Annotated in this window: 51 protein-coding genes and 3 pseudogenes (2 of these 54 only partly in view); 31 read left to right on the top strand and 23 right to left on the bottom strand. The window is 61.4% G+C overall.

Annotated features, from left to right (window positions below; translation table 11 throughout):
• Positions 1-1,296 carry the 3' portion of a hypothetical protein gene (locus GGD65_RS07965; RefSeq protein ID WP_183234839.1) on the top strand. Its footprint begins 33 nt before the window's first position, so only the last 1,296 of its 1,329 coding nucleotides appear in the window; the start codon falls outside the window, past its left edge; it ends in the stop codon at positions 1,294-1,296.
• Here the strand turns inward: GGD65_RS07965 and GGD65_RS41090 are convergent.
• On the bottom strand, positions 1,244-1,636 hold the full coding sequence (locus GGD65_RS41090) for a zincin-like metallopeptidase domain-containing protein (RefSeq protein ID WP_183234838.1): 393 nt from the start codon (positions 1,634-1,636) through the stop codon (positions 1,244-1,246). The genes GGD65_RS07965 and GGD65_RS41090 overlap by 53 nt on opposite strands.
• On the opposite strand from GGD65_RS41090, the gene GGD65_RS07955 reads away from it, so the two are divergent.
• Positions 1,635-2,657, top strand: coding sequence for a hypothetical protein (locus tag GGD65_RS07955; protein ID WP_183234837.1), 1,023 nt, complete (start codon positions 1,635-1,637; stop codon positions 2,655-2,657). The two genes, GGD65_RS41090 and GGD65_RS07955, sit on opposite strands and share 2 nt — an antisense overlap.
• Positions 2,658-2,741: 84 nt before the next feature.
• Positions 2,742-6,557 (top strand): hypothetical protein, encoded by a 3,816-nt coding sequence (locus GGD65_RS07950; RefSeq protein ID WP_183234836.1) that lies wholly within the window; start codon positions 2,742-2,744, stop codon positions 6,555-6,557.
• Positions 6,558-6,581: 24 nt separating this feature from the next.
• Here the strand turns inward: GGD65_RS07950 and GGD65_RS07945 are convergent, their stop codons facing one another.
• From GGD65_RS07945 to GGD65_RS07890, 12 genes are all read right to left on the bottom strand, one after another.
• Positions 6,582-7,241, bottom strand: coding sequence for a DUF2971 domain-containing protein (locus tag GGD65_RS07945; RefSeq protein ID WP_183234835.1), 660 nt, complete (start codon positions 7,239-7,241; stop codon positions 6,582-6,584).
• Positions 7,242-7,309: 68 nt separating this feature from the next.
• Complete coding sequence (locus GGD65_RS07940) at positions 7,310-8,017, bottom strand: hypothetical protein (protein WP_183234834.1); 708 nt, start codon at positions 8,015-8,017, stop codon at positions 7,310-7,312.
• Positions 8,018-8,071: 54 nt separating this feature from the next.
• Positions 8,072-8,656: a hypothetical protein gene (locus tag GGD65_RS07935; protein ID WP_183234833.1), complete on the bottom strand. Its 585-nt coding sequence runs from the start codon at positions 8,654-8,656 to the stop codon at positions 8,072-8,074.
• Between the two features lie 162 nt (positions 8,657-8,818).
• A complete protein-coding gene (locus GGD65_RS07930) occupies positions 8,819-9,355 on the bottom strand; it encodes an AAA family ATPase (protein WP_183234832.1) in 537 nt (178 codons plus the stop codon).
• Positions 9,352-9,855, bottom strand: coding sequence for an ASCH domain-containing protein (locus tag GGD65_RS07925; RefSeq protein ID WP_183234831.1), 504 nt, complete (start codon positions 9,853-9,855; stop codon positions 9,352-9,354). The genes GGD65_RS07930 and GGD65_RS07925 overlap by 4 nt, the downstream gene beginning before the upstream one ends.
• Before the next feature lie 1,272 nt (positions 9,856-11,127).
• Entirely contained in the window at positions 11,128-12,159 is a 1,032-nt protein-coding gene (locus GGD65_RS07920; RefSeq protein WP_183234830.1) for a radical SAM protein, read from the bottom strand.
• On the bottom strand, positions 12,156-12,764 hold the full coding sequence (locus GGD65_RS07915) for a DUF4186 family protein (protein ID WP_183234829.1): 609 nt from the start codon (positions 12,762-12,764) through the stop codon (positions 12,156-12,158). Before GGD65_RS07915 ends, GGD65_RS07920 begins: the two co-directional genes overlap by 4 nt.
• An 8-nt stretch (positions 12,765-12,772) precedes the next feature.
• A complete protein-coding gene (locus GGD65_RS07910; protein ID WP_246783211.1) occupies positions 12,773-14,221 on the bottom strand; it encodes an XRE family transcriptional regulator in 1,449 nt (482 codons plus the stop codon).
• On the bottom strand, positions 14,218-14,655 hold the full coding sequence (locus GGD65_RS07905; protein ID WP_183234828.1) for a DUF6932 family protein: 438 nt from the start codon (positions 14,653-14,655) through the stop codon (positions 14,218-14,220). The genes GGD65_RS07910 and GGD65_RS07905 overlap by 4 nt, the downstream gene beginning before the upstream one ends.
• A 308-nt stretch (positions 14,656-14,963) precedes the next feature.
• On the bottom strand, positions 14,964-15,224 hold the full coding sequence (locus tag GGD65_RS07900; RefSeq protein ID WP_183234827.1) for a hypothetical protein: 261 nt from the start codon (positions 15,222-15,224) through the stop codon (positions 14,964-14,966).
• A 124-nt stretch (positions 15,225-15,348) separates the two neighbouring features.
• Positions 15,349-16,077 carry an SOS response-associated peptidase gene (locus tag GGD65_RS07895; protein ID WP_183234826.1) on the bottom strand — a complete coding sequence of 243 codons (729 nt, stop codon included), beginning with the start codon at positions 16,075-16,077 and terminating at the stop codon, positions 15,349-15,351.
• A gap of 2 nt (positions 16,078-16,079) precedes the next feature.
• Positions 16,080-16,529 carry a hypothetical protein gene (locus GGD65_RS07890; RefSeq protein ID WP_183234825.1) on the bottom strand — a complete coding sequence of 150 codons (450 nt, stop codon included), beginning with the start codon at positions 16,527-16,529 and terminating at the stop codon, positions 16,080-16,082.
• Between the two features lie 543 nt (positions 16,530-17,072).
• Here GGD65_RS07890 and GGD65_RS07885 point away from each other — a divergent pair.
• A complete protein-coding gene (locus GGD65_RS07885; protein WP_183234824.1) occupies positions 17,073-17,996 on the top strand; it encodes a Ku protein in 924 nt (307 codons plus the stop codon).
• A 163-nt stretch (positions 17,997-18,159) separates the two neighbouring features.
• A complete protein-coding gene (locus GGD65_RS07880; RefSeq protein ID WP_183234823.1) occupies positions 18,160-18,984 on the top strand; it encodes a ribonuclease HII in 825 nt (274 codons plus the stop codon).
• 28 nt (positions 18,985-19,012) lie between these two features.
• Here the strand turns inward: GGD65_RS07880 and ligD (GGD65_RS07875) are convergent, their stop codons facing one another.
• Positions 19,013-19,960 (bottom strand): non-homologous end-joining DNA ligase, encoded by a 948-nt coding sequence (gene ligD, locus GGD65_RS07875; RefSeq protein ID WP_183234822.1) that lies wholly within the window; start codon positions 19,958-19,960, stop codon positions 19,013-19,015.
• Positions 19,961-20,219: 259 nt separating this feature from the next.
• Between ligD (GGD65_RS07875) and GGD65_RS07870 the strand changes: the two genes are divergently transcribed.
• The gene (locus GGD65_RS07870) at positions 20,220-20,420 is read left to right on the top strand and encodes a hypothetical protein (RefSeq protein WP_183234821.1); all 201 of its coding nucleotides are present in this window, start codon (positions 20,220-20,222) and stop codon (positions 20,418-20,420) included.
• Positions 20,421-20,435: 15 nt separating this feature from the next.
• Complete coding sequence (locus GGD65_RS07865) at positions 20,436-20,858, top strand: hypothetical protein (protein ID WP_007594570.1); 423 nt, start codon at positions 20,436-20,438, stop codon at positions 20,856-20,858.
• Between the two features lie 179 nt (positions 20,859-21,037).
• Here GGD65_RS07865 and GGD65_RS07860 read toward each other — a convergent pair whose 3' ends face one another.
• Entirely contained in the window at positions 21,038-21,601 is a 564-nt protein-coding gene (locus GGD65_RS07860) for an MOSC domain-containing protein (RefSeq protein ID WP_183234820.1), read from the bottom strand.
• Complete coding sequence (locus GGD65_RS07855) at positions 21,601-23,280, bottom strand: DNA polymerase/3'-5' exonuclease PolX (RefSeq protein ID WP_183234819.1); 1,680 nt, start codon at positions 23,278-23,280, stop codon at positions 21,601-21,603. Before GGD65_RS07855 ends, GGD65_RS07860 begins: the two co-directional genes overlap by 1 nt.
• 527 nt (positions 23,281-23,807) lie before the next feature.
• Here GGD65_RS07855 and ligD (GGD65_RS07850) point away from each other — a divergent pair.
• Positions 23,808-24,698 carry a non-homologous end-joining DNA ligase gene (ligD, locus tag GGD65_RS07850; RefSeq protein WP_210316857.1) on the top strand — a complete coding sequence of 297 codons (891 nt, stop codon included), beginning with the start codon at positions 23,808-23,810 and terminating at the stop codon, positions 24,696-24,698.
• Between the two features lie 34 nt (positions 24,699-24,732).
• The gene (locus GGD65_RS07845; RefSeq protein ID WP_183234818.1) at positions 24,733-25,038 is read left to right on the top strand and encodes a hypothetical protein; all 306 of its coding nucleotides are present in this window, start codon (positions 24,733-24,735) and stop codon (positions 25,036-25,038) included.
• Positions 25,039-25,398: 360 nt separating this feature from the next.
• On the opposite strand, the gene GGD65_RS07840 is transcribed toward GGD65_RS07845, so the two are convergent.
• Positions 25,399-25,773, bottom strand: a complete 375-nt coding sequence (locus GGD65_RS07840) for a hypothetical protein (protein WP_210317847.1) — start codon at positions 25,771-25,773, stop codon at positions 25,399-25,401.
• Between the two features lie 369 nt (positions 25,774-26,142).
• Here GGD65_RS07840 and GGD65_RS40115 point away from each other — a divergent pair.
• Positions 26,143-26,250 (top strand): annotated as a pseudogene (locus GGD65_RS40115) (AraC family transcriptional regulator); the annotation flags it as partial.
• A 125-nt stretch (positions 26,251-26,375) separates the two neighbouring features.
• Here the strand turns inward: GGD65_RS40115 and ribB are convergent.
• Both ribB and GGD65_RS07830 read right to left on the bottom strand, forming a co-directional pair.
• Positions 26,376-27,452 (bottom strand): 3,4-dihydroxy-2-butanone-4-phosphate synthase, encoded by a 1,077-nt coding sequence (gene ribB / locus GGD65_RS07835; protein WP_183234986.1) that lies wholly within the window; start codon positions 27,450-27,452, stop codon positions 26,376-26,378.
• 142 nt (positions 27,453-27,594) lie between these two features.
• On the bottom strand, positions 27,595-28,152 hold the full coding sequence (locus GGD65_RS07830; RefSeq protein ID WP_246783209.1) for an Lrp/AsnC family transcriptional regulator: 558 nt from the start codon (positions 28,150-28,152) through the stop codon (positions 27,595-27,597).
• A gap of 677 nt (positions 28,153-28,829) precedes the next feature.
• Here GGD65_RS07830 and GGD65_RS07825 point away from each other — a divergent pair.
• Together GGD65_RS07825 and GGD65_RS07820 are read left to right on the top strand one after the other, a co-directional pair.
• Positions 28,830-29,183, top strand: coding sequence for a VOC family protein (locus GGD65_RS07825; RefSeq protein ID WP_018316669.1), 354 nt, complete (start codon positions 28,830-28,832; stop codon positions 29,181-29,183).
• 27 nt (positions 29,184-29,210) lie between these two features.
• Positions 29,211-29,798: a flavin reductase family protein gene (locus GGD65_RS07820; protein WP_245283148.1), complete on the top strand. Its 588-nt coding sequence runs from the start codon at positions 29,211-29,213 to the stop codon at positions 29,796-29,798.
• Between the two features lie 24 nt (positions 29,799-29,822).
• Here the strand turns inward: GGD65_RS07820 and GGD65_RS40110 are convergent, their stop codons facing one another.
• Positions 29,823-30,032 carry a hypothetical protein gene (locus tag GGD65_RS40110; RefSeq protein ID WP_246783236.1) on the bottom strand — a complete coding sequence of 70 codons (210 nt, stop codon included), beginning with the start codon at positions 30,030-30,032 and terminating at the stop codon, positions 29,823-29,825.
• On the opposite strand from GGD65_RS40110, the gene GGD65_RS07815 reads away from it, so the two are divergent.
• The 10 genes from GGD65_RS07815 to GGD65_RS07770 all read left to right on the top strand — a co-directional run bounded on the left by GGD65_RS07815 (position 29,949) and on the right by GGD65_RS07770 (position 40,162).
• The gene (locus GGD65_RS07815; RefSeq protein WP_312017693.1) at positions 29,949-30,782 is read left to right on the top strand and encodes a branched-chain amino acid ABC transporter permease; all 834 of its coding nucleotides are present in this window, start codon (positions 29,949-29,951) and stop codon (positions 30,780-30,782) included. The genes GGD65_RS40110 and GGD65_RS07815 overlap by 84 nt on opposite strands.
• Positions 30,783-30,852: 70 nt before the next feature.
• Entirely contained in the window at positions 30,853-31,797 is a 945-nt protein-coding gene (locus GGD65_RS07810; RefSeq protein WP_061881449.1) for a branched-chain amino acid ABC transporter permease, read from the top strand.
• On the top strand, positions 31,794-32,519 hold the full coding sequence (locus GGD65_RS07805) for an ABC transporter ATP-binding protein (RefSeq protein WP_028140599.1): 726 nt from the start codon (positions 31,794-31,796) through the stop codon (positions 32,517-32,519). Before GGD65_RS07810 ends, GGD65_RS07805 begins: the two co-directional genes overlap by 4 nt.
• Entirely contained in the window at positions 32,512-33,231 is a 720-nt protein-coding gene (locus GGD65_RS07800) for an ABC transporter ATP-binding protein (protein ID WP_183234815.1), read from the top strand. Before GGD65_RS07805 ends, GGD65_RS07800 begins: the two co-directional genes overlap by 8 nt.
• A gap of 105 nt (positions 33,232-33,336) precedes the next feature.
• The gene (locus tag GGD65_RS07795) at positions 33,337-34,101 is read left to right on the top strand and encodes an enoyl-CoA hydratase/isomerase family protein (RefSeq protein WP_092215471.1); all 765 of its coding nucleotides are present in this window, start codon (positions 33,337-33,339) and stop codon (positions 34,099-34,101) included.
• Positions 34,102-34,105: 4 nt separating this feature from the next.
• Positions 34,106-34,897 (top strand): creatininase family protein, encoded by a 792-nt coding sequence (locus GGD65_RS07790; protein ID WP_183234814.1) that lies wholly within the window; start codon positions 34,106-34,108, stop codon positions 34,895-34,897.
• Between the two features lie 167 nt (positions 34,898-35,064).
• Positions 35,065-36,198, top strand: coding sequence for an LLM class flavin-dependent oxidoreductase (locus tag GGD65_RS07785; RefSeq protein ID WP_007594451.1), 1,134 nt, complete (start codon positions 35,065-35,067; stop codon positions 36,196-36,198).
• 16 nt (positions 36,199-36,214) lie between these two features.
• A complete protein-coding gene (locus tag GGD65_RS07780) occupies positions 36,215-36,994 on the top strand; it encodes an enoyl-CoA hydratase/isomerase family protein (RefSeq protein WP_007594449.1) in 780 nt (259 codons plus the stop codon).
• A gap of 1 nt (position 36,995) precedes the next feature.
• Positions 36,996-38,861: a long-chain fatty acid--CoA ligase gene (locus GGD65_RS07775; protein ID WP_183234813.1), complete on the top strand. Its 1,866-nt coding sequence runs from the start codon at positions 36,996-36,998 to the stop codon at positions 38,859-38,861.
• Positions 38,862-38,938: 77 nt separating this feature from the next.
• A complete protein-coding gene (locus tag GGD65_RS07770) occupies positions 38,939-40,162 on the top strand; it encodes an ABC transporter substrate-binding protein (protein ID WP_183234812.1) in 1,224 nt (407 codons plus the stop codon).
• Between the two features lie 72 nt (positions 40,163-40,234).
• Here the strand turns inward: GGD65_RS07770 and GGD65_RS07765 are convergent, their stop codons facing one another.
• Positions 40,235-41,095, bottom strand: coding sequence for a helix-turn-helix domain-containing protein (locus tag GGD65_RS07765; RefSeq protein WP_018316658.1), 861 nt, complete (start codon positions 41,093-41,095; stop codon positions 40,235-40,237).
• Between the two features lie 370 nt (positions 41,096-41,465).
• Between GGD65_RS07765 and mdeB the strand changes: the two genes are divergently transcribed.
• The 6 genes from mdeB (at position 41,466) to scpA (ending at position 52,939) form a co-directional block, all read left to right on the top strand.
• Positions 41,466-44,144 (top strand): alpha-ketoglutarate dehydrogenase, encoded by a 2,679-nt coding sequence (mdeB, locus tag GGD65_RS07760; protein ID WP_183234811.1) that lies wholly within the window; start codon positions 41,466-41,468, stop codon positions 44,142-44,144.
• A gap of 17 nt (positions 44,145-44,161) precedes the next feature.
• Positions 44,162-45,442 carry a 2-oxo acid dehydrogenase subunit E2 gene (locus GGD65_RS07755; RefSeq protein WP_183234810.1) on the top strand — a complete coding sequence of 427 codons (1,281 nt, stop codon included), beginning with the start codon at positions 44,162-44,164 and terminating at the stop codon, positions 45,440-45,442.
• Between the two features lie 8 nt (positions 45,443-45,450).
• Positions 45,451-47,166 (top strand): dihydrolipoyl dehydrogenase, encoded by a 1,716-nt coding sequence (gene lpdA / locus GGD65_RS07750; protein ID WP_183234809.1) that lies wholly within the window; start codon positions 45,451-45,453, stop codon positions 47,164-47,166.
• A 17-nt stretch (positions 47,167-47,183) separates the two neighbouring features.
• Positions 47,184-48,713 (top strand): acyl-CoA carboxylase subunit beta, encoded by a 1,530-nt coding sequence (locus GGD65_RS07745; RefSeq protein ID WP_183234808.1) that lies wholly within the window; start codon positions 47,184-47,186, stop codon positions 48,711-48,713.
• 8 nt (positions 48,714-48,721) lie between these two features.
• Positions 48,722-50,737, top strand: a complete 2,016-nt coding sequence (locus GGD65_RS07740) for an acetyl/propionyl/methylcrotonyl-CoA carboxylase subunit alpha (RefSeq protein ID WP_183234807.1) — start codon at positions 48,722-48,724, stop codon at positions 50,735-50,737.
• Positions 50,738-50,800: 63 nt separating this feature from the next.
• Positions 50,801-52,939, top strand: a complete 2,139-nt coding sequence (gene scpA / locus GGD65_RS07735; protein WP_183234806.1) for a methylmalonyl-CoA mutase — start codon at positions 50,801-50,803, stop codon at positions 52,937-52,939.
• A gap of 39 nt (positions 52,940-52,978) precedes the next feature.
• Here the strand turns inward: scpA and GGD65_RS07730 are convergent.
• Positions 52,979-53,397 (bottom strand): annotated as a pseudogene (locus GGD65_RS07730) (sigma factor); the annotation flags it as partial.
• A 317-nt stretch (positions 53,398-53,714) separates the two neighbouring features.
• Between GGD65_RS07730 and GGD65_RS40105 the strand changes: the two are divergent.
• Positions 53,715-53,879, top strand: a pseudogene (locus GGD65_RS40105) (MFS transporter); the annotation flags it as partial.
• Here GGD65_RS40105 and GGD65_RS40100 read toward each other — a convergent pair.
• Entirely contained in the window at positions 53,843-55,012 is a 1,170-nt protein-coding gene (locus GGD65_RS40100; RefSeq protein ID WP_246783207.1) for a site-specific integrase, read from the bottom strand. The pseudogene GGD65_RS40105 and the gene GGD65_RS40100 overlap by 37 nt on opposite strands.
• A gap of 541 nt (positions 55,013-55,553) precedes the next feature.
• On the opposite strand from GGD65_RS40100, the gene GGD65_RS07720 reads away from it, so the two are divergent.
• Together GGD65_RS07720 and GGD65_RS07715 are read left to right on the top strand one after the other, a co-directional pair.
• Positions 55,554-56,375, top strand: coding sequence for a helix-turn-helix domain-containing protein (locus GGD65_RS07720; protein ID WP_183234805.1), 822 nt, complete (start codon positions 55,554-55,556; stop codon positions 56,373-56,375).
• 40 nt (positions 56,376-56,415) lie between these two features.
• Positions 56,416-56,969 carry the 5' portion of a helix-turn-helix domain-containing protein gene (locus GGD65_RS07715; RefSeq protein WP_183234804.1) on the top strand. Its footprint extends 271 nt past the window's final position, so the window shows 554 of its 825 coding nt (coding positions 1-554); it begins with the start codon at positions 56,416-56,418; its stop codon lies off the right edge, out of view.

Genomic DNA, 56,969 nt, shown 5'->3' with positions numbered 1-56,969 from the left:
AGCCTCACGTCAAACCTCAATAAGGCTTTCGCCAACTACCACGTCCAGCAGATCAAGGCTCAGCGTGCGCGCTTCTTGAGCTGGATTGAGCTCGATGTAATGGATGGGATCGAGGCGCTCGTTTCGATCGATGGCAATTCGCCCGCAGTCCCGGCGTACAAGCGGATGATGGAGCTATTCCAGGATGCAGGGCTTGGCGACTCGTCAGCCCTCCAGGCCGAGTTGCAGCAGCGCTATAAGGAGGCCGAAGCGATTGCCTTTCCGGCGAGCATCGCCTTCACTGCTCATGCACAGGCGCTATCATCCTGGACGAGGAATTTTAGCTTGGTGCAGATCGACCCCATGCGCTTGCGTGCGCTGGATATTGCCGCCCATCGTGACCTCACGTTCAAATCCTATGTGAGCAAGATCTGCGACCGGATCGGTGATGCGGTGAACGCGCCTAACACCCGCGCTTATGCGCAGGTGTTCGAACTCTACAGCGAAGCGCTGGTGTTCGAATTTCTCCGTTCGAAAGTCAAAACCGCGCGGATCGACGAGATCAAAGGTGTGCAGACGCCGGATTTCCACTGCGAGCTGGAAAGTGGAAAGCAGTTCTTTGTGGAGGTGAAGTCGCTGGATGTCGTCGATGGCGACCTGCGGCAGGATGCCATGTCGGTCGATGCGATCGATCAGGCGGTGGACCTTCACGAGCAGCTTGCCTCGGGGAAATCGATTGCGACGAGCGAGGGCGAAATCGCTCCCTACAAGAAGGCTGGGGAGACGTCGACTTACGATCCGCGTTCCCTGATCCGCGTCATCGACATCTTGCGTGAGAAGATGGTCAAGGCCTTTAAATCCGGTGGCCAATTCGCAAAGGGGCCGACCTTCGGTCTTGCGGTGGTGGATCGGCTGGGGCTCGTCGCCGGCAGGCAAGACCTTGTGCCCTACTACGCCGATGAGGATATGCCCGGAGCCTGCGGCAGCGGGGTTTTGTGGCATGCAGCGTACGGAAGGCCGGGAACGCCGATCTTTCGCCGGCCCGACTTTGAGGGCGCTCCGAATCTCGAGGGACATCTCGCTACGCACGGTGCGCTCGTCGATGTCGGACGCCCTTTCGCCGGTGTTGGGCTGATTGTGCTAGAGAGGAAGGAGGGTGATCATGCCTGGGGGCTTCAGCATAAACATGCCCCGCAGGGAGACTGGCAGACAGATGATACAACCGAAGCGCTCGCAGCGATTTGCGAAGGCTTCAACGATGAGGTCAATGCCTTGATCGGCTGGAACATGCCGGAGGTCTCCGATAGAGCGAGCTAAGGAGCCCGCTGTAACCAAGGAGATAATCCGCCGCCCGCTGGGCATGCGCCGCTGCCGTAAAGATCGCACGATTATCGCGCTTCAGAGCGGCCAGCCAATGATCGATATAGGAATCATGGTCGGACCGCAGCTCCGGCGTCAGCGCAGGCCCGACGCAGAGGATGCCGCGCCAAGCCGGCCACCAGCTCCTCCACGTGAACCCAAGCTTCAGGTTAGCTTCTGGGGCCTTAGGATCAGTGCCGAGGGGAGTGTTGCTGTTCTTCCGGCGTTGTTGATCTACTTTGCGGTGCTGGTGACTTACCGCTTCTAGGCATCCGACAAGAAACAGGTAATGGCGCATGAGTGATCGTGATTCTCTGAATTGGCTCGCTGAAGGCGAGAAGTACGCGTTGCTTGGCTTGAGCCTCAAAAGCGACGAGGCGGGATTTATGGATGAGGCGATTTCACCGGAATTGACGGTGCTGACGCGCGCGGCCTTTAAGATGCCCGCTCACTGGCGCGAGTGGCTGGGATCGATCCGGGCGGAGGAAGTTGAGGACTGCGACCTTTTCATCCTGAGCAAGCTCCGTTCGCAGCAACCGGGCGTGCTTGATGGCGAAGATCAGATCCTTCAGCAGCGGCTCTGGCAATTCTATCGCGGGCTTCTGCTGTGCAGTCCTTTCGCGACAGCGGACAAGCCTGTGATTATCACCGGCTCCCGCCAAGAGAGCGAGATCGGTGTTAGGCAAACGCAGGACCTAGAAGCGTCAGTGCCGAATGATTTCCGGCCCTATCCGGAGGTATCGCAGGCCGAGCTGCGGTCGGCTGCCGGTCTTGCCGCGCAATTGGCCAAGCTCAACGCGATGGCCAAGGGTGACAGTCACTGGCGGCTGTTTCGGGTTCTGTACCTCTATGTTCAGACCCGCACGGAGCGCGATTTGTTGGATCGTCTTCACCAATATGCGCGTTGCATCGATGGGCTGGTTCTCTCACGCCCGGGCCAGGGCAGAGCCGATTTCAAGAGCCGATCCGAACTCTTCATCGGGCCCGGTCACGACGACATGATGGGCGAAATCTATAACGACCGCAGCACCGTCGAACATTTGCATGAGGACCGGCTCCTTGAACCTTTCGACCGCGAGAAACGGCTCGGAGTTGTCAAGAAGGAAGCGGTGATCGAGTATGTGGCGCGGGAGGCGCTTGGACGGATTGTCGCTGATGATCGCCTTTGGCCGCATTTTGCCAACCGGGCGGGCATCGAGAAATTCTGGGCGCTGCCATCCGAGCAGCAGCGCCGGATTTGGGGGGCGCCTGTCGACCCGCTTGCGGCGCTGGCCGAGTTCGATCCCAAATACATCCATGACGGCCACCTCGGTAAATAGCCCCTTGCAAAGCGTTGTGGAGACCTCTCCTTGACATTCCGCATGCTATTTGACGCCCGGTGGTGCTTTTCTTAACGTCAACCCATGTTTGAAATCACACGCGACGATATCGCGGCCCTGAATGACGAGGATTTGCGGACCCTGATCGGCCTTCTTTGCGAGGCCGTGCTGCGGCGTGCAAACCTGCCTCTGTCCGGCGTGACCTATGGGGGTGACCAGAACGCGAAGGATGGCGGGCTCGATGTGCGTGTATCTCTTGCGGCCGGGACGGTGATCGAGGGCTTTATCCCATGTGCGGCGACCGGATTTCAGGTGAAGAAGCCGGATATGCCGCCCGCGGAAATCCCGAAGGAGATGAAGCCAAAGGGCGTCGTGAGGCCAGTGATCGAAGAGCTGGCGGCGGCCTCCGGTGCCTACATCATCGTCAGCTCGACCGGATCGACTGCGGATTCGGCTCTGACCAAACGGCGCGCGGCCATGGCGGAAGCCGTGAGCGGCGTGGCCAATGCAGGTAATCTCCATCTCGATTTCTATGACCGAAGCCGCATCGCTACCTGGGTCCGCGAACACGCGGGGATCATCTTGTGGGTCCGCTCCCGGATCGGAAAATCCGTTCCGGGATGGCAGGCTTTTGGCTCCTGGTCACATGTGCCCGCCGGCGCGGACAAGACTTATCTTCTGGACGAGGCGGCCCGCATCAAGACGGGGCGCAAGGATGATGGCGAAGGCCTGTCGGCGGTCGAGGGGATCGATCGCATCCGGGAGAAGCTTCGCAAACCTGGCCAAGTTGTGCGGCTGGTGGGCCTCTCGGGCGTCGGCAAGACCCGCCTCGTCGAAGCGCTATTCGATCCTGCGATCGGGGCCAACGCGCTCGATCCCTCGCTCGCCGTTTACGCCGATGCGGCGGATGAGCTTGATCCGCCGCCAAAGGGAATGGCATCCGATCTTGTTGCAAGCGAGACGCGCGCGATCCTCGTCATCGACAACTGCCCACCGGAGACACACAAGCAAGTGGCTCAGATCGCGCAAGCATCGGGCGCCGCCATCAGTGTAATTTCCATCGAGTACGATATCCAGGACGAGGCGCCGGAAGGCACGGATGTCTTTTCGCTGGAAACGTCTTCGCTCCTGCTGATCGAGAAGTTGGTTAGGGCGCGATTTTCTGAGGTCTCGCAGGTCGATGCGCGGACGATTGCCGAGTTCTCAGGCGGCAACGCGCGGATCGCGCTTGCGCTAGCTGGCACCGTCAAGAAGAGCGAGACGGTCGCCAATCTCTCCCATACCGAATTGTTCACGCGCCTCTTCCAGCAGCGCCAGGGGCAAGATGCCGGCCTGCTGCAAATCGCCGAAGCTTGTTCCCTGGTCTATTCCTTCCAAGGGGAGGCGTTGACGGGGGAGAATGCCGAGTTGCCGGTGCTTGGCGGGTTGATCGGAAGATCGGCGCAGGAAGTGTACACGGCGGCGGCCGAGTTAAAGCGGCGCGATCTTTTGCAGCAACGCCGCGAATGGCGCGCAGTTCTTCCCCACGCCATTGCCAACCGCCTGGCCGCACGGGCGCTGCAAAACATCCCCTATGCCGTGATCGAAACCACCGTCGTGAACGGGCCATCATCGCGGCTACTGAGTTCGTTCTCTCGCCGCCTTGGCTACCTTGCCGGTAGCAAGGAAGCGCAAGCGATCGTCGGGGAGTGGCTGGCGCCCGGGGGGATGCTCTCCGATGTGTTGCCACTCAATGAGACCGGGCAAGCGATATTTGAGAATGTTGCGCCCGTCCTGCCCGAGGCGACACTTTCTGCGCTTGAGAAAGTTTTCGCACGCGCAGGTGAGGACACGCTGCTGCGGGGAGGGCGTTTCATCCGGCTCATACGATCGCTGGCTTACGATGCGAACCTATTCGAGCGCGCTATCAAGCTGCTGCGCAAGTTTGGCGAGGTGCGGCAGGCCAGACGTATCGATGGGGAGGCGCAAAGGGCGTTCGCTTCCCTCTTCTACATCGTGTTCTCGGGGACCCGCGCTCCTCTGGCTATGCGGCTGAATGTGCTGGATGGGTTCCTCACGTCCGACGATGCCCTCGATCAGCATCTTGGGCTTCAGGCGTTAGAAGCGATGCTGGAAACGGACAATTTCAGGCCGTTTTCGGGCTTCGAGTTCGGTACCCGTTCGCGCGACTACGGCTATCACCCCAAGAACGGCCGGGAAGTTGGCGATTGGTTTGAAGAGGTCCTGAAGATCACCGAGCGGTTTGCGCTCGGCAATCTGCCGGTGAGCGAGCGCGTGCGCCGGGTGTTCGCCCGGCAATTTCGTGGCTTGTGGCGGGATGGTGGGCGGCTGGACGTGCTGGAGCGGCTTGCGCAGGCACTCGCCGCTGGCGGCTTCTGGCGGGATAGCTGGATCGCCGTACGTCAGGCGCGGCAATATGATGGCGAGCGGTTAGAGCCGGAATCATTGCGACGGCTTGAGGCGCTGGAAGAGTTCCTGCGCCCTAAGGATTTGGTCAACCGCGTGCGCGGGATCGTTTTAAGAACGGGCGACGGGCGTAGCCTTGACTACACCGATACGGGCTCCGGAGATACCGAGGGGCTTGAGGAGGATGCTTCGAAGGCCCTGGCCCGGGCTCAAGCATCCGTCGAGAATCTCGGCCGGGATCTTGTTGTCGATGCCGGCGCATTTGCGACCCTATTGCCTGAGCTGATTGGGGGTGGAGGAAGGCTAGGCGAATTCGGACGCGGGCTAGCGCTGGGAGCGGAAGATGCGCGGGCCACATGGCAAGCCCTCGTTGCTCAGGTGAGGTCCACCGACCGCCCGAATATCCATGTGCTGCACGGTTTTCTCAGAGGCCTGCGCGAACGGGACGCGGACTTGGTTGAAGCGTTGCTTGACGGGGCGCTGGAAGGCGAAGTGCTTGCCGAATGGTTGCCGGAGCTTCAGGCGAGTTTTCCGATCAACGAAGCCGGTGTTGCGCGCCTGCGGAAAGCGCTTGATCTTGGCCGTGCACCGATCGATCGCTTTGGTAGTCTGTCCGGTGGCGACGTTTGCGCCCTTATTCCAGGGCCGGAGTTCCGCGACTTAATCTCCGCGATTCGTGTGAAGCCCGGGGGTAGCCGCGTCGCGCTCGATATTCTTTACATGCGCCTACATTCGAACACCCACGCGGGCAAGCCGCTCTTACCGGAGATGGCCGAGGCGGGGCGCACCTTGCTCGCGCAACATATATTCGTGCCCCGATCGCACCAGGCAGAGAACGACGATCACCGGCTCGGAGACATTGCGCGAAGATGTCTGGTCGGAATGGAGGGGGCTCCTGTTGCGCAGAAGATTTGGCGCGATCTGAAGGCAGCCCTTCACGCCTCCGAACTCTATTCGTGGGAGCATGATGAACTTGTGCAGGCTCTTTTCGTGGTTCAGCCGGATGCCATGCTCGATGTGTTGGTGGAGGGCGGCGATGACGATCGAAAGGCGAGCATCGAGATCATTGATGAGATTACGCAGCAGCGGCAGAATCCGATCAATTCCGTCGCGGACGATACGCTGCTGGCGTGGTGCGAGGTCGATCCCGTTGCCCGCTATCCGTTCGCCGCTGCGATAGCTCCTTTATTCGAGAGCGGTGCCGACAAGACCCCCAAGGAGTGGCGGCCGCTGGTCAAGGCGCTGTTGGAGAAAGCACCGGAACCGGTCTCGGTCTTTCGTGGGATTGCGCATCATCTCTGGCCGATGAGTATCGAGGGTTCCATTGCGTCGGCGTTCGAGGCGCGGCTTCATCTGTTGGATAAGTTAGAAATCGGTTCCGATTCTGCGCTGTTGGCGGTTTTCCGCGAGACGCGGGACGCGCTGGCCGAAGATGTTGAGAAATGGCGCCGCTCCGAATTGAGGGAAGGCCGTGGGAGTGGACGTTTTGAATGATGGCTTCTGCAAGAGACCGATGTATCACTCCGTGAATTTCAATGACGTCAATTCGGCATGCTCAATGGTGCCGGTCGAGCGTGCGTAATAAGCCTGATAAAACCTAAAGTCCTTTCGACCCTCCTTGCGACACTTCTCCTCGATAATCTTGCAGATTTCGAGCTTTTCCTTCATCGGAGTTTTCATCCCGAAGATTATCGCTTCGAGGTCGTCGAACCGATAGGCCAGCTTGCGTGCCGGCACTTCACGAAAGTCCCAATGCTGGTTATCGATGACGAGCCGGTACTCCTCCTCGTATTGCCAATCCTTCAGTTTGCGTATGATCGCGTGATAGAAGGAATCCCAATAGCGCGCGAGCCATTCCTCGTCCGCACGGAAGATATCGTCCCCGCAGGGACTTCGATTTCCCGCAGCGTCGGAGTACCAATGCCGCCTTAGGACGGGAATGGGAAAGCGGCCGAGCGAGCGGAAGAAATCGACGGGAAGATGCTGGCTTTCGTAGGTGATCTCCCGAAGCTCCAGCGGCCGGAAATCATACAAGATGCCTTCAGCATTGATGGCGTAAGGCTGCCGCAGGGGCAGAACGGGCTTGCCACCAAACTCTGAGACGCGAAACTTCAAACAGACGGCGGTGTGATGGATGGCATAGTTGCCCCAAACGGACGAGTTACGGCAATCGCGCATGAAGCAGGCTGTGTACCATTCCGGATAGATGAGTGTTTCAGCCCGCTGCGCGAATTCATCGGGGAAGGTCAGAAAGACAAAGTTTCGATTGGATTGCTCAAAGTCGATGGTCCTGTTGTAGTAGTGGATGAAGTCAGTTGGGAGACCAGATTCCGGCGTGCGATGTAGAACGCATCGATTTGATGCTCCGTAACTGGGTGCTGCTTCTCCACTTCCTGGAACTTGACGATGGATTGCGTCGTGAGGGAGATCGCTTGCCTGAACTTCGTGACAAGAGCAGCGGAGTCCGGGATCTCGGGCTGAAGGCCCTTGCGGCTATAGGATTCCCGTATCAGATGAAGAGCGAGCATGTGAACGCTGCGAAGATGAGCTGTAAGCTCGTCGCGGCGAACCGGATGGACGCGTGCGGCAAGCGCATCGATGAAGGCTGCAACGCAAGGCTCCGCGAAAAACGCTCCAACGACTTCCTCTTCCAACGCCTTATGCGGCACGCCGTCGTTGATGTTCCCGTGATTAAAGATGGGAATATGCTCCCACCCAAGCGGTTGCTGTTCGCTGCAGAGCAAGAGCTGACCGAAAGCGTTGTCGAGGCAAAGGATATAATGCCGAAAAAAGCTCCTCCAGACGATCGCATCGCCTTTCCAGAAGATGTCCCGAAACCCTTCCATCGGGTCGTTGAGCTGTTCTGGCTTCGCAAAGTAGATTTCCTGATTCTGGAGTTCTCCCTTTTCGAGCAGCCAATACAACGGTCGAAAACGATACAAATGTTCGATCATAAATCGCGTCTCTGCGTCGAGTGAGCGAGCTCGATACCCATTGGTTAGGTTGGCCTACTTCTTCTCGATGAGGCTGATCGTGTAATTGGTCTGCTCAATGGTGTCGAACAAGCTCAATCCTGACTTCTCCAGCAGGAGTTTGAAGACGTCGTCCATGTCCTTGTAGGCGTCCATAATTGTCTGGTGGGTCAGGGCTTTCTGCCAGTTTGCTTTGAGGTTGTTGATGATGTCCTCCTGGTCGGGCGTAGCGCTCACGACCTTATTGTAGCAAATCTCTGCCGGCTTTCCGTGGGCGAGGGTGTCCCGCAGGTTCTTCATTGCTCGGAAAGAGCTTAGCGGCCGTGTCTCCCAGATAATCGGTAGCTTGAACGCGGTAAAGACCGTAGCAACCTTGCTCTCAATCGGCTCGCGCTCGACAAACCCCTTCACGCACTTCATGCCGAAGAAGTTGATGTGCGCTTCGTTTGTGAAGGCGATCGATACGGCGCAAGCAAGGTAGTCAAAGGCGATACCCTCTCGCTGACCGTCCTCGATTTTCTTTTCGATCTGCCGTTTGAACCAGTAAGCCGAATTGGCAAGGTGATTGTGAAGATAGACATCGGCCTTGCCGTCAACTTTCTTCTCGAGCGTCTTGTCCATCTTCTTGCCTCCCATTGCGCCGCCAAGCCGCTTAACCTCTTCGGCGCAGAGCATAGTCCGCGTACAAAACGGCGGTCGCCGGCTTGCGCATGTGCGTCGTCTCGTTCACGCAGCCCCAGTCTGGGATACCGAGTTCGGGCGACAATGACGTATCACAAAGCACTACTGCCAGCCGCGGACCAAGTCGAGGCAGTCAGCCACAACCCGATCGAATGGTTGGTTAGCGTCGATCACGGCGTCAGCACGTTGCGGCAGCGCATCCTGCAACTCGGTTTCGACATGATGAGTGGACGCGCGTACAAAGTCTTGGGCATCATCCCTGGATTGAACTCGGACATTGCGTGTGGTCTCGGAAGCGACGAGATACAACAGGCGCACGTCGGATGGGTTGCCCACCGCTGCGAGTCTCTCAAATATCGCGACATGCCGGATGCCATCGATCACAAAGTCTTCGCCGGCCTGAAAGCCGCCGGCCGCAAGCACGTCGCGGCAGAATGCCGCTGAATCGTCCTCGACCCGCTTTTGACCAAGATCTTGCAGTGCTTTGCGGTCGTTTGGATCGCCACCAAGTCGAGCAATCTCGCTTCGCAGGTAATCGCCAAACCCCGTTCTTCTACAGCCCAGCGCTGCGGCAACTGCCTTACTGACAGAGGACTTGCCGCTGCCGATTTGGCCTGAGAAACAGAGCAATAAACTCATGCGAAATTAAAGGTCATCTGACGGGATCGCAGGGACACCCAGCCTCGCCGGTCACGCTTATCACAGTTTACCGGCGCGATTGAAGTGGGTGCTTCGAGTTCAATCAAGGTTGCATAAAGAGCATCGGCACGAGAAGTCCAAAATTCATCGTCAGCCCGGATGCCGGCGCCAAAGCGATTTCGGATATGGTCGAGCGGCTCGTGGCCGAGGTCATAGGACCAGATACGACGCGCGAGCGCGAGGCCGCAAATCGGCCCGGCCACCTCCTTAAGGAGAATAATGTCGCCATCGTAGATCTCGCCGTAAGGCGCGCACCGATTGCGACTGAAACGGGACTCGATTGTCTTCTCGCCGGATAGGACCAGGGAAAGGAACGGCTCGGCAAAGATTGCTAGGTGGATGCCGACGCGGCTCGTCGGCCGGGCTGCGTCTGAGAGATAGGTCAGCCAGAAATGGTGGCCGTCGACCTGCTCCAGTAGTTCGTTGAGCTCCACCTCCAAGCCACACTCCGTTCCGCCGCAACTGTCGGCACTTTGCCCTCTTCTTGTGCCTCGATCGCTGCGAGGGCCCGCAGCTCGGCAGCGACTCGCTCTAGCGTCTCACGCTCGCGAATAGTGCTCCAGAGACGAGGTTGAACACCAGATCCTATCGTTTCGCCAGCGCACGATATTGCCGCCTCAAGCACAAGCTGTGGATTGCCTGTGTGAAAGATGCGATTCCCGGAAGTCCAGACGTTGGCCAGTCGACGGCGTGGATCGCGGCGGCTTACGGTTGGTAAGATATCGCCGTCAACCAGTGCTGTCAGACTTGCCTCGTCAGAGATCGCCTCGTGAGCTCTCCTTATGAATAGTCGTATGCGGCCGATGCCAACTTCGTTCCATTCGCGGCGCCGAACCGAGGACGCTGGCGGCGGCCTTGTCGGTGCGCACGTCTTTCTAAACACGACTAGGTCGCCGCGGCGCCACTGCGGCGGCGGGTAGATGCCGGCGGCAGCCAGGGCGTTACGCTCGAAGAAAGGCGTTTCATAGCCGATAGCCAGAGGCGAATGGTCTATCACAGCGAGTCCAAGCCGTCGGGCGAACCTTATGATGATATGCCTATCGGCCTCTGCACTCGGCCGCGCACGGTTGGGTGCCAGGCTGATCAGCACGACGCCTCCGGGGCGGCACGCGTGCGCAGCGGCCGAGAGCATGGGACGCACGAAATCAAAATACCAGGGTGGATCGAGAAGGACCGCGTCGGCGCTCTCGCGGGGTAGACCGCCGCTGCAGAACGCTATGGAAAGCGGAGATCCAGTAGCGCGATTGAGTGCGAGGACACGATCAGTGATGTCGTTGCTCTCGGCGAGGAAGGCTAGGCGCCGGCCGATAGGCAAGGTCAACGCCTCGACGGCAAGGCCCGGCGTTCCGAACAGGAGCAGGTCGCCTTCAACCGGCGTCAAGTCGGCCGCGCGATTGAGCAGCGAACGTGCAGCGTCAGGTGTGAACCGCCATTCGTAGTCCCATGGGTGCGGAAGCGGTAACAGGGATCGCCCCTCGGCCACCGCTGTAGCGGTGACGGCCGCTTCTCGGCGGATTGAGGCCGCAACGGCAGGATCAATTGCTTTGTCGCCTACCAGCCGATCGACCGACGCCAAGGCCTCGGTCGGGTAAACACCGGGTAGCCCCCGCAGGAGCGCCGCAAAGCAATCGCGCCATCCGTGATCGCCGCCTTGGTAACGTTATCGACCCGTGCTGCGAATTCGGCCTGCGACAAGGAGCAGTGCGAAGTGATCATGCCGGCCTCCTAAGAAGTGGCACGTCACAGATCGGCAACGCACGCAGGTCTGGAGGAAAGCGGCGCTCAAGCTCGCTGATCCAGGCCGCTATAGCTTCCTCCTGGACGACGAGGCTTCTCTCACAAGCATCGTCACGGGCGAGACGCTGTTCAACCGGTGTGAACACCTGGATCCGCAAGGGAACTACGCGGAGCGGATAGTTTGGATCAACTGCCTGCAACCGGTCGATCAAGTCCGCCACGCCGCGAGCGACGCCATCATCGTGTGGAGACGTCAACGTCACATATCCGTAGACGTCTAGCCCCAGCTCCAGCACCCGCTGAAGCACCTTGAATTGGCGGTCGTAATCCTGAGGCGCGGCGCGGGTGTTGAAAGCGAACGAGCGGCCGTCGAAGCCTTTGATGCAGCAAACGCGACCATAGTTGCGGTAGCGACGCAGAAGCGCGAGGTCGTCAGGCAGCAGAGCGTCGAAGAGATAGGTGGTGCTGAGGTTGTCGTCCGTCCAGAGATAGGTCGTTTCGGCGAGGCCCGCGTCGGTCAGCGCTCGCATCATCCAAGGCGTCCATTCGGGCACCAGGTCCGGCGATCCTCCCGAGAGGTCGATGATCCGAGGGCCGTCCGGGATTTGACGATATAGGTCGACCAATTCCGCTGCCGTGAACCACGCTGAGCGCCTGGGATCGGCTTTGAGTAACTCCTCCGGAACGAAACAGTACCAACAGCGCCATGCACAGGCAGCGTTCTGAAACACCAGCGCGGTCATCATGTCCGGAACCGGCGCAATGCCTAGCGCGCGGCAGGCTGGCGCAAGCGGTAGCGGATTTGTTGGCCAGCCCTTGGCCGTCGCCAATCGGAAATGGCGAACCCGGCCGTATCCGTTGCAATTGGCCGGAAGTGTGAGGTCGGCCTCCTGGCCTGAGCCGGCCAGGCGAGAGATCAAGACGCGGCCGCCTTCGACGTCGATCGCCCGTCCGCGGAGTCGCGCGGCGAATCGATTGGTATCGATGGGCTTGGCCGCGCTTGTCACGGATGTGGTCCCTCCGGTTCGGGCGGCAAGCCACGGGGGCGGGGCGGCACCTTCATCGGCTCGTCCGCTAGATCGGGCAGCTTCTCATCGAGGAAGAGGTCAACAAGGCTGGTGCAATAATCGAATTCCTCGGCCGTCAGAGGGCGGCCTTTCGGGATGTTATGCCAATACTGAAGGCATGTCCGGCAGCATGTCGCAGTCGCGTGCTGCGCGTAATAGATCGCATTGCCTTCGAGGGGGGTCTGGCGACCGTCGCGAGGCGGCTCGGCGACCGCCAGATATTTTCCAAGGCGGTCGCGGGCGGCGCCCTTCAGCGCGATGCGTCCCTTTCGTTGGGCGTGGCGCATTGCTTGTTCGTCAACGGGACGGTGGAAAAAGTGATGACGTATCAGCTCATGCTGAAGTGCTTCAAAGGTGTGCGCGGCATCGCCCTTGTTACGGCGGTGCAGACGCTTCCAGTCGACCAGATCTGCCCCGCACGATCGACATTTGCCGCGCTGATCAGGCGTCATCTTCTTCAGCTGCTTGAAGCAGTGCAGGTCGTTATCGCAATCGGTCGACGTGCACTTGATGTCGAGCGGCGCGGGTTTCTGAAATTCAGGCATGGAAGACCTCAATGCAGCGCCCGATCGAGCAGCTGTCGATCGAGCTCGTTGTCGATGTCATAGGGGAAGCGCTCGACGAAGACGTCGCGCGCAATCGTCCAGGGATCGCTGTTATCCACCTGCAAGTTGGCCGCCGTGCCCCACCAGTTTACGCCCTGCCAGGAGAGACGGAAGGCGAGGTAGTTGGCCAACGCACCAACGCTCACCCGATTCTTCGCCGCAATCGTTGGGACGACGCTCTTCAATCGCTCCACCGAATTACGCGCAGCTTGGACACATGCCTGCGCCAAGGTCTCGGCCTTGCCGTCAAGTACAACTTCGCCGGCGAATTGGCTGGCGGCGATCTCCTCGTTCGAGTTGCGCCGTTCGGCGGAAGTCTCGTCCGCCTCGATCACCTCTAGTGTGTCGGCTTCCGGGCGCTGGCCGGCATGAAAGAGCTCGTGCAGCAGATCGAATAGCCATCGCGTTTCGTGCTTAGACGTTTGTTTCAGTACAACCGCGTTGCGGCCGCCATAGCGCCAGCAGGCGCCATGAAAAGTACCGCGATCGCGAAGCGGTAGAACAACGACACCAAGATCCCAAGCGGTATGAAGCGCGCTTTTAAGATCGACGGTCTTGTAGGTCTCCTGAATGCGCCGATGCATGACCGCCGGATCAGTTGGGATTTCGGCCTTGGGGAGTGATCGCGCCCCCTTCAGCGCGACGACGACGAGATAGTTCGCGTAAGCAGCATAAAGGCTGGTTGTTGCCTGCGCGCGATTTGCGGGCATCTTGAACCGTGCTTCGGCCGCAGCGAAGCGCGGCGCGACCAGCGCCTGCGGACCGAAAACATTATCGCGAGTCCAGCCGAAAACGCGCTCCAGGACCGTGCCTGCTCTAGCGGTCAAGGTATAGTCGTCGTCCTCGCTAGCAACCTCGCCGCTGGCACGCGCCGCGTCGACCGACGGCAACAGCCGCGTCAACAGAAACTCGCGATCAAGTCCGACCTGACGCAACTTGCTGATGAGCCCGCCGAAGCTGTTGGGAGCTACAGGCAGGAGAATGTCGTTCGTAATGCGCACACCCAGCGCATTGGCGATCTCCCGCAGGCGCTGATAGCTGGCAGATGCGTAGCGCTCGGCCTCGTAACGCTGGATTTGCTGTTCCTTGAGCCCAAGCCGGTCGGCGAGACCCTTCTGGCTGAGTCCGCTCGCGATTCGTGCCCGGATAAGACCGTCGGCAAGTTCGTCGAACGAGTTGATCGAGATTACCGACAGGTCGGCGGACTTCAGGCGATCATATTCGGCAAGCTCAGCCTGCAGGTCAGCGAGCTGGCTCTCCATAGCCTCGCGTTCGGCCTGAAGCAGGCGCGGATGCACGTCCGCTCGCAACGGGCCTTTGGTCATCTCGCTGATGGCCTTGCGAAAACGGTCGGCCTCGCTCCGTGTGATTTTGTACTGCCGTTCGTTGGTGATCATGGCAGGCTCCCAAGGTCGATGTTGACGACGCCTTTGGGCACGCCGTTACGGTCCTTCATGAAGAAGTCGCGGTAGAGCACGCCGGGGGCGGCGAGGGACGATGCCGGAAAGAGCTCGCCTAGATATTTGGATTTCATGGCTGCTCGACCATTTGTGAAATCGAGCAGCACGGGGTCCAGACGATAGGGATCGACTCCTCGTATATCCCAGGCTCCGTCATAGTCCTCCGGCAAGTCCTTCTGTGAAATGAAGCTTCCGTCGAGCAGGACCGACCGACAGCCTGCCCCCGCGAGATTTTGCAACGCCGCCAGCAGGCCTCCGACGAGGCGGGTGCGGTGGCCATTGCAGCCGAAACGCGGCGCAACCTCGCTCCAAGGTGCGTCGTGCACCCCAGGGGGAAGGTAGCCGGTCGATGAGTCGGCATCGGGAAGCATGACCCAACGATATCGTTGGGTTGAATGTTCGTCAAGTGTTCTAGTTCTGGCATCCTTGCCGTGACGCATTAGCAGAACGAAGAGGTCGGGAAGTCGCGCAGTCGAGGCCAGACAAGCCGGAGGGGGCTATTCCAAAGCGCCAACTCTTCAAAGACACTCTTGCGCTTGAAATGTACCTTTTGCTTTCAAGTGCCGCACTAAGTCATTGATATTACAGCAAACGCGACCGCCCTCCGAGCGCACCATAACTCTCAAGTCGCGTGACGATGAGTTTCACCGGAGAGCTCGCCGCAATGGTGATGCCGTTCTCAGGGCCGGCACTCCGGACAAGTGTCGCCGATCGATTCCAGCACTTCCCGAATCTCGGCCTCGGCTTGACCAGCAGACAGTCCGGCCGGCGGATTTTGTCTCGCGATTTCCAGCGCTCTGTCGCGGGCGTGAGGATCGGCACGATCTTTCATCCAACCATGCTCCTCGCATTCACGGACGGCACCTGCGTCTTGCAGTACGGCGATCGCCCAACCACGCAAGGTTCGGATTCCCGGCCGTCTTTCTCTCGTCTTCAGCATGAAGATCGCTCCTGCCGGGACGAATCCTCTCGCCCGTTGCTCGTTCCGCGCGGTTAGCACGGGGCAGGGATTCCATTTTGCGGAGTCTGAGCTTGTCCACGTGTTCCGCAGGCCTGTGCAGAACCTATGCTGTGGTCGCTGGATCTTCCTTCTCGCCAGTGGCGACGATCTTTAGCATGCCATCGGGAAGAGCCCGTTGCAGCGCTTTGGCCTCATCCCAGGGCGCCCGCAGCCAGGTGTCGTATTCTTCGGCGGTCCTCAGAATCACCGGCATTGCCTTTAGGTGGACGCGTTTCACCTCCGCGTTAGGCTCGCAGGTCAGGAAACCGAATACATCGGCGGTCACTGGGCCTTCCTTAACCGTCCGCACGGATGTCCAATTTGTCCAGATGCCCGCGAAAGCGGAGAGGGGCCGAGACTCGTCAAGCGCGAACCACACCGGCACCTTCTTCCCGTCCAGGGTGTCGTACTCGGAAAACGAAGTCAGCGGAACCAGGCAGCGATTGTCCGGCCCGAGCCATCGCTTCCAATGTTTGCTGCTGGTATTGCGGATGTTGGTCGTGCCGCCGTCCGGCTCCATCCGCAGCAATTCCTTGAAGTCGACCGTCTTGCCCTTAGCCTGGAGCTTCTCGGCTCGCTTTTTCGCTGCTTTCATTAGCGCTTCCGAGGAAGACGGCATACCCCAGCGCGCCATTGCGACTTCACGCCCGCCGCGCACGTTGCGGACGATCGGGGCCGGGTAGTCCGGGAAAATGCCTGGCATGCTTGGCAAGTTGCCGACGCTGCTGTTGAGCGCGTCAAACAAGCGGCGGATCGCGTCCACGTTCTTCGTCATCGAGTAGAGGTTGCACACGTTCAGGTCCCCGGAGGCGCCTGGCGAGGACGGGCTGTCAGTTGCAGGAGGGTGGCAGCGGGCCGTCGGCCGGCCTTAGCACACTTGCTGCAACGAAGCCGGCTCGCGAGGTCCTGGACCAACGTTGTTGGGGGATGACTCAGCGCAGCCAAGTCGACGTCCCGCTTCGTCTTGCAGCGCGAGCACTCAATCTCGAGCCAGTAGTATCCGCCGTTCACGGCTTGGTCGATCGTGGGGGACGGATCGATCGGTCCTCCATCGGCCCACATCTTTTCGTTCCACGACTCGCAAAGCAGCTTGTCCGCCTGACGGATGAGTGCCTCGCCTTTGGCGCGGGTTTCAGCCGACTGCGACGCGAGGATCGCGGTCATCGCGCGGGCCTTGCTGAGTTCCTTTCCGAGTGCCTTTCGGTAGCTCCCGGATAGGGGCGTTGGATGGTGCTTCGGGGCCATTCGCCGTGCCTAGTCGAACGTTGGCCAACAACCATCCTCTTCGTATCGCCCCGTACGATGTGTACAGGTATTGTCCAACAATCGCTTACCGACCTCCTTCCAGACCGCGTCTGCGCCGTACAGCCGGGTGGCGTCTACCTTCTGGATCTCGACCAGCCTGCTGCATCGGCGGCATCCCACCCGCAACACATGGTGAGGAATTTGGTTTAGCCGCAGCGCTCCGGCGGAGGGAGCCGGCCCCGTTTCGGCGCGAGCGTCCTCCAGAACAGCCCGCCAGTATTCCGGCGGCAAATCGGCGTCAGGAGCTAATCCTGAGGTCCGCACCTGATGCGGGCGAGCCGTAGCGGCCATCTTTTCGATCTGTTTCGGGTTAGGCATGCGCCAGCTCGCGGGTCGGTCGGACATACCCTGATTAGAACATAACAGGAACGAAAGAGTCGATACCCCCTCCCGTAGAAATCATACGGTGGGCTTCCTGGGTGTCGGAACCCGGTGCCCCCATTCGTCTTGAGTCAAGTACCCAAAGACCGGAGTTCAGCGTACATGGCACCGCGCGCCAATTGGAAAGGCTTTCTGCGATTTTCTCTGGTGACCTGCCCGGTCGCTCTCTATCCCGCCACCTCGGAGAGCGAGAAGATTTCCTTCAATCAGCTCAACCGGCAGACCGGCCATCGCATCAAGTACCTGAAGGTCGATGCGGACACCGGCGACGAGGTGCCGAACGAGGACATCGTCAAGGGCTACCAGCTCGAGAAAGATCAGTTCATCGAGGTCACGAAAGAGGAGCTGGAGGAGATCGCGCTGGAATCCACACGCACCATTGAGATCGACGAGTTCGTCGACAGGTCCGATATCGACCCGCGTTACCTGATCCGCCCCTACTACATTCGGCCTGACGGCAAGGTCGGGCATGACGCCTTCGCGGTCATCCGTGAGACCATTCGCGAGATGAACAAGGTGGCCATCGGCCGGGTGGTGCTGACCAACCGCGAGCACATCGTCGCGCTCGAGCCTATGGACAAAGGTCTGGTCGGCACGCTGCTGCGCTATCCGTACGAGGTCCGTAGCGAGGCCGAGTATTTCGACGAGATCCAGGACGTGAAGGTCACCAAGGACATGCTCGATCTCGCCAAGCACATCGTGAACCAGAAGGCCGGGCGGTTCGAGCCTGAGAAATTCGAGGATCACTACGAGACCGCGCTGATCGATCTCATCAACCAGAAGCGCGCCGGCAAGCCGATTACGCCGAAGTCCAGGCCGGCGGCGACGAACGTCGTCGATCTCATGGAAGCGCTCCGTCGATCCGTTGGCAAGGACGCCGCGCCGGCGAAGGGGCCCAAGCCGGCCAAGAAACCGAAGAAGGCCTCCGCCGGGCAGACGGAAATGCTAATGCCAATCGAAGGCAAGAAGCCGAAGGAGGCAGCGGCCAAGAAGCCGGCGGCTCGGCCGCAGCGAAAGTCGGCCTAATGACCCATCGTATTCATCAGCGGCCGCACCGGCGGACTGGGCCGTTTACCCATAAACCCGGCGGCGTGGTGCGACTAAAGCAATGTCAGAATGGCTCAACTTCAGGCAGTAGCCACAAAGATCACCGACACGCTCCCCACAGTCAGTCTTTGCGAAGGCCGTTATGTCCCAGTATTCGCTCGATGTATTGCGTCAGCGCTATGTCGTCGAGAAAAGACCGCTCGAGGCCAACGTGGAGCAGATCTTGCGGGCCGACACCCGCACGGGAGCGCGTGCCATCCTGGCTGCAATAGATAAACGGCGTTATGAAAATAGGTCCGAAGGGCAGCGCCTCCGCAAGATGCTCCGCTTCGAGACCTCTCTTTGGGAAAGTGGCCATTATGCCGTGGCAGGCGTCGACGAGGCCGGCATGAGCCCTCTCGCCGGGCCCGTCTCCGCGGGCGCCGTGATTCTGAAACCCGGCACGCGAATTGTCGGAATCGACGACTCGAAAAAACTTGATGCTGCGGCTCGCGAAGAACTCGCGAAGGAGATCAAGGAAAAGGCAGTCGGTTGGTGTGTGGCGTTCGTCGAGGTCGAAGAGATCGACGCGATCAACATCTATTGGGCAGGCATCCAGGCTATGCAGCGTGCGGTCCGGGGACTAGGGTTGACGCCGCAACACTTGCTGATCGATGCGAAGCGGTTGAAGGAAATCGACATCCCTCAGCAGGCGATCATCAAAGGCGACGCCAAGTCCGCCAGCATCGCCGCCGCCTCCATTCTTGCGAAAGTGAAGCGCGACGCAGTTATGCGGACGCTCGACGTGCGTCACCCCGGCTATGGCTTCGCGGATCACAAGGGCTATCCGGTGCCGGCTCATTATGATGCGCTCGCCAGGCTTGGCGCGTGCGCAGCTCACCGGCGGTCGTTCGGACCGGTACGCAAGGCACTCGGGTTGCCGCCCCTGCCGCCATGGCCTTCGGCATCCGAGCGCGACGCCAGCTGAACCGCTAGTACGTATCGTCTCGGCGGCATTATTTTCGCGACAAGTTCTTTTCGCGTACGACGTCCTTCGCGTTTTTGTCGGTCCGCAGCCCGAGATAGACCGGCTGGCGCAGCTCGCCCTTGCTGGTCCACTCCGCGAACTTCACTTCTGCGACCAACGTGGGACGCACCCAGGTCGTGACCTGCTCGTCCTTCACCTTGGCAGGAAAGGGCGACTTGGCCGTCTTGAGCCTCACGAGCTTGCCGTGAAGCTCTTCCAGAGCCTGGTGGCTGAAGCCGGTGCCGACGTGGCCTATGTACCGCCATGCATCGTCTTCGCGTACCGCTAGCACGAGAGCGCCGAAGAAGGGCCGGGTTCTCCTCGGCGCCGTGAAGCCGGCTATCACAACCTCCTGCCGCTGCGCGGTCTTCACCTTCAGCCAGTCGGCGGTCCGGCGTCCGGACGCGTACGGGCTATCGGCACGCTTGGCCATGATGCCTTCGAGATGTCTCAGCTCGGCTTCTGCGAAGAACTTCGTTCCTTTACCTTTGCGGTGGCTGCTGAAAGCGATCAGCTTGTGGCGCGGCAAGATGGCCTTTAGCCGCTTCTTGCGCTCGATGAGCGGCAGCGCACGCAGATCCTCGCCGTCTACGAACATGAGATCGAAAACGCAGTACAAAAGCTTAGCTTCGTGGCGCAGGGCGTTTTGAAGCAACTGGAAATGGGATACGCCGTCCTTTCCGATCGCAACCAGCTCGCCATCGATGACAGCGTCCGCCTTCACGCCTTCAAGTGCTTTCGCGACCTCCACATAGGAGTGGCTGATGATTTTCCCGTTGCGGCTGTAGAGGGAGACTCGACCGCCCCGGATTTCCGCGACCATGCGAAAACCATCGAATTTATCCTCGAAGACCCAATTGGGATCGTCGAACGGTGAATCGGTCAGGGTGGCCAGCATCGGCTGCAGGCGAAGAGGCAGTGTTGATTTTCGAGCCATGGCCGGGCGGCGGGACGAGAGATGGGGAGGAACGAGTGGAATGTATCGTGAGTTCCGGCGACACTTAAAGAAGATGGCCGAGCCCAGGTGCTAAAGCTCCGGGTGCAACGTCACCGGGTGCGCTGCCCGCGCTCTGAGCGGCCGTTGTGACAATTCTGCTCGCCAATTCGAAGCTGTACTTGCAGCGAAGCTTAACATTCCTGAATCCACAAGCCGGCAACACCGGTTAGGATGGGACTTTCCCTCTTGGGGGCACCTCATGTTGGACCCGGCAACCACCGCGCTTTTGCGCGCGGTCCTCGATGAAGTCTGCGAAAGCGTCTCGAAGCGCGAGATCGGCGCTCGTACCCACGTCGCCTCGAAGATCCTGGAGGCTGCTACCGGGGGCGAGATTTCTCCGGAGGCTCTCAAGCAGGTCGGTCGCGATGCCCTCTCGCACGCGCCCACGATGTGGCCCTGATCGGGAGGAGCGGGCGTGAACTTCCAGGTGACAGTCCTCAAGATCCTGGTGGCATATCCGGATGGGTTTGCCGTGATGGAGGACCTCAAGAGGGACATGGCTATCCTGGCGACCAGCGGACGCGATTGGGCGGATCGGACCAGACGCCTCGCGGCGCGGGTTCCGGATCTTGACATCTGGTCACAAGGGCTGGTCGAACGCACCAGCGGCGGTTGGAAGATCACGTCCAAAGGACGGGCGGCGCTTGAGTTCATGGAAGCCCGCCCTGCTGCACCCGAGCCGAGCCAGGCGTCGGTGGTCGAGGAGACTACAGCTGCAATGGAGGTCGCGACGGACGTTCCTCCTCTGCGGCAGCCCGCCGATCGTGCCAAGCGTCGCCGCGAGCGCCGGGAGCGTCGCCGTGAGGCCCGTGAACGAGCGAGGGCGAATGCCTCTTGAGGGGAGGGGCGAGCCAAAGAAAAAGCCGCCAGCGAAGCTGGGCGGCTTGATAGTCCCGGACCGTCGATTGCCTCCCCAGCCCCAAGCGTACCGCCGTTACCTTGTTTGCGGCCATGCCAGCCCGATCTACCGAGCCCTTTTCCATTCGGCCATCGATCGGCCGAGTTGTGCACGGGCTCTTACAGCCCCGGCAAGGGCTGAAACGAGGTGGTCGGAAGGCGCACCCGCGCGGTGTCGCCGGCCGCTACCGCTCCACCGGCCCGAACCACTCCCAGCACCCCGCATTTGAATGGAGGCCTCGTTTCCGCCGCCGACAGCAGGTGCCTTTTCAGGCCGGCTCGGAAACGGTCGATCAGGACACAGGGCGTCCGGAGGCCGGTCAACTCGATGATCGCCGTGGGCCCAAGCTCGATCAGCGTCGCGAGCGGCATCAGTTCGAGGTCCAGTCCAGCCGTGGTGATGTTCTCACCGAGGTCTCCCGCTGCAACTGCGAAGCCAGCTTCCCGGAGGTGCGCAAATCGCTCCGATGCGATCAGGTGGACCTGCCGCAAATTGGGAAGCCGGGGCCGACGACGGGCGAGGTATCGGTGCCTGACAAACGGACCGGCGTGGGCGTCACCTTCGACACCATGGCCTTCCACCAGAACGATCTGATCCCGTGGCGGCTTGCTGAAGTGGTGCCCGCGATCGGCAGCCACCGAAATAACCCTTCCTTTAAGCGAAAGGTCGAGCGCGTGCGACATCAGGCAGCGCGGGCGAGCGAGCGCCGCTTCTGGCGGAGGTAGCGCGTGATCTCAGGAAGCGTCATCGCATTCAGGATACGGTCGGCGGGGACTCCACCCTTGCGGGCCATCTCGACGCCCCAGTGCATGTGGTCGAGCTCGGCAATCGAGTGCGCGTCCGGATTGATGCTCAGCATGCAGCCGAATTCGAGGGCCGCCTGGTGCCAACGCCAGTCCAGGTCGAGGCGCCATGGATGTGCGTTGATCTCAACGACGACGTCGTGCTTCGCACAGGCCCGAAGTACCTTCTCGACGTCGATTTCGTAGCCCGGCCGCCGCTGGAGCTGCCGCCCAGTCATGTGGCCGATCATGGTCGTGTGAGGATCGGAAATGGCCCGAAGCAGGCGCTGCGTCTGCGCCTTGCGGTCCAGCTTGAAACGGCCGTGAATGCTGGCGACGACGAAGTCGAAACCTTCAAGCACCTTTTCATCGTAGTCGAGCGACCCGTTAGCCAGAATGTCCGACTCAATTCCCTTGAGTATCCGAAAGTCCTTACCGAAGCGCTTGTTCAGGCGGTCGGCTTCCCGGTGCTGCTGCACGATCTCTTCGAGGGAGAGACCGCCGGCGTAATGGGCGGACTTGGAATGGTCGGCGACCCCAAAATACTCGAAGCCGCGCTGACGGGTCGCCTTCGCCATGGTCTCTAGGGTCTCTGTCCCATCGGAAGCATCGGTGTGGCAGTGCAGGATTCCGCGCAAGTCCTTGTCGGTCACAAGCTTCGGCAACTTGCCCTTCAAGGCCAGCTCGACCTCGCCGCGGCCTTCCCTTAGCTCGGGATCGATGAAGGGCAGCCCGAGAGCCTGGTAGATGTCAGCCTCCTCGCTGGCAATCAGTGCGCGGCCCTTGTGCAGGCCGTGAGCGTCCAACCGCATGCCCTTCTCGGCGGCCAAGGCTTGGAGCTGCTCGATGTGAGCGGCGGAGCCGGTGGCGAAGAGAAGGGCGGCGCCGAAATGTTTGCGGTCGGACACCCGGACTTGCAGTCCTTCGGACGATGGCATCGCTGTCTCGTCCGACTTGGCAGCCTCCGCAACGATTGTGAGGTCGGCGACGAGTTCGCAGCCTCGACGGAAATCGCCGGCAATCGTCACGCGCTTCAGTTCTGGCCGGGACTTCCGGATGGATTCCTTCGCGTGCGCGAGCAGGGTGGCGGCGCGGTGCAGGTGGAGGCGGCCTTCTCCGCTTTTGGCCATCGCCAGGTTCTGCAGGATCTTGGTCTGCAGCGCGGCACCGAGTCCTTTCGCCTTCTTGATGCGGTCGTCCTTGGCGGCGGCCTCCAATTCCGCGAGCGAGGTGATGCCGAGATCCTGATAGAGCCGCAGCACCTTCTCCGGCCGCAAACCGGGTACCGCGAGCATCTCGAGCACGCCCTCGGGAATCTCCTTCCGCAGCTTTTCGAGACTGGGATGACTGCCCGTCTTGTGAAGCTTGGTGATGATGTCGGCGATCGCATCCCCGACGCCCGGGATTTCTGTGAGCTGATCTTCGGCGATGAGCACGTCCAGAGCAACGGGGAGGGCCGCTAAGCTGTCGGCGGCCCGAGAGTAGGCTTTCGCCCGGTAGGGGTTGCCGCCTCGCAAGGCGGTGCGCTGCGCGTACTCTCGCAGGAGACTTGCCACACCGCGAGCGTCGAGCACTGGCATTCAGCGAACCTCCCGGTCCGCGCTTTGCGTCGCCGTTGGAGTAGAGCGAACGCCAGAGCGGCCGCTTGACCGGCGATCGAACGAACCCTCGAGCTTCTGGGCGGCGCGGAAGTCGTCCAGGTGCTGGATATTGGAACCGTAAGCGGCCTCCTTCTTGAGGGGATTGTATATCCGACCGGCCACTAGCTGCAGATGCTTCAGCCGGCCCTGCGGCATAGATCTCGCTTTGCAGAGAGCGCGAACGGCGTAGGCCCGAAAGTAATCGAATGCGTCTGACATGATAGGTAAACGCCCGCCATGGACCGGAGTTCGATGCGGCAGGATTGGCTTTTTCGGCGCTGCTCGAAAGCTTGCGAGGTGCGAGGTCTGGGAACTCCTCGCTGCCTTCGAAGTTGCGAGACTCGTTGAGTAAGGTAGGTAAACTGCCCGCCGCCGGCCCCAACCCGGCGGCGGTTTTTTGTGAGTGGCGTAGCGTGGCAAAGCGTACAAGAGCGGCGCCTCCGGCCGAGAAGCCAGAAGCTCCTCAGATGCCGGGGTTCATCAGCCCCCAACTCGCGAGCCTGAAGGTGAAGGCACCTTCGGGATCAAGATGGATTCACGAAATCAAATACGACGGGTACCGCATCCAGCTCCGAATCGATGGCGACGATCGCCGGGCCTACACCCGCAACGGCTACAATTGGGTCAGCAAGTTTTCGAAGATTGCTGCCGCCTTCGATATCGAGGGGCAGGCCATCGTCGACGGCGAAGTCGTCGTCATCCATGACGGCCGCACCAACTTTTCCGAGCTGCAGGCAGACCTCGGCAGAGGCGACCAGGACCGCCTGATCTTCTTCGCGTTCGATCTGCTGTGGCTCGACGGCAAGGATTTGCGCAAGGAGCCGCAGCTCGAGCGGAAGAGGCTGCTCAAAGAACTGATCGAGGAGCACAGGCTCGAGGAGCCCATCTTTTTTAGTGAACACCATGAAGGGGACGGGCAGGCTCTGTTCGTCGCCGCCAGCAAGTTGAACTATGAGGGCATCATCTCAAAGCGCGTGGATGCGCCATACCGATCGGAGCGGGTCGAAGCCTGGCAGAAGATCAAAGTCGTCCAGAAAGGGAAGTTTCCCGTGGTCGGCTTCATCAAGGACCCATCCGGCGTCGCCGCGCTCTATCTGGGCAAGAAGGAAGGCAGTGATCTCGTTTATATGGGTAAGGTCGGCACAGGGTGGAGCCGGACCACCTCGGCGCAGATCCGCAAGGCGCTCGATACCGTCGTCAGCCCCAAGCAGAAGTTGACCAAGACCATCAGAAAACCGAAGGCCACCTGGGTCGAACCCAAGTTCTATGCCGACATCGAGTACCGCGACATTACCTCCGAAGGACTCCTGCGGGCCAGCTCGTTCAAGGGACTGAGCAAAGGAACGCGCCGTTCATAGCCGCGTTTGCCTCAGAGTATCTGGAGTACCGGTCATGGACCCGGAACAGCGAGTTGCGAAGGCGTTGGAAGACGCTCAGGGCATCCTGGCCCGGTATGTCGAGCCTGGCCCCAGAGATTGCGTGCAAACCATAAACCAGCTGCTGGATGTGCTCGACGACGAGGCAGTCGTGCAGGCGCTCAAGGATTCGAAGATGGGAAAACCAACTGCAGAACAACTCGCCGAGCTCAAGAGGCTCAGCGCGATCGCACGGGTGCCGGATGAATCGGAGATCGTTACCTCGAAGGAAGAGGCCGAGACCCGAATCCGCGACCTGAAAGACAAGGCTCGGATGGAATGATGCCTGAGAAGCCCACGAATGGCGTGGAGCCCCAACGCTCCGAGGACAACATTCAGCGCGATCAGCTGGGTCCGCGCGGCGTACCCGGCAAGGAAAGTCCGGCGAGGATGACACCTCAGCGGGAGAAGAAGACGCCTAAGGACGTCGATCCCGGACATCCGGCATGAACTTGATGGACACGTTAGATCCCGATATGCCGCGTCGCCGAGATCCCCAGCCCACTACAATAAGCTAAGGCGAAGTCGCGGCGCGGATTAAGGCGGTGGGTACGCCGTGTCGCGGGCCTGCAGCCGGCACGACGGTCATTCTGACAACCAAGAATTCTGTAATGATCTCGACGAGCTAAAAAGCTGTGAAATGTCAGAATGGGCGTTGAGATGGCGAGCGAAATTCGAAGACTTCCAATCTGAGTATCGCCGAAAGCCATCCGTTCGCGAGCAGCTTCACACTGCCGAGCTCAGCCTTGAGCGACGCCATCACAGCAGCCTTTGACCGGCGAGGGGGTTTTCCAACCTCGCGCATGTCTTCGTCGTGCAGATCAATCAGATCGCCAAATGTGCGAACGTTGCGCACCGCGCGTGGTTTAGACGATCCATTGCGGTCAATGTTGCGCTCCATCTCGAGCGCCCATTCTTCGCCGTCCTTGCGCCGCCGGAAAGTCTCGGCCACATAGCGGTTCTTGCGGCGGACTTGAACGCGCCAGTTTCCCGATCCCAATTGAGTGAAGGTCGCCACGCGTGTGCACTCCGGCTTTCGTGTGCACTATGTGTGCACCGAGAGGTCAAAACGGGTACAAACGTGTGCAATTTCGGCTAGTTTGGAGTGCACACGTTCGTGCTTCATCCCATTGAGAGGATAGGATAAACGATTGAAATATCAAGACTATCGCTTTTCCGTGGCACCCATGATGGACCGGACTGGCTGATCTCGGACCCCGTTGCACGATACTTGATGATGCGCGGCCAAGTTGGATGGGCGAGATATTTTGACCGCAGATTGCGCCAGCAGGCAACAGCTCCTGTGCGATTGCCATCAGGCGTTCGGCAATTTTGAAAGTCGCGGGTTCAGCGCTGTTGTCGCGCATTTACTGTTCGTCAAGCGCGCTCTGCTGGCGACACGTTTCAGTCCGTGTCCGAGGCGCTCGGCTACGAGTCGGTGAGCGCGTTCATCACCATGTTCAAGAAGGCGCTTGGCAAATCGCCGGCGCGCTACTTCTCCGAGCGCGAGGCCGGCCAGACTGGCCCGGGGAGACCTGCCGCGAGACGAACTGCAAGCTTCGCCGGATGCCTGAGGTGCGGGACGCGCTCAATGGACTTTCGAAACGCGGATGGCTGGAGTTAGAGCGCTTCGTTTCGGACGATCTCGATGCCGAAGCCTGACAGTCCCTTGAAGTGATGCGTCGACGACGTGAGGTGACGGATGGAGCTGATCTTGAGATCCCGCAGGATCTGGGCGCCGACGCCGATCTCGCGCCATTGCCGATTACGGTCGTCTTCGCGCGAACTGATCAGGCCTAGCGGCGCAGGCGGAACGCCCGCCGCGCCGTCGCGCAGATAGACGAGCACGCCGCTGCCATTATCCTTGAAGCGTTGCAGAATGACGTTCATCTTGGCATGTTCCTGACCCGAGAACAAATCGCGCAGGATGTTGGGTTTGTAGAAACGCGTGAGGACATTGGTGCCGTCGCCCAGTTCTCCGTAGATATAGGCGACGTGATGAATGGGGTCGAACGGCGAGCGATACGAATAGCCCTGGAGCGGGCCGATCGAGCTCTCCGCCGTGACGCTCGAGACGCGCTCGATCAGCGTCTCGCGGGCCTGCCGGAAGCTGATGAGGTCTGCGATCGTGACCTGTTTCAGCTTGTGCTTGTCGGCGAACGCCGCGACTTGCGGACCCCTCATCACCGAGCCATCGTCGTTCATCAGTTCGCTGATGACACCGACCGGCTCGAGACCTGCCAGTCTGCACAGGTCGACGGCGGCCTCGGTGTGACCCGAGCGCATGAGTACGCCCCCTTCTTTTGCGATCAGCGGGAAAACGTGTCCCGGCCGGCAAAAATCGCCGGCGCCAGCGTTGGGGTTGGCGAGTGCACGGCAGCACGAGGCCCGTTCTTCGGCCGAGATGCCCGTACCGTTATCCGGCCGGTAGTCCACTGACACGGTGAACGCCGTGGTGCGAGCCGAGTCGTTGTTGACAACCATCGGGTCAAGCCGCAGGCGTCTCGCGTCTTCGAGGGTAATCGGAGCGCAGACGATTCCCGATGTATGGCGAATGATGAAGGCCATCTTCTCAGCCGTACACCGCGAGGCGGCAACGACGAGGTCCCCTTCGCCCTCGCGATCGTCGTCGTCGGTGACCACGACGATTTCGCCGTCGGCGAGCGCCTGCAGGGCCGCTTCGATCGATCCCGTCATCTCGGTCGCTCTGCTCGCTGGAACCGACGGGTGCTCGCGTTGGGCCGTGTGCGGATTGTCAGGCTCGCAGCGCCGCTCGAGCACTCTGCCGATCTTAACTTCACCATTATTGCCAACTGGCCGGAGCCCATGGCGGGGCGCCTCATAGCCTTTCCACGCTGTAGCTGGGACGATTGGTGTCGAGCCCGATCGGCGCATCGGACAGCAAAGGACCGGTTGGGTCGTATCGGGGTCTTGGTGAGCGCTCCAGAGGGCGCGAGGGGGCGGCGCAAGCCTTGACGGTGACCGGCCGATTGGCGTCGATCGGCAGCACGGTCTTGTGCGAAATGCGCTTGAGGGCCAGATTTGATCGAATGCTGCTGACGCCGGGAATGCGGGATAGTTTGTTGACAATCAGGTCTTCGAGATCTTCGATGTCGGCCGCCATGACGCGGAGCATGTAGTCGCTCTCACCGGTCATGAGATAGCATTCCATTACCTGGGCCAGCCGGTCGATGGATCGGGTGAAATTCTCGAGGGACGTCTGGACCTGCTTTTCCAGCTTGATCTGGATGAAAGCCGTTACACCAATGCCGAGCACGGCGGGATCGAGAAGGGCGATCCGTCGATCGATCACGCCGAGTTTTTCGAGTGTTCTGACGCGTGCCAGACACGGCGACGGCGAGAGATTGACGCGTGATGCGAGCTCGACATTGGTCAAGCTCGCATTCTGCTGGAGCTCGTTGAGGATCTTGATATCTATTCTGTCGAGAGAGGTTGTCGACATCGCGTATCTCCCAAGTATGGCAGTCTTCTGCGGCGCGTATCACCGTCGTTTGCGGGGTGATGACAATCGCGTGGTAAAAGCTAACCGCAATTGCGCTTGTGGGATTTCGACAAATCGTCGATTTGTATCGAAAAACCATCAACCTTCGCATTGTGCATTGCGATCAGGAGGTTAGTTGCCTACTTCCGATACATTTTTTGCCTATGCGATATGCAGGCCGACGTTGATCCACGGATTCGGTCAAGATGTAATGCCCGCCGCTCCATCGATTGGCTCCCCATGTCACTTGACGGGACGTGCAGCAGAGTTCGATGTCGAGAGCTGCCCTGTTTCGTACAACCGCCTGTCGTCGCGTGTGGCCCCCGGTCCCACGCCGCTGACCACGCCGCGGGCGTTGCGCGAGACAAAAGGTTCGGCAGCAACGACGCCCACCCTCGTCAACCAGAAAATGGCAAAGATCGGCCGGATGCAGAGTTGGATCTAGCGACTCGACAAGTCGTTACAGCATAAAATGCTGATGAAGCTTCTGTGACAGGCGTTGTTCAAGCAGTAATGCTGCGAGGCTCGGGCGACTATCCAACCACGATCGCACTTGGGTAGCGACGGTTTGGATGTCGAGCGTGAAACTGAAGCAAGTCTATTTGACAGCGAACGATCCTGGACGCTTGGCCGAGTTCTACGAAGGCCTGGGTCTGAAGGTGCGCTTCGCTGATCACGGCAAGTGGATCCAGTTCGTGAGCGATGCGGCTGCGTTCTGCGTCGCCGGACCGACGGAGTCGGTCTCGGACCAGCTGCAAGATGCCGTTCTTGTCTTCGATGTCGATGACCTCGATGCCGCCATGGAGCGTGCCGCAGCCATGGGGGCGCAAGTCGGCGCGGTCCGGGACATGGAAAGTCACGGCCGTGCGGTGAAGGTGCGGGATCCGGGCGGCAACGTCATCCAGTTCTATCAAGCAGCCGGATAGCTCAGACGTTCACCGGGGCGGCGCTGCATGCCCGGAACCACAACCAGACAAAGAGGGCGCATCCATCCCATGAATCCAAGGGTCGTAGCCATGCCGTCCGCAACACCGCCGCTGTCCGAAACGAGCCCACTCGACGCCGCAGCATTCCGTGCTGCGATGCGCAGCGTGCCGGGCACCGTGTCGATCGTCACGACAGGCCGGGCGCCGAACCGCCATGGTCTGACACTCACGGCGGGCTGCTCGCTGTCGGCGGCTCCGCCCAGCGTGCTGGTTTGCGTCAATCGATCTGCCGGTGCGCACGACATCATTCTCAGCAGTGGGTCGTTCTGCTGGAATATTCTAGGGGTCGAGCATCGCGATCTGGCGCTCAAGTTTTCCGGGCAGGACGGCAGCAAGGGCGATATCCGCTTCGGTGACGGTTTGTGGTGCGATCTCAAAACCGGAGCACCAAGTCTGGTCGGCGCGGTCTGCAGCTTCGATTGCCGCGTGGTGAATGCTTACAGCGACAGTAGTCACACCATTTTCACCGGAGAGGTGGTGGCTCAGACCACGAGGGCCGGATGTGAGTCGCTCGTCTACATCGACGGATGTTTCGCCGCGCCAAAGGCGGTCTGAAACACAGGACGACGTCAGGCGCCGCTACGTTTCCGCTACAGCCAAGATGGAACCGATCAGCATGCAAGGAAGACGAAGACTTTCTATCGCGCATCCATCGGCGGTCGGTCGCTGATGCTGTCGCTCTGGCTCAATGTCATCGCCGGCGGGGTGCTCATCGGGCTGGTTTACGGGCTCGTCGCGCTCGGTCTCACGATCGTCTTCGGCGTCATGCGCGTGGTCAATTTCGCTCATGGCGAGATGGTCGTGTTCGGGATCTACATCGGATACTGGACCGTTCAAATCTGGGACATCCCGATCGTTTTAGCCGCCGCGATCGCCGCGGTCGTCATGTTCGTGTTCGGCTATCTGCTAGAGACGCTCGTCGTGAAGCGGTTCGTTAATCGGCCGCATCACTATCAGTTCATCGTCTTCATCGGCCTCTCACTGCTTTTCAGCGGCGTATTGCTGATGTCGTTCGGTCCGGATCCGCGGCCGACGGCGTCTCAGTTGTCCTTCCAGACCGTGAGCGTGGGATCGCTCACCTTGGATTGGGCCCGCATCCAGGCGGCCGCTACGGCCGGACTGCTGATCGCCGCACTGGGAGCCTATCTGAAGTACTCCGCATTCGGCCGATCGCTGCGGGGCGCCGCCAATAATCGACTGGGCGGACTGGTGGTCGGGCTGAATATCCCTCGGGTCTATGCGGTGACCTTCGGCATCGGAGCCGCCTGCGCTGGCGTCGCCGGCGCATTGATCTCGCCGCTGTTCGATGCGCAGCCCTATCTCGCCGTCGACTTCACGCTGCTGGCCTTCGTGACGGTGATCGTCGGCGGTCTCGGCAGCTTCGGCGGCGCTCTTCTGGGCGGCCTGACGATCGGGGTCGCCGAAGCGATCGCGGCCTTGATGTTCACGCCGTCGATGAAAACAGCACTCCCTTACGCACTTCTGATCATCATCCTGATTTTCCGTCCGAGGGGGTTTTTCGGTGCAAAGGACCTCTGATCAAGCCAGCGACACCAAGCGTTGGGGTGCCGGCGCTCTAGTCTTCGCCGCCCTGGCCGTGGTGGGTGGCATGTCCAACGCCTACGTCATCTCACTTCTGACGATCGTCCTGTTGTTCACCTTCATGGGACAATCGTGGAACCTGATGCTCGGGATCGGCGGGCAGCTATCCATCGGTCACGCGCTGTTCGTTGGAATCGGTGCGTATGCGGTGGCGATCCTGAACATCAAATACGGCGTCACCCCGTGGATCGGTCTGCTGCTGGGCGCGGTGATTGCGGGCTTCGTCGGCGCGGTGCTGGCGTGGCTGAGCTTCCGCTTCGAGGTCCGTGGCATCTATTTCGCGCTGCTCACGATCGCAGCCGCCGAATTCGCCCGGATCATGTTCGGCGGGTGGGACTATGTCGGCGGCATGCAGGGCCTGTTCTATCAGGCGCCGAGTGGCACGATGGACCTCGGGATGCTGCGCGGTGACGCGCGGTTCTACTACTTCGTCGCGCTCGCGCTTGCGGCCATCGGCGTCGCGGGAACGGAGCTGATCTCGCGGTCCTATTGGGGCTATGTCTGGCGGGCGATGCGGGACGACGACGAGGCCGCCCGCGCACTGGGGGTGCGGACGTTTCGCCACAAGGTGCTGGTGGTCTCGATATCGGCCGCGACAGCCGCGGTCGGCGGCGGCGTGCTGGGCTTGGTGCAGGGTGCGATCTTTCCGGATTCGATCATGGGCATGGCGATCTCGGTCGACGTACTGATCGGCCCTGTGGTCGGCGGATTGGGCACTGCGTTCGGCCCGCTGGTCGGCTCGATGGCCGCGATCCCGCTGCATCACGCCATGGGGGCGCTCGGCGACAGCCTGGGGCTCCCCGGACTGAACAGCGTCGCCTACGGGGCGGTGCTGATCCTGGTCGTGTGGTTTCTGCCCGACGGCATCTGGCCGGCGATCGTCCGGCTCTACGAGGCGATCCAGCTGCCGGCGCGCGGCCGGATCTCACAATTGCGGAAGGTCGAGGAATGACCGCGCTGCTCGAAGTGAAGAACTTGACCAAAGCGTTCGTTGGATTGGTCGCGGTCAATGACGTCAGCTTCTCACTGCAGGCAGGCCGCATCACCGCCCTGATCGGGCCGAACGGCGCCGGCAAGACCACCTGCTTCAATCTCGTCGCCGGGGCGCTGAGACCGACCGCCGGGCGGGTGCTGTTCGAGAGGCGTTCGCTCGAGCGCGAGCCGCCCGAAGCGGTGTGCCGCATGGGCATTGCGCGCACCTTCCAGATCGTCCGACCGATGAAAGATATGTCGGTGCTCGAGAATGCCATGGTGGGCGCCTTCAGCTGGACGACGAACGTCAAGGAGGCGCGGGACAAGGCGTATGAGTCGCTCGAAAATGTCGGGCTCGCCGGCAAGGCGAATGCCCGGACGGATCAGTTGACGTTGCCCGATCGCAAGATGCTCGAGATGGCGAAGGCGCTCTCGACTCGCCCCAAGTTGCTGCTGCTCGACGAAGTGATGGCGGGGCTGCGTCCGACCGAAGCGGCCGGCGTCGTCGGCGTGCTGCACCGGCTCGCCGAGGGTGGACTGACGATCCTACTGGTCGAGCACGTGATGCGGATCGTGATGGAAGTGGCGTCGACCGTGGTGGTGCTTCACCACGGCGCCAAGATCGCCGAGGGCAAGCCGTCTGAGGTGGTAGCGGATCCCGCGGTGCTGGAAAGTTATCTGGGAGCCGGCTTCCATGCCTGACGACGCGCTTCTCGAAATCGACGACCTGTGCGTGGCCTATGACGGCTCCAATGCGCTGAACGGCGTGTCGCTCAGCATCGGTAAGGGTGAACTGATCTGCGTGGTCGGCGCCAACGGCGCCGGCAAGACCTCTCTGATCCGATCAATCGCGGGGATCGTTCCGTCGTCGCGCGGTTCCGTCAGGATCAACGGAGTCGAAATCTCGCGGCGACCGCCGTGGGACATATGCGAAATGGGCATCGCTCAGGTCGCCGAGGGCCGCCAGATCTTCAGTGCGCTCTCCGTCGAGGACAATCTGCTGATCGGCGGCTCGCTGAAGCGGGCCAGGCGAGATCTGGCAAATACGCTTGATTCCGTCTATCAGCTGTTCGGGCGACTTCGCGAGCGCCGCGACCAACTCGCCGGCACGCTGTCCGGCGGCGAGCAACAAATGCTGGCGATCGGTCGGGCGATCATGTCGAAGCCAGAAATCGTGATGTTCGACGAGCCGTCGATCGGACTGTCGCCGGCGCTGACCGATGTGATGTTCGGCGTCGTCAAATCCCTCAACGAGCAGGGGATCACGGTCCTTCTCGTCGAGCAGAATGTCGCCAAGTCGCTCGCGCTGAGCAGCCGCGGCTATGTGCTCGAGAACGGCTCCGTGGTGTTGCATGGATCTAGCCGCGATCTGCTCGAGAACCCCGATGTCCAGCGCGCCTATCTGGGATTGTGAGGCGCGCCGTCTCGGCGAGGCGTCGGGCGTTGCGGCTCTCGTCGCGCCGCCGTTCGGTCCACCGCTCCCCGGCTGTTGCAGCCGCCTCTCGCTTGGGTCTCATTGATGAACACTGCCACCTCTCTCCTGATCGAGCGTGATCAAGACCTGGTCACGATCACGATGAACCGGCCGCCGGCCAATGCGCTGAATGCGCAACTCATCGTCGAGTTGCTGGAGGCGATCCGGCGCCTTGCCGACGACGAGAATCCGCCCGGCATCGTGCTCACCGGAAGCGGCGACCGCTTCTTCAGCGCAGGCGGCGACATCAAGGAAGTCGTCGGGATCGACGTCGCGAGGCCGCGCATTCGGTTCTTCCACGAACTCCTCGTGGCGATGGAGAACTATCCGGGCCCGATCGTCTGCGCCGTCCGCGGCTATGCGGTCGGAGGCGCCCTGGAGTTTCTGCTGCATGCGGACTATGTTGTGGCCGATGCGGCGTGCAAGATTGGATTTCCGGAAATCAACCATGGCCTGCTGCCGGTGACCAAAGGCATGCGCCGGGCCGTCGAGAAGCTCGGCGTGCGGGCGGCGCAAGAGCTGCTGTACTGGGGCGAGCTCGTCGGCGCGGAGCGTGCCGTGGCGATCGGCGCCGTGAACGAGATCGTCCCGACCGAGGAGGTCGCATCCCGTGCGCGAGACGTGTGCGGCGTGTTGCGGCAGAAAGACCGCAAGCTGTTCCATGCCATCAAGCGATCGCTCAACCTCACCGCGCAAATGAGCGATCAGGCGCTCGAAAAAATGACCGTGGCCGACCTCGACGCCTATGTCACAGCCGAGAGCTCAACCAACGCGCGTGCGAGATTTTTGTCAAAGAACAGCAAGGGCTGAGCCGATGACGCGCGGATATCCCGATCAGATCTATCTGGAGCAGATGAGCCACGAGGAGGTCGCCGCGGCGCTGGCCGATGGGTGCACGACGGTAGTGATCCCGCTGGGGGCCGTCGAGCAGCATGGGCCGCATTTGTCTTTGGGCATGGATGCGGATCATGCCGATGCTCTGGCCGAGCGGATCGCGCGCAGCCGCGGCAACACGCTGGTGGCGCCGACCATCACGGTCGGCTGCTCGTCTCACCATCTGCGATTCGCGGGTACGATCTCGCTACGGCCGGAGACGCTGGAAGCGATTTGTGTCGATTATTGCACAAGCCTGGCGCGGCACGGCTTCAAGCGTATCCTGATTCACTCGGGTCACATCGGCAATTTTCCGGTGCTGAAGGACATGCTCGGTCGCTTGCGCGAGGCCGTCCCCTCGGATGTCGAGATCCTGGCGTTCTTCGACTCGACGAAATGGATCGACACGTGGCGCGATGCGGTGCGCGAAGCCGGAGGAGACGTGTTGGCCGTCGGCGGCCACGCCGACATCGCCGAGACGTCGCTGATGATGGTCATTAGGCCCGATAGCGTCAGACCGGACCGCTTCGAGGTGGGCCATCTTGGCGGCTTGTCGGAGGCTGATCTCGAACTGATGTGGAAGAACGGCATCCGATCGGTTTCGCAGAACGGCGTGATCGGAAGTCCGATCGGCTCGAGCTACGCCATCGGCGAAGCGTGCCTCGCGGCGGTCGCCGAGTTGCTGATCAAGACCTTCGATAGCGGGGCCGGAGCCGCCAGCGCCCGCCGTTGACGGTCAGCCCGTCCGCTGCGTGGCGAAGCTTCCTGGGGCGTCTGCCATGTTGCGAATGCTGACAGCATAAAATTCGGAAAGCGTTACTACGCAACGCGGCTTTCGGGCGAAAATATCGCCACGCCTATGAAACCCTGTGCCATCTCGCAAGCTAAAAGGATTGAGACATGGCACTTACGTTTGGGTTCTGGTCTGAACAGGAAACCCAGGTCGGCCACAGTTACTCGCGCAGGCTTCACGAACTGGTCGACGAAGTCCGTCTGGCCGAGAAGGTCGGCTTCGACTGCGTCGCGCTCTCCGAGCAGCACGTGGCACTGGGCGGGATCTCGAGCTCGGCGCCCGAAGTGGTGTTCGGCTATCTGGCCGCGGTGACGTCGCGCGTCAAGCTGCGCGCGGCGGTGACGCTGATGCCGCAGCGCATCAACCACGCCTTGCGTTCGGCCGAGCGGCTTGCCGTGACCGACATCCTGTCCAACGGCCGCATGGAATTCTACGGCGGCCGCGCCAACACCACCATCGCGATGCGGGCGTTCAACGTCGATCCCAACGAAACGCTGGCGCAGATGGAAGAAGGGCTGGCGCTGCTGAAAACGGCGATGCGCCAGGACATTTTCACGTTTGACGGCAAGTACTACCAGATCCCTCCGCGCCAGCTGGTTCCGAAGCCGCTGCAGAAGCCGCATCCGGTGATCGGGATCGCGGCGACCAGCGAGCGCAGTCATCTCTGGGCGGCCTCGCAGGGCTTCGCCGTGATGAGCAGCAACATCTATCAGGGCTGGGAAGCTCAGCAGAAGCTGATCGACGCCTATCAAAAAAACTGGAAGTGCGACGCGGAGGGACCGCTGCAGCGTCCGCGTATCGGCATTCCGCTGTTCATCGGCATCGGGAAAACGGACGAGCAGGCCAAGGCGGATTATGCCGGCCCGCTAATGCACTATGCCAAGATCTCGACCGATGCCTATCCGCGTCTCGCGGCGATTGCCGACGACTACAAATACATGGGGGAGAGCGTGCCGTCGATGGAGCGCGCCGCCAACGACTGGGACTATCTGGTCAACGAGTCGGCCACGACGGTGTGCGGCAGCCCCGATACGGTCATTCGTCAGATCGAGAAGTTCGAGGCCATGGGTATCGACGAGGTGCTGCTGCACATGGACTCCGTCCCGCACGAAAAGATCATGGAGGCGATCGACATGGTCGGTCGCTACGTCATCCCGCATTTCAACGACGGAAACAACGTCGTGCGGCCGACGGAGGAGATCCTCGGGCAGATCCGGCTGATGCGGACCCAGAAGCAGTAATCGAACGGTGAAATCAATGTCGCAATACGGCTACAAGTACCTGATTGTCGAGCAGCGCGCCACTGGCGTCGCGATCGTCACGATGAACCGCCCGGAGATCCTCAACGCGATCAACTGGGAGATGCACGAGGAGCTCGAAGACGTCTTCGTCAAGCTGGATCACGACAGTTCTGTCAACGCGATCGTTCTCACCGGTGCGGGCCGCGGATTTTGCTCTGGTGGCGATCAGAAGTCGCTGGATAAGGGAACGCTGCCGTCCCCGACGCGCAGCGGTCGCCACCTCATCCGCAACATGCTGGAAGTCGAAGTGCCGATCGTCGCGGCCGTCAACGGTGTCGCGGTCGGCCTGGGTGCCACGCTCGCGCTGTTCTGCGACGTGATCTATGCGAGCTCGACAGCCCGTTTCGCCGACACGCACGTCAATGCCGGCGTCGTCGCGGGCGATGGCGGCGCGGTGATCTGGCCGCTGCTGATGGGGCCGGTACGCGCGAAGCACTATCTGATGACCGGCGAATTCATCTCGGCCGAGAAAGCGGCTGCTATCGGCATGATCAACGAGGTGGTCGCAGACGGCAACGTTCTCGATGCCGCGATCGAATACGCCGAACTGCTGGCAAGCGGGCCGAAGGAATCGATCGTGTGGACCAAGTACAGCGTCAACAAGATCATCAAGCAGTACGCCCACCTGCTGCTCGACACCTCTGCGGCGCTGGAGATGTTGACGTTCAAGTCGCCCGAGCGGGCCGAGGCGGTTGCCGCATTCGCGGCCAAGCGCAAGCGTTTCGCGGAGCGCTGAGATGAACGTCGCTGAGATGACATCCGGCGCCCAGTTGGCGGATACGACCGTCGTGCAGCTTTTGGCCGCGCGACTCGCGGAGCGGCCCGACAAGATCGCCTTGCAACAAAAGCGTCACGGCGCCTGGACCGCCATGACGTGGGGCGCCTATGCGCAGCGTGTCGTGAACCTGGCCAGCGCGCTGCGGCGTGCTGGTCTCGAGCGCGGCGATCGGGTCGCGATCATGGGCGATTCGTCCGAGGAATGGCTGATCGCCGACATGGCCACGATGTGCGCCGGCGGCGTCATGGTGGGCGTTTACTTCACCTCGTCACCCGAAGAAGTGGCTTACTGCTTCACGGATTCAGGCGCGAAGTTCGCGTTCGTCGGCGGGGAGCCGCAGCTTCGCATCGTGCTCGCCTCCGGTCGGGCCGAGCAGCTCCGCGGCATCATCGTGCTCGACCCGGGTTGGACCGGCGAGGCCTCGGCGTCGATCAAGTCGCTGGCCGCCTTTGTTGGAGCACCCGATGTCGATGCGCATGACTATCTGCAGAAGGAGAGCGCGACAGCAAAGGCGTCCGATGTCGTCAGCATCGGCTATACGTCCGGGACGACCGGAAACCCCAAAGGCGCCATGCTGACGCACCTTTCCATTCTCGCCGGCGTTCATTGCATCACCCTGTTCGGCCCCAGCATGCGCGAAGAGGAACACCGGGTGGTCGTGCATTTGCCGATGTCGCACACCGTGGCGCGCGGGCAGGCGACCACGTTGCCGCTGATCGCCGACGCAGTTCCATATTTCGGCGAGACGACCGCGGACTTCGCCCAGACGATCAAAGAGGTGAAGCCCACCTACTATATGGCGCCGCCGCGGTTCTACCAGCGCTTTGCGACACAGATCCTCAGCAAGGTGCATCCCGCCGGGGAAGCGGGAGATCAGAACTACACGCTCGCCATGACGATCGCGCGCAGGGCGCTCGAAGACCGTCAGCGCGGCCACGAGGATGCCTTCGTCTCGAAACTGTTCGCGGCCTGCCGCGAGCAAGTGTTCCTGCCGCTGCTCGCGGAGGTCGGTTTCGACGAGCTGAAGGTCGCGTTCACCTCGTCGGCGGCGATGCCGTCCGAGCTGATGTCGCTGTGGCAGCTGTGGGGCTTGCAGCTCAAGGAGTGCTACGGCCAGACCGAACTGGTCGGTGCCAATCTGGTGCAGATGGCGGAGTGGCCGAAGGCCGGCAACGTCGGGGTCCCGCTGCCGGATCCGGCCTGGGAAACCGCCGTGCTCCAGGACGGCGAGATGATCGTCCGTGGACCGGGATTGTTTGCGGGCTATTGGAACAAGCCGGACGAGACGAAAGCGGCGCTTCGCGACGGCTGGCTCTACACCGGCGACATCGTCGAAGTGTCGCCGGAAGGAACCTTCAAGCTGGTCGACCGGAAGAAGGAGATCATCAACACGTCGAACGGCAAATCGATCAGCCCGACTCAGATCGAAAACGAGCTGAGGCACAGCCCGTTCATCTCCGAGGCGGCTGTGATCGGCGAGGGGCGAAAATATCTCACCGCCCTGATCGAAGTGGATGCCACCGCCACAATGGACTGGGCGAAGTCGCGCGACGACAAAATCGCGAGTTACGCCGACCTGGCAGGCTCCGAGATCGTCAACCGGCTGATCGAGGCGGAGATCGGCAAGGCCAACGGAAGGCTGGCGCGAGCCGAGCAGATCAAGGCGTTCCGCATTCTGCCGGAGGAGCTGTCGCTCGAGAACGGCGTGATGACGCCGACGCGGAAGAAGCGTCGCAAGCAGATCAACGAACGCTATCAATCGCTGATCGCGTCGCTCTACGACGAAACCGAGGAAGAGTTGATCAAGGCCGAGATGGGCCTTTGACGTCGGCGGTCGGTCCCAAAACGTACGAAGCTACCAGTCGAGATAAGATTTCACTCCTTCAGCAACAGGACATCGAGATGACCAAGCGAAGCGGAATCACGCGGCGGACGATTGTCGGAAGCGGATTGGGAATTGCGGCAGGAATGGTATCAAGGCCATCGTTTGCGGCGAACACGAAAGTGAAAGTCGGAGCGATCATGCCCAGCAGCGGCGTGCTGGCGTTTCCCGGTCAGGCCTGCGTGCGCGGCATCGATCTCGGCGCCAAATTCGCGCGTGAGAAGTTCGGCCTCGACATCGAGATCGTTCACGCCGATACGCAAAGCCGTCCGGAGAACGGCCGGATTGCCGCCGAGAGCCTGATCCGGCAGGGCTGCACCGTGCTGATCGGCGCGTGGGATTCCGGTGCCACCATTTCGGCGCTGCAGGCCTGCGAGGCCGCCAAGGTGCCGATGGTGGTCCACATCGCGAGCGCCACCCAGGTAACTTCACAGGGCTTCACCCAAGTGTTCCGCTATTACCCCACGTCGCTGACCATCGTGCGGCAATCGTTGACCGAGCTGAAGTCCGTGCTCGGCACGCTGAAGGATCCGCCGAGCAGCGCCGTCGTTCTCCATCTCAACAACACGATGGGGCAGTCGACGGCGGCCAGCATCGATCAGGCGTGGAAGGAAGTGGATGTTCCGCTCAAGATCGCGCAGTACGTTGCCTATGACGAGAAGGCCAAGGATCTGTCGGTGGAAGTTGCCAAGGCGAAAGCGTCGGGTGCCGATGCTTTGATCTCGGTCACGCGCGTCAACGACGCGATCATGATCGCGCGCGAATGCATCAAGCAGGGCTGGGACCCGAAGATGGTGTTTTCGCCCAACTCCAACGGCGTGTCCGACAAGGCGTATCACGACGCGCTCGGAAAGTATGGTGACGGTCCGGTTCTGTCGGCGTTGTGGCTCAATCCCAAGGGCGCCGAGACCGACAAGATCATGAAGATGTTCGCGGCGGACTACCCGAACGACTGGTTCGATGCCAATGCGGGCTGCGCGTTCGAGGCGGTGCAGATCGTCGCAGACGCCGTGACGCGGGCGGCTTCGCCGGAGTCGGCGGCGATTCACGGCGCGCTCAAGAAGACCGAAATGAAGCCGATCCTGATGTACGGCGACAACACCAAGTTCGACGAGACCGGCCAGAACATCCACTGTTCGATGGTGATGCTGCAGGGTTTGAAAGGCAGGCCGCGGGTGGTGGCTCCAAAGGCCATCGCGGAAGCGTCGCTCGAATATCCACTTGCGCCTTACAGCAAACGCTGAGCTCGTCCCGTGCGACCCCGCGAAAGCGTCGTGGGGTCGCGGTCGTCAAATATCGAGGCAGGGACGTGCGAGCTAGGGCAAACTGTCCGAATTTATCAGGCGCGACCGCTCGGCAAGGAAGCGGCGAGGGCTCTGTCCCATCGTCTTCTTGAACATCGTGATGAACGCGCTCGGGGTTTCGTAGCCCAGTTCTAGCGACACGGCCTGGACCGAACTGCCCGCCGTGAGGCGTTGCATGGCGATCAGAATGTGGAGACGCTGGCGCCAGCGCCCGAAGGTCATCCCTGTTTCCTTGGCGATGAAGCGTGCGAACGTGCTCTCGCTCATTGCGTAGCGCGAGGCGACTTCGTCCATCGTGCTGCGGTCGCCCGGATTATTCAACAAGGAAGTGGCGAGGTGTTGAAGACGGGCGTCGGGGGAGATCGGCAGATACATTTCATCCGTCGTCGGCATCTGCACGAGTTCGTCGAGCAAGACCCGGCCGAGACGGCTGGTCGGTCCTTCCAGCGGATAGAGCGGTGGGAACACCGAGAGGCGGTGGATCAATTCGCGCACCAGCGACGTGATCATCAGCGTGCAGCAGGTCCGCGGCAGCATGCTGACCTGTGGATCGATGAACACGGTGTAGAGTTTGCCGAAATCGGCCACGCAATTGCTGTGCTGCACGCCGGCCGGGATCCATACCGCGCCTTGCGGAGGTACGATCCACAAGCCACCAGGCGCCCGGCACATCACCGAGCCATGAGATGCGACGACCAATTGGCCTTTGCGGTGTGAGTGCAGCGGTAGGTCGTCGTTGTCTTTGCTGGTTTCGAGACAGAATGAAGTGACGGGACGATCGAACTGATCCGGATCGACCGGATCATAGTTGATCCGAAGATCGGGGAGATCCATTCGCGCAAAATCCGGATCGAACTCGGTCTCGGGCGGCATTTCAATCCTGTCAATTCGTCAAGTCTGTCATGCCTTGATGCAGATCCTGCTGCTAACCCAGGTTAGCTGTTTTGAAAGCTCAGGTCACTAGTCGCGGCGAGCCGTCGAGTTCGCTGATCCGCGACAAGATGGCCGCTCCTGCGGCGTGAGCGCTGAGCGATGCGGCATGCTGCGCCGCGACCAAGCGTGAGCACCTGTCAGGCGGCCGACGGCTCGATCACTTGCCTGATTAAACCAACAGCAGAGAATGCTGCGATGCGAGCCTCGGCGTCCCGCCGGAACCGGGCAATCCGTCGGAACGCGGCCGTATTCAGCAGCACGTGCCACAGCACCCGATGCTACCAAGTGCGGGCTTCTGGGAGCCCGACGCATGACTGCACACATCGATCCGCCACGCAAGGGCGTCAACGCCGATCAGGACGCGGTCGAAACCGCCGATTGGCTCGCATCGCTCGGATCGCTGCACCACAGCGCCGGTGCCGAGCGGGTGCGATACATCCTGGCTGCGCTCGATCGGCGCGCGAAGGAACTCGGCGTTCTGCCGGACTCTCCGCCGTTCTCGCCCTATCGCAATTCGATTCCGCTCGAGCAGCAGAAGCCCTACCCCGGCGACATCGCGATCGAGACCCGCCTGACGGCGATCATTCGCTGGAACGCGCTCGCGATGGTGGTCCGTGCCAACAAGGCCTATGGGGAACTCGGCGGGCACGTCGCCAGCTACGCCTCGGCCGCGGAGATTTTCGAAGTCGGCTTCAATCATTTCTTTCGCGCATCAAGCTCCGGGTCGGAGGGGGACTTGGTGTATTTCCAGCCGCATTCGTCTCCCGGAGTCTATGCACGAGCGTATCTCGAAGGCCGACTGTCGGACGAAAATCTGAAGCTGTATCGCCAGGAACTGAGCGGCCCCGGTCTGTCGTCCTATCCGCATCCCTGGCTGATGCCGGAGTTTTGGCAGGTGCCGTCGGCATCGATGGGCCTCGGCCCGATCAGCGCGATCTACCAGGCGCGGTTCATGAAGTATCTACAGCATCGCGGCCTGGTGCAGACGGCTGGTCGCCACGTCTGGGGTGTGTTCGGCGACGGCGAGATGGACGAGCCGGAATCGATCGCCGGGCTCGCCCTGGCGGCGCGGGAAAATCTCGACAACCTCACCTTCGTCGTCAATTGCAACCTACAGCGCCTGGATGGGCCGGTCCGCGGCAACGGGCAGGTGATTCAGGAACTCGAATCCCTCTTCCAGGGCGCCGGCTGGAACGTCATCAAGGTGCTGTGGGGATCGGACTGGGACGATATCTTCGCGCGCGACAGCAGGCATGCGCTGTTGCGCAAATTCGCCGATACCGTCGATGGCAAATATCAGACGCTCGGCGCCAAGGATGGGGCCTACAACCTCGCCAACTTCTTCAGCGAGGACCCCGAGGTCCGGGCGCTGGTTGCGCACATGTCGGACGCGGATATCGATGGCCTGAAACGCGGTGGCCACGACTTCAAGAAGCTGTTCGCGGCCTTTGCCGCCGCTAAGGACATCAAGGGTCGGCCGACCGTCATTCTGGCGAAGACCAAGAAGGGCTACGGCATGGGCGGCGCCGGCGAGTCGCGCATGACGTCGCACCAGGCCAAGAAGCTCGACGTCGACGCGCTGTATGCGTTCCGCGACCGGTTCGCTCTGCCGCTCAGCAACGAGCAGGTCGAGAATCTGGAGTTCTTCACGCCTGCGGAAGACAGCGCGGAAATTCAATATCTGCGCGCCCGTCGCGCTGCGCTCGGCGGCTACATGCCGGTGAGGCGACGCGCTTCGGCGGCGCTGCCGGTGCCGCCGCTGCAATCCTACGCGGAGTTCGCGTTGCGCGGCGACGGCAAGGCGACGTCGACCACGATGGCGATCGTGCGGCTGTTCAACAATTTGCTCAAGGACAAGACGCTCGGCCCGCGCATCGTTCCCATCGTTGCCGACGAAGCCCGCACCTTCGGAATGGCGAACCTGTTCAGGCAGGTGGGCATTTACTCGCCGGCAGGACAGCTCTACGAGCCGGAAGATGCCGGCTCGATGCTGTACTACAAGGAAGCGATCGACGGTCAATTGCTGGAGGAGGGGATCACCGAGGCGGGGGCGATTTCGTCATGGACCGCGGCGGCGACCTCCTACAGCATCCATAACTTCCCGTTGCTGCCGTTCTATATCTACTATTCGATGTTCGGCTTTCAGCGGGTCGGCGATCTGATCTGGGCGGCGGCGGACCAGCGCGCGCGTGGCTTTTTGATCGGGGCGACGGCCGGCCGGACGACGCTCGGCGGCGAAGGCTTGCAGCATCAGGACGGGTCCAGCCATCTGATGGCGGCGACCGTTCCGAACTGCCGGGCCTACGATCCGGCATTCTCCTACGAGGTGGCCGTCATCGTCGATCACGGCATGCGGTCGATGCTCGAGCAGGGCAACGACGAGTTCTATTACCTCACGGCGATGAACGAGAACTATGCGCAGCCCTCGATGCCCGACGATGCACGCGACTGCATCATCAAGGGTCTCTATCGGGTTCTGCCGAGCGCTGACGGGCCGGCGAAGATCAGGCTGGTCGGCTCGGGCGCCATTCTCCCGGAGGCGCTCGCCGCCGCAGCGATGCTGCAAAGCGAATGGAAAGTGGCCTGTGAAGTCTGGTCGGCAACGAGCTTTTCCGAGCTGGCGCGAGAGGCGCGTGAGGTGGAGCGAACTAATCGGCTTTCGCCGCTGTCGACCCCGGTCGAGAGCCACGTCGCACAATGCCTCGGCGGCAAGGTGCCGATCGTCGCGGCTTCGGATTATGTCCGGGCGTATCCGCAACTGATCGCTTCTTACATCGAGGCGCCCTATACGGTGCTGGGCACCGACGGCTTCGGGCGCAGCGATACGCGCGCCGCGCTGAGATCTTTCTTCGAGGTCGATCGCAAGCAGATCGTCGTTGCGGCGCTGTCGGCGCTGGCAAAATCGGGTGACGTGGCGCGTGAGCAGGTCGCCGAAGCCATCGCCAGCTACGAATTGCCGACCGGCGTTGCATCGCCTTGGTCGCGCTGAGAGAGGGCGGAGCGCGCATGTCTCATTCAATTGAGGTCGTTTTGCCGGATATTGGGGACTACAAGGATGTTCCGGTAGTCGAAATCAATGTGCTGGTCGGCGACGAGGTCACAATCGACATGCCGTTGCTGTCGATCGAGTCCGACAAGGCGATGATGGAGGTGCCATCCCCGGCCGCAGGCACGGTGGCCAAACTGATGATCGACGTCGGGGCGCGGGTTTCAGAAGGTTCGGTTCTGATGATCCTCGAAGGTCGCGGTGACTCCATCGCGCCTCCGCCGGCGGCTGCGTCGGCGCCACAGGTGGAGCAACGGTTGCCGCAGCAGGAGGCGCTGTCACAGCCGACGCCCGCCGCTCCAGCCGATGACTCGCGAGCACGTGCACAGCAGCCGCAGCCCAGCGGGGCGGCGCATGCATCGCCGTCCGTTCGCGCGTTGGCGCGTGAGCTCGGCGTGGCGCTGGATTCTGTCGTGCCCACCGGCCCCAAGGGCCGGATTCTGCGCGAGGATGTGGCGGCCTTCGTCAACGGACTGGTGCGATCGGGACCGGCGATGGCGCCTGCGCGCGACGCGCCGGTCGATTGGCCCAAGGTGGATTTCGAGAGGTACGGCGCGGTCGAGCGCCTGCCGCTGACGCGAATCCAGAAGCTGACCGGCGCGAACCTCTCGCGCAACTGGAGCGTCATTCCCCATGTGACGAATTTCGACAAAGCGGATGTGAACGACGCCGAAGCCTTTCGTCAGCTCGCCAACGCCGAGGCCACGAAGGACACGGCGAAGCTCACTATGGTGTCGCTGCTGATCAAGGCCGCGGCCTTGGCGCTGCAGAAATACCCGCGCTTCAATTCTTCGCTCGATGGCGATGAGCTGATCCTCAAGCACTACGTCCACATCGGCTTCGCCCTCGACACGCCGAAAGGTCTGGTCGTGCCGGTGATCCGGGACTGCGATAAGAAGGGCCTTCGGCAGATCGCCGCGGAGATGCGCTCGCTCGCCGACAAGGCGCTCGCGGGGCAGCTCGCGTCGGGCGACATGCAGGGCGGCTGTTTCTCGGTGTCGTCTCTGGGAGGCATCGGCGGTCAGGGATTTACGCCCATCATCAATGCGCCCGAGGTCGCAATCCTCGGAGCTGGTCGTGCCGCCACCGAGGCAGTCTGGAACGGCCGCGAGTTTGAACCGCGACTCATCCTTCCAATGAGTCTGTCGTGGGATCACCGGGTCGTCGACGGCGTGGCCGGGGCCCGATTCCTGGGATTCGTCGCGTCGGTGCTGACCGATGTGCGGCGCTTCGCATTGTGAGGACGCAGATGCGGACAGAGGAGATCCTGGTCCCCGACATCGGGGATTTCCGAGACGTCGAAGTCGTGGAGGTCCACGTCAGGGCGGGCGACGTCGTCGCGCGAGAGCAGGCTTTGATCACCGTCGAATCCGACAAGGCGACGCTGGAGATTCCGTCACCGATCGCAGGGGTGATCACGAGCATTTCGCTGCGCGTTGGAGACAAGGTGTCTCAAGGTTCCATGATCGGCACAGCGTCGGCGTCCGACGGGGGCGGCGCGCAAGCTGAGACGATCTCGCCGGAACAGTCCTATGCTGGCCCGCACGCAATCGACCCCACGCGCTACGACCTCGTGGTGATCGGAGGGGGGCCTGGCGGCTATTCAGCAGCTTATCGCGCCGCAGACCTTGGACTGAGGACCGCGATCGTCGAACGCTACGGCACCTTGGGCGGAGTTTGCCTGAACGTCGGATGTATCCCGTCGAAGGCGCTGCTTCATGTTGCGGCCGTCAAGGAGGAGGCCGAACGGATCGCCGACCTGGGCATTCGCTTCGCCGCGCCGCAGATCGATCTGCAGGAGCTGCGCGCCTTCAAGCACGGCACTGTCAAGAAGCTGACGGATGGGCTGAGCCAGATGGCGGCAGCGCGCCGCGTCACGGTGATCCGCGGCACCGCAAAATTCGCCTCCGCCACGCGGCTCGAGATTGTCGGTGAGGGGGCAGGATCGCAGCAAATTGAATTTGGTCAATGCATCATCGCCACGGGCTCGCGCGCGGTGCAGCTGGCGGTGCTTCCCAAGGACGAGCGGGTCGTGACCTCGACCGGCGCGCTCGCGCTGCGAAGCATTCCGGGCCGCATGCTCGTGATCGGAGCGGGGATCATCGGGCTGGAGATGGCGACCGTCTACAACTCGCTCGGCACCAAGATCGATCTTGTCGAAAGGCTTCCCGATATCCTGGCGGGCGTGGATGCCGACGCGGTGAAGATCTGGCGTTCGCGCAACGCGCATCGCTTCGAGCATATCGACGTCGCAAGCAGCGTATCAACCGCCGAAATCACGCCGGACGGCGTGAGTGTCGGTACCACAGGCGCATCGGTACGGACACGATCGTACGATTTGGTGTTGCAATCGGCCGGCCGTGTTCCCAACAGTAGCGAGCTCGGCCTCGAACGGATCGACGTTGCCATCGATTCGAACGGCTTCATTCAGGTCGACGAGCAGATGAGAACGACGGCGCGCAACGTCTTCGCCATCGGCGACGTCGTCGGCGGTTCGATGCTGGCGCACAAGGCCGTTCACGAGGGGCACGTCGCCGCGGAAGTAGCTGCCGGGAAGCCGGCGGTCTTTACCGCGAAGATCGTCCCCAATGTCGCCTACACCGATCCTGAGATCGCCTGGGTCGGCAAGTCCGAGCGTGATGTCGCCGAATCCGGAGGGAAGATCCGTTCGGCAAAATTCCCGTGGGCCGCGTCCGGCCGGGCCATCGCGTCGGGCGCATCCTATGGCATGACCAAGCTGTTGTTCGACGTCGAAACCAGTCGCATCGTCGGGGGTGTGATCGTCGGACCGCATGCCGGCGATATGATCGGGGAAATCTGTCTCGCGATCGAAATCGGGGCTGACGCGATCGATATCAGCAAGACCATTCACCCGCATCCGACCCTCGGCGAGACGATCGGCATGGCTGCCGAAGTCTATGAGGGCATTTGCACCGACCTGCCTCCAATCGCCCGAAAACGGTAGACCAGTTGGCCCAATCGATGTCCGTTATCGAAGCCCTTGAACAACGTCGCGCCGGCGCAAAGCTCGGCGGCGGGGAGAAGCGCATCGAGGCGCAGCACGCCCGCGGCAAGCTGACCGCACGCGAGCGCATCGAGCTCCTGCTCGACAAGGGATCGTTCGAGGAGTTCGACATGTTCGTCGAGCACCGCTCCACCGAGTTCGGCATGGAGAAGAACAAGATCCCCGGCGACGGCGTCGTCACCGGCTGGGGCACCGTCAACGGCCGCAAGACGTTCGTCTTCGCCAAGGACTTCACGGTGTTTGGCGGCTCGCTATCGGAAACGCATGCGCTGAAGATCACCAAGCTCCAGGACATGGCGATGAAGGCGCGGGCGCCCATCATCGGCCTCTATGACGCGGGCGGCGCCCGCATCCAGGAGGGTGTCGCCGCGCTCGCCGGCTATTCCTACGTCTTCCGCCGCAACGTGCTGGCCTCCGGCGTGATCCCGCAGATCTCCGTCATCATGGGCCCCTGCGCCGGCGGCGACGTCTATTCGCCTGCCATGACCGACTTCATCTTCATGGTGAAGAACACCAGCTACATGTTCGTGACCGGTCCTGACGTCGTGAAGACCGTCACCAACGAGGTCGTCACCGCCGAAGAGCTTGGCGGCGCCTCGGTGCACGCGACGCGCTCCTCGATCGCGGACGGCGCCTTCGAGAACGACGTCGAGACGCTTCTGCAGATGCGCCGCCTGATCGACTTCCTGCCGTCCAACAACAGTGACGGCGTGCCGGAATGGCCGAGCTTCGACGACATCGGTCGCGTCGACATGTCCCTGGATACGCTGATCCCGGACAATCCGAACAAGCCTTACGACATGAAGGAGCTGATCCTGAAGGTCGTGGACGAGGGGGACTTCTTCGAGATCGCGGACATGTTCGCCAAGAACATCGTCACCGGCTTCGGCCGCATCGCTGGCCGCACCGTCGGCTTCGTCGCCAACCAGCCGATGGTGCTGGCCGGCGTGCTCGACAGCGATGCCTCGCGCAAGGCGGCGCGCTTCGTCCGCTTCTGCGACGCCTTCAACATCCCGATCGTCACCTTCGTCGACGTGCCGGGGTTCCTGCCGGGCACCGCGCAGGAATATGGCGGCCTGATCAAGCATGGCGCGAAGCTCTTGTTCGCCTATTCGCAGTGCACCGTGCCGCTGGTCACCATCATCACCCGCAAGGCCTATGGCGGTGCCTTCGACGTCATGGCATCGAAAGAAATTGGCGCCGACATGAACTACGCCTGGCCGACCGCCCAGATCGCGGTGATGGGCGCCAAGGGCGCGGTCGAGATCATCTTCCGCAGCGATATCGGCGACGCCGACAAGATCGCCGCGCGCACCAAGGAATACGAAGACCGCTTCCTGTCGCCCTTCATCGCCGCCGAGCGCGGCTACATCGACGATGTCATCATGCCGCATTCGACGCGGAAGCGGATCGCAAGGGCGCTGGCGATACTGAAGGACAAGAAAATGGAAGCGCCGGCGAAGAAGCACGACAACATGCCGTTGTGAGAAGAGCAGTGTTCAAACGCATCCTGATCGCCAATCGCGGCGAAATCGCCTGCCGGGTCATCAAGACTGCCCGCAAGATGGGAATCCAGACGGTTGCGGTCTATTCCGAGGCCGACCGCGATGCCCTCCATGTCGAGATGGCCGACGAGGCCGTGCTGATCGGCCCGCCCGCGGCAGCCGAGAGCTATCTGGTGATCGAGAAGATCGTCGAGGCATGTAAAAAGACCGGCGCCGAGGCCGTGCATCCCGGCTACGGCTTCCTGTCCGAACGCGAGGCGTTTCCGCGCGCGCTGGAGGCCGCCGGCATCGTCTTCATCGGCCCGAACCCGGGCGCGATCGCCGCAATGGGCGACAAGATCGAATCCAAGAAGGCGGCCGCGAAGGCCAAGGTCTCGACCGTGCCGGGCTATCTCGGCGTCATCGAGGACGACAAGCACGCGGTGAAGATCGCCGACGAGATCGGCTATCCCGTGATGATCAAGGCCTCCGCCGGCGGCGGCGGCAAGGGCATGCGCATCGCCCATTCCAAGGCCGAGGTCGCCGAGGGCTTCAACCTCGCCAAGGCCGAGGCCAAGGCCTCGTTCGGCGACGACCGCGTCTTCGTCGAAAAGTTCATCGTCGATCCCCGCCACATCGAGATCCAGGTGCTGGGCGACAAGCACGGCAACGTGATCTATCTCGGCGAACGCGAATGCTCGATCCAGCGCCGCAACCAGAAGGTCATCGAGGAGGCGCCGTCGCCGCTGCTCGACGAGGCCACGCGCCGCAAGATGGGCGAGCAGGCGGTCGCGCTGGCCAAGGCCGTGAATTACGATTCCGCCTGCACGGTCGAGTTCGTCGCAGGGCAGGACAAGAGCTTCTACTTCCTGGAGATGAACACGCGCCTCCAGGTCGAGCATCCCGTCACCGAGCTCGTCACCGGCGTCGATCTCGTCGAGCAGATGATCCGCGTTGCCGCCGGCGAGAAGCTCGCGATCGCGCAGAAGGACGTCACGCTCACCGGATGGGCGGTGGAATCGCGGCTCTACGCTGAAGACCCGTTCCGCAACTTCCTGCCCTCGATCGGGCGCCTGGTGAAGTACCGTCCGCCGGCCGAGGTGAGCAAGGACGGCATCACCGTGCGCAACGACACCGGCGTGCAGGAGGGCGGCGAGATATCGATCCACTACGATCCGATGATCGCCAAGCTCGTCACCCACGCGCCCTCGCGCGCGGCCGCGATCGAGGCGCAGGCCACCGCGCTGGATTCGTTCTATGTCGACGGCATCAGGCACAACATCCCGTTCCTATCGGCGCTGATGCATCATCCGCGCTGGCGCGAGGGCCGGCTGTCGACCGGCTTCATCGCCGAGGAATTCCCCAAGGGCTTTGCGGTGCGCGTGCCGGAAGGCGAGGTCGCGCGGCGCATCGCCGCGGTCGGCGCTGCCATCGACCACGTGCTCGGGGAGCGCAAGCGCCAGATCTCGGGCCAGATGGGCGGACGCATCGTGCAGCGCGAACGCCGCCGTGCGGTCTGGCTCGAGCGCCAGGAGATTTTGCTCGAGGTTGCGCGTGAGGGCGAGGCCATTGCGATCCGCTTCGTCGACGCCGAAGGCAAGGCCGGCAACGCGCATCTGTTGCAGTCGCCATGGAAGCCGGGCGATCCGGTCTGGCAGGGCACCATCGATGGCCATTTCGTCGCCGTGCAGGCGCGCCCGATCGCCAATGGCATCCGTCTGGCGCATCAGGGCGTCGAGGTGCCGGTCTATGTCTGGACCGAAGCGGAAGCCGCATCGGCCCGGCTGATGCCGGTGACGACGGCCTCCGACACCGGCAAGAAGCTGCTGTGCCCGATGCCCGGCCTCGTGGTCTCGATCGCGGTGACCGAGGGGCAGGAGGTCAAGGCCGGCGAGACGCTCGCGGTGGTCGAAGCCATGAAGATGCAGAACGTGCTCCGTGCCGAACAGGACGGTACGGTGAAGAAGATCCACGCCAGCGCCGGTGCGACGCTGGCGGTGGACGCGCTGATCTTGGAATTTGCGTAAGCAGGCCATGTAGCCCGCGATGCGTGGTCGACAATTAGGTCGGTAACCCGTGCGAGATCAGGAATGTCGATGTCATTTCCAGATGAATGGAAGAGGATTGCCGAGAAGGAACTAAAAGGCGATCCCATCGCGCTCGTGCGGAAGGTTCCGGAGGGCATTGAAGTCAAGCCGATCTATACGGTGTCTGATTTAGATGGGATCGAGCATCTGGACACGTTACCTGGCATGTCGCCGTTCGTTCGTGGTCCTAAGGCGACGATGTATACTGGCAGACCGTGGACAATCCGCCAGTATGCGGGATTCTCGACTGCAGAGGCGTCAAACGCATTCTATCGTGCCGCCCTTTCCTCAGGACAGAAGGGCTTGTCGGTTGCGTTCGATTTGGCGACCCACCGCGGCTATGATTCTGATCATCCTCGCGTCCTAGGTGATGTCGGGAAGGCGGGCGTTGCCATCGACTCAGTCGAAGACATGAAGATCCTCTTTGACGGCATTCCCCTCGGGGAAACGTCGGTGTCGATGACCATGAACGGAGCGATAATCCCCATTCTCGCAACCTTCATTGTCGCCGGTGAAGAGCAGGGAATTCCGCGCGAAGCTCTCTCGGGAACTGTCCAAAACGACATTCTGAAGGAGTTCATGGTCCGCAATACATACATTTATCCGCCGGAACCATCGATGCGCATTGTTGCTGACATTATAGCGTTCACCGCGCAGAACATGCCGCGCTTCAACTCCATCTCGATTTCAGGCTACCATATGCAGGAGGCGGGGGCGACGCTCGTCCAGGAGTTGGCCTTTACGCTCGCTGATGGACGTGAATACGTCCGGTCTGCTCTTGCCAAGGGCCTTAACGTCGATGACTTCGCAGGGCGGCTTTCATTCTTCTTCGCTATCGGAATGAATTTCTTCATGGAAGCGGCGAAGTTGCGCGCTGCTCGACTTATCTGGTCGCGCGTTATGGCGGAGTTCAACCCCAAAAAGCAGTCGTCTTCAGTGCTTCGTACGCACTGTCAGACGTCGGGAGTGTCGCTCCAGGAGCATGATCCGTATAACAATATCGTGCGGACCGCTTATGAGGCCTTAGCCGCCGTTCTGGGCGGCACGCAATCGCTGCACACAAATTCGTTCGACGAAGCCATCGCATTGCCTACTGAGTTTTCGGCTCGGATTGCCCGGAACACCCAGCTGATCCTTCAGCATGAGACGGGCGTCTCCGACGTCGTCGATCCCCTCGCGGGATCCTACTATGTCGAGCGCCTGACGGACGATCTCGTCAGGGCTGCCTGGCAACTCATGGAGGAGGTCGAAGAGCGGGGAGGGATGGCGAACGCGATCGCGACAGGGTGGCCTAAGCGATTGATCGAAGAATCGGCGACGCGCAAGCAGGCCGCGATCGATCGCGGCGATCAGGTTATCGTCGGAGTTAATCGGTTTCGGCTTGAACAAGAGGAGCCAATCGACATTCTGGAGATCGACAATTCGACTGTGCGCGCTTCGCAAATTCGCCGCCTGACTGATATCAAACGGTCTAGAGATTCTAAGAGCGTCTCCAGTGCGTTGGCTCGACTGAACCGGGTCGCGCAATCAGGTGAGGGAAATCTGCTGGAAGCCGCGATTGAGGCCGCTAGGTCTCGAGCAACCGTCGGCGAAATGTCTGATGCAATGCGGCAGGCTTTTGGAGATCACCAGGCGATACCCGATGTTGTTTCGAGTGTCTATGGCCCTGCTTATGGAAACGATCCCGAGTTCACCAATCTTGTTTCGCGGCTCGACGAAGTGTCACAAGCGATTGGCGTGAGGCCAAAGATTATGATCGCCAAGCTGGGACAAGATGGTCATGATCGAGGTGCGAAGGTTATTGCGTCGGCATTCGGCGATATGGGATTCGATGTTATTGCCGGTCCTTTGTTTCAAACGCCAGCCGAAGCTGCCGCGATGGCCGTTCAGGCAAAGGTACATGTTCTGGGGGTCTCGTCGCTCGCGGCCGGTCACAGGACGCTCGTTCCTCAGGTTGTCAGGGAGTTGAAGCTGGCTGGCGCTGGCGGCATCATTGTTGTTTGCGGGGGCGTCGTGCCACGGCAGGACTACGAGGAGTTGCTTCGGAGCGGAGTGGCAGCCGTGTTTGGACCTGGTACCAACGTACTTGAGGCCGCTATGGCAGTTCTCGATCTTATCGAGGGACGGCGAAGAAATCGCTGATCGAGGCCCGGCCGCTTTGAAGTTGCACGGGCTTCGATCAGGATGCGTTCTATTCATCCAAGCACGAGCGCGCGCCGCGAGCGTACGGACCGCGGCTGGCTGGCGGGGTGATGGCCACTTCAGTCAGCGGTACGTCGAAGACGTCATGGAGAAGAAAAGCGGCCCGCTCCAGAGGGACAGACGCTCGAGGGCCAGCATCAACGTGACCTTGACGTCGTCGGCGACCGTCTCGTCCGGCTCCATGGAACCCACGAGAGGATCTGGCAACCAGGGTCCGAGGTAGGCTTCCGGCGCGCTCGCGTGGAGCGGCGTCGGTCAGGGCACAGGCGTGTGACGATGCGGGTTAGATGGGCGGGAGGCGAATCGAGGTCCACCCCGACCCACCGCAGCCATGCGTCCTGAACGACGTCCTCCGCCTCGGCGAGCCAGCCCATCATCCGATAGGCCAAGCGTGTCAGGCACCCGCGCTCCGCTTCGAACTCGGTGTCGCCGACCCGATGGAAACCCGTTGGCCATAGAGTTGGCTGCCGCCGAACGGCTGCCGAGATTGCTGCCACCTGCCATCCCGTCGGGGAGGAAGCAATAACCTTGGCCTGGTACAATGGAAACACTGCCATCGCACTGCGACGCCGCCATCAGCGGCGACAACGTCGTACGAGATCCGTCCCGCTGGCAAATAGAACAGCGCGCCCGCTCGCAAGGGCCTTCGAGCCGCTGCTCGGCTCACCAGCCGCCCGAATAACGGGCAATCGGAAAGGGCGCTTTCTCGTCCGGTGTGGAATACCGGATTGATCAGGCGAAACGAGAAGCGTTTCTGCACGCGATCGCCGGCTTGGAGCAGCAACGACGGCGCGACGGCGCTTACGCGTGGGATCTCTTCGAAGACGCGGCTGTGAACGGCCGCTACCTGGAGACTTTCAAGGTCGCCTCGTGGCTCGAGCACCTGAGGCCGCACCAGCGCGTGACAAACGCTGACCGTGCCATCGGATGCGCGATTAGGAATTGCTCCATTGATGGCTGTGCAGCTTTCTGCATCTTGTGCAGATCTTCGGGCTTGAGATTTGTATATCGGCGCAACATTCGCCAGTCTTTATGGCCTGTCACCATCGCAACCTGCTGTATCGAAAAGCCCGCTTCGAAGAGTCTACTTGTTCCTTCATGGCGCAAATCGTGAAAGCATAGGTCATCTATATCGATAGCGTTGCATGACCTGCGGAAGGCAGCTCCTACCGACTTCGAGTGGTATGGAAAAACGCGTCCGAGGCCGCGCGTGAGAATCCGCTGCTCGAGCATAAGCTGCCAGGCATCGTACCCGGTCGAATTGAGGAGAGGAACCACTTGGTGGTTTCCGTCTTTGCGTCGAGGATCTTTGCGGTCGCGAATAGTGACGGTTCGCTTTGACATGTCGACATCAGTCCACTCGATGCGGCAGATCTCAGCTTGGCGCATTGCTGTCGCCACAGCAAAGCGAACAATTCTACCGAGTGGTAGATACTGTTGGGCGTTAGATTCGGTGTATCCGATCAGTCGATCGAGTTCGTCTTGGCTAGGGCGCCGATCCCTCTCGTTTGACTTTCCGACGAGATCCAGGTGCTTTAGCGCAGCTCTGGCCAGCTGTACGTTCTCGACTGAAACGTTAATGCCGTGGACTGCGGCAGCGTGAAGTAGGATCGTTCGGATGAATGAGAAATCGATCGCAAGGGTCGCCGGTCCAGCGCCTTGAGCAGCTCGCTTTCGCCCGAACTCAATCAATCTCTCCCTGGTCAGCTCTTTGAGGTTTGTTCGTCCAAGCGAGATCTTAAGGGCCTTGAGCACCATCGACTTGGATCGTCGTACGGGCTTGCCGACCTGGGCAAGATCGTCGAGATGCAGGGTGATCAAATCGGAAAAAATTCGAGGCTGCTCAAAAGGCCGGGAACGTCGAATTGGGGTGCCGCGATCGATAGAGCGCTCCACATCAATCGCCCATTCTTCAGCATCGCGCCGTCGCACGAACGTGTTTGCGATGTACTCGTTTTTCCTCCTGACCTGAACGCGCCAGCTTCCCGATCTGAGTTTTGTAAACGTCGGCATTGCGTGTGCACTCCACCCCGATTTCGTGTGCGCTACGTGTGCACCGGGAGATCAAAGGCGGTACAAACGTGTGCAATTTGGGCTAGTTTAAGTGCACACGTGTGCACCTGGTTCACGTTCTAGTCCATTGAAAGAATAGGACAACTTATTGAAATATCAAGACTATCGCTTTTCCGTGGCACCATGATGGACTGGACTGATCCACGCTAGCTCACGTTGCCTGGTACTGGATGAAGTCGACCTGCGGCCGACCTTACGGAGTAAACGTGCTTCAGGTCGCGTGTTCGCTCGTAAGTCTAGCAATGGCGAGAGGCACCCTTCCTAGTGGGGCGATCAGTGATTGGTTCTTAATTCCGGCTACCAATCGGCTCGGCCTAAATATTTATTCGTGTCGGAAGTTGTTCCTGGGGTTGTTGGTATTTCTGTTGGTATGGGCCAGACACGTCGCAAACAAACGCAACGATTTCAGTTAGCTAGGTGCCAATATCCGTTACCTCGTGGGTAATGGAAGGGCCGAAATCGGCATGATAGGTTTCTGGTCATGAACGCACATGCATCCACGGCACAGGCCGACCGCAGCCAGCCGGTTCACATCGGCGACCATTTGCGCGAATGGCGGCAGCGCCGCCGCATGAGCCAGCTCGATCTCGCGGGCGAGGCCGAAATTTCGGCGCGTCACCTAAGCTTCGTCGAGACCGGCCGCGCCGCGCCCTCGCGCGACATGGTGCTGCGGCTTGCCGAGCGTCTCGACGTGCCCTTGCGCGAACGCAACGTGCTGCTGGTGGCCGCCGGCTATGCGCCCGCGTTTCAGCAGCGCCCGCTGGAGGACCCGGCCTTGAAATCAGCCCGCCAGGCGATCGACCTCGTGCTCAGGGCGCATGAGCCCAATCCCGCGCTCGCGGTGGACCGGCACTGGAACCTGGTATCGGCGAACCGCATGGTGGCGCCGCTGCTCGACGGCATTCCGCAGCGGCTGCTCGGCCAGCCCTTCAACGTGCTGCGGCTCGCCTTTCATCCCGAGGCGCTGGCGCCGCGCACGGTCAATCTCGCGGAGTGGTGCGGTCATCTTTTGGAGCGTCTGCACCGCCAATGCGAGGTGACGGCCGATCCTGAGCTGATCAAGCTCTACAACGACCTCAAGAGCTATCCGATCCCGGCGCGGACGGGGCCGCTGTCGAGCGACAACGTCGCGATCCCGTTCAAGCTGAGTCACGGCGGTGAAATCCTGAGCTTCTTCTCCACCACCATGGTGTTCGGCACGCCCGTCGACATCACCCTGTCGGAGCTGGCGCTGGAGACCTTCTTCCCGGCGGACGAGCGCACCGCCGAACGGCTGAAGCAGATGGCGGCCGGGCTGCCATAGCGCCGTTTACAGGCAGCAGCGATCCCCGCATAATCCGTCGATGGACACACGCTCGTTTCGGCGATTGCGCCCGGCCAATCCCGTCGGCGATCTGCTGCGCGCCTGGCGCATGCGCCGGGCGTTGAGCCAGGCGGAATTGGCATTCGAGGCCGGCATTTCGGTCAAGCATCTGAGCTATGTCGAGACCGGCAAGGCGGCGGCAAGCCGGGACATTCTGCTGCAACTCGCATCCGCTCTCGATTTGTCGCTTCGCGACCGCAACGCGCTGCTCGAGACCGGCGGCTTCGCCCGGCAATATGGCGAGCGCGATCTTGCCGCGCCCGAGCTTGCCGATGCGCGCCGGGCCATCGATCTTCTGCTGCGGCGGCACGAGCCGTTTCCCGCGATCGTCACCGACCGGCGTTGGAACGTGATGCAGACCAACCGTGCCGCATCGCGCCTGATGACGATGCTGCTCGGACCTGAGCGCATGCAGCGGCCGCTCAATCACATGCGCATGTTCCTGGCGCCGAACGAGCTCAAGCCGTTCGTCGAGAACTGGACCATGGTGGCCGCGGCTCTGCTGTCGCGCGCGCGCCATGAGGCAATGGCCGC

It is taken from the genome of Bradyrhizobium sp. CIR18 (assembly GCF_014198295.1).
In the GTDB taxonomy this organism is placed as follows: domain Bacteria; phylum Pseudomonadota; class Alphaproteobacteria; order Rhizobiales; family Xanthobacteraceae; genus Bradyrhizobium.
This window is presented reverse-complemented; position numbering and strand designations above follow the sequence as displayed.

Bases quoted from the DNA above. Each gene is read 5' to 3' on its own strand.
- GGD65_RS07955 (WP_183234837.1), top strand. From the start codon at position 1,635: ATGAGTGATCGTGATTCTCTGAATTGGCTCGCTGAAGGCGAGAAGTAC.
- GGD65_RS41090 (WP_183234838.1), bottom strand. From the start codon at position 1,636: ATGCGCCATTACCTGTTTCTTGTCGGATGCCTAGAAGCGGTAAGTCAC.
- GGD65_RS07950 (WP_183234836.1), top strand. From the start codon at position 2,742: ATGTTTGAAATCACACGCGACGATATCGCGGCCCTGAATGACGAGGAT.
- GGD65_RS07945 (WP_183234835.1), bottom strand. From the start codon at position 7,241: ATGCGCGATTGCCGTAACTCGTCCGTTTGGGGCAACTATGCCATCCAT.
- GGD65_RS07940 (WP_183234834.1), bottom strand. From the start codon at position 8,017: ATGATCGAACATTTGTATCGTTTTCGACCGTTGTATTGGCTGCTCGAA.
- GGD65_RS07935 (WP_183234833.1), bottom strand. From the start codon at position 8,656: ATGGACAAGACGCTCGAGAAGAAAGTTGACGGCAAGGCCGATGTCTAT.
- GGD65_RS07930 (WP_183234832.1), bottom strand. From the start codon at position 9,355: ATGAGTTTATTGCTCTGTTTCTCAGGCCAAATCGGCAGCGGCAAGTCC.
- GGD65_RS07915 (WP_183234829.1), bottom strand. From the start codon at position 12,764: ATGCCTGAATTTCAGAAACCCGCGCCGCTCGACATCAAGTGCACGTCG.
- GGD65_RS07910 (WP_246783211.1), bottom strand. From the start codon at position 14,221: ATGATCACCAACGAACGGCAGTACAAAATCACACGGAGCGAGGCCGAC.
- GGD65_RS07905 (WP_183234828.1), bottom strand. From the start codon at position 14,655: ATGCTTCCCGATGCCGACTCATCGACCGGCTACCTTCCCCCTGGGGTG.
- GGD65_RS07900 (WP_183234827.1), bottom strand. From the start codon at position 15,224: ATGCTGAAGACGAGAGAAAGACGGCCGGGAATCCGAACCTTGCGTGGT.
- GGD65_RS07890 (WP_183234825.1), bottom strand. From the start codon at position 16,529: ATGGCCCCGAAGCACCATCCAACGCCCCTATCCGGGAGCTACCGAAAG.
- GGD65_RS07885 (WP_183234824.1), top strand. From the start codon at position 17,073: ATGGCACCGCGCGCCAATTGGAAAGGCTTTCTGCGATTTTCTCTGGTG.
- GGD65_RS07880 (WP_183234823.1), top strand. From the start codon at position 18,160: ATGTCCCAGTATTCGCTCGATGTATTGCGTCAGCGCTATGTCGTCGAG.
- ligD (WP_183234822.1), bottom strand. From the start codon at position 19,960: ATGGCTCGAAAATCAACACTGCCTCTTCGCCTGCAGCCGATGCTGGCC.
- GGD65_RS07870 (WP_183234821.1), top strand. From the start codon at position 20,220: ATGTTGGACCCGGCAACCACCGCGCTTTTGCGCGCGGTCCTCGATGAA.
- GGD65_RS07860 (WP_183234820.1), bottom strand. From the start codon at position 21,601: ATGTCGCACGCGCTCGACCTTTCGCTTAAAGGAAGGGTTATTTCGGTG.
- GGD65_RS07855 (WP_183234819.1), bottom strand. From the start codon at position 23,280: ATGCCAGTGCTCGACGCTCGCGGTGTGGCAAGTCTCCTGCGAGAGTAC.
- ligD (WP_210316857.1), top strand. From the start codon at position 23,808: ATGCCGGGGTTCATCAGCCCCCAACTCGCGAGCCTGAAGGTGAAGGCA.
- GGD65_RS07845 (WP_183234818.1), top strand. From the start codon at position 24,733: ATGGACCCGGAACAGCGAGTTGCGAAGGCGTTGGAAGACGCTCAGGGC.
- ribB (WP_183234986.1), bottom strand. From the start codon at position 27,452: ATGACGGGATCGATCGAAGCGGCCCTGCAGGCGCTCGCCGACGGCGAA.
- GGD65_RS07825 (WP_018316669.1), top strand. From the start codon at position 28,830: ATGTCGAGCGTGAAACTGAAGCAAGTCTATTTGACAGCGAACGATCCT.
- GGD65_RS07820 (WP_245283148.1), top strand. From the start codon at position 29,211: ATGCCCGGAACCACAACCAGACAAAGAGGGCGCATCCATCCCATGAAT.
- GGD65_RS40110 (WP_246783236.1), bottom strand. From the start codon at position 30,032: ATGAGCGAAATTGACCACGCGCATGACGCCGAAGACGATCGTGAGACC.
- GGD65_RS07810 (WP_061881449.1), top strand. From the start codon at position 30,853: ATGTCCAACGCCTACGTCATCTCACTTCTGACGATCGTCCTGTTGTTC.
- GGD65_RS07805 (WP_028140599.1), top strand. From the start codon at position 31,794: ATGACCGCGCTGCTCGAAGTGAAGAACTTGACCAAAGCGTTCGTTGGA.
- GGD65_RS07800 (WP_183234815.1), top strand. From the start codon at position 32,512: ATGCCTGACGACGCGCTTCTCGAAATCGACGACCTGTGCGTGGCCTAT.
- GGD65_RS07795 (WP_092215471.1), top strand. From the start codon at position 33,337: ATGAACACTGCCACCTCTCTCCTGATCGAGCGTGATCAAGACCTGGTC.
- GGD65_RS07790 (WP_183234814.1), top strand. From the start codon at position 34,106: ATGACGCGCGGATATCCCGATCAGATCTATCTGGAGCAGATGAGCCAC.
- GGD65_RS07785 (WP_007594451.1), top strand. From the start codon at position 35,065: ATGGCACTTACGTTTGGGTTCTGGTCTGAACAGGAAACCCAGGTCGGC.
- GGD65_RS07780 (WP_007594449.1), top strand. From the start codon at position 36,215: ATGTCGCAATACGGCTACAAGTACCTGATTGTCGAGCAGCGCGCCACT.
- GGD65_RS07775 (WP_183234813.1), top strand. From the start codon at position 36,996: ATGAACGTCGCTGAGATGACATCCGGCGCCCAGTTGGCGGATACGACC.
- GGD65_RS07770 (WP_183234812.1), top strand. From the start codon at position 38,939: ATGACCAAGCGAAGCGGAATCACGCGGCGGACGATTGTCGGAAGCGGA.
- GGD65_RS07765 (WP_018316658.1), bottom strand. From the start codon at position 41,095: ATGCCGCCCGAGACCGAGTTCGATCCGGATTTTGCGCGAATGGATCTC.
- mdeB (WP_183234811.1), top strand. From the start codon at position 41,466: ATGACTGCACACATCGATCCGCCACGCAAGGGCGTCAACGCCGATCAG.
- GGD65_RS07755 (WP_183234810.1), top strand. From the start codon at position 44,162: ATGTCTCATTCAATTGAGGTCGTTTTGCCGGATATTGGGGACTACAAG.
- lpdA (WP_183234809.1), top strand. From the start codon at position 45,451: ATGCGGACAGAGGAGATCCTGGTCCCCGACATCGGGGATTTCCGAGAC.
- GGD65_RS07745 (WP_183234808.1), top strand. From the start codon at position 47,184: ATGTCCGTTATCGAAGCCCTTGAACAACGTCGCGCCGGCGCAAAGCTC.
- scpA (WP_183234806.1), top strand. From the start codon at position 50,801: ATGTCGATGTCATTTCCAGATGAATGGAAGAGGATTGCCGAGAAGGAA.
- GGD65_RS40100 (WP_246783207.1), bottom strand. From the start codon at position 55,012: ATGCCGACGTTTACAAAACTCAGATCGGGAAGCTGGCGCGTTCAGGTC.
- GGD65_RS07720 (WP_183234805.1), top strand. From the start codon at position 55,554: ATGAACGCACATGCATCCACGGCACAGGCCGACCGCAGCCAGCCGGTT.